Genomic DNA, 57671 nt, shown 5'->3' with positions numbered 1-57671 from the left:
TGCCGTTTAGCTTGCAGGTAAAAGACCAGCCCTGGCACATACAGTATGGCCGAAAGCAGCAGGTAGAACAGGCCTGAGGCATACAGCAACCAAAGGCCATAAAGGCTTGCCCCACACCCAACAAATAATAACATTCCGCGATCACCGCGTGTCAGTGCCAACTTTAACGTGTATGCACCAACTAGCAGGTAGGGCACAAGGATCATTTCTGACGCGATCACCAGCAGCGTATCGTAGGTGCTGCCAGCGATATAGACCCCAATCAATGAAAGCTGGATACACACATTTGTGAGTAACAGTGAGTTTACGGGCGTGCCAGCGGCATTTTGTTTGGTGAAGTAGTGGGGGAACATCTTGTCGTGCGCGCCCATGTACGGCACCTCGGCGGTTAATACCGTCCAGCTTAAGAAAGCACCACACACTGATACCAGTAAGCCCACCCCGATGAGGACGCTTCCCCACGGACCTACCATCGCGGTCATGACCTGTGCCATTGACGGATTAGGGTAAGTGGCCAATTCCGCAGGTTGAATGACCCCCATCGACAGCAGTGTTACGCAGACATAAATGAACAACGCGATCAGTAACCCTAAGATGGTTGCCCGGCCAATATCACGTCGATGCTTGGCGCGTTTAGAGACGATGACTGCGCCTTCCACCCCGATAAATACCCATACAGTAATAAGCATGGTGCTTTTTATTTGAGTAAGCAGATTATTCTGGTTTTTACCCGTCAAGCCAGTTAAATCTAAAGAGAACGTTGACCAGCGAAAAGCGATGAATGCAAAAACGATAAAGAGTAATAATGGGATAAGCTTGGCGCAGGTGGTGACCAAATTGACCGTTGCTGCAGTTTGAATGCCACGTAGCACGAGTGCGTGCACCAGCCATAACAGCACTGAGGAACCAATCAATGACGCCAGCGTATTACCGGAACCAAATATGACGCGATCCGGAGAGTCAAACAACATGCCTAACGTGCCAAATACGATCACTAAATATGAGACGTTCGCCAGCATCGCACTGAACCAATAACCCCAGGCAGAGAAAAAACCGACCATCTGACCAAAACCGGCTTGGGCGTAACCAAATACACCGCTCTCAATCTCGGGTTTAACGTGCGCTAAATGTTGAAAAGACAGTGCCAGCAAGATCATTCCAACGCCAGTGATCGTCCAGCCAATGACCACAGCCAGTGGACTGGCCACTGCCGCCATATTTTGAGGCAGGCTAAATACCCCAGCGCCAATCATTGAACCAATAACCAGTGCAGTTAAGGTGCCTAGCCCGAGCTTTTTCTCCATCGCGTGATCCTATTGATAGGAGGAGGGATCCTATAAAGGTATACCAATTCGGGCAAAGCGGGAGGTTCAAGATGGGACAAGACAACGAGATAACAGGGATAAAAAGTAGAAGGCTATCATTATCGCCATGCTACTCACGAAGAGTGAAATAGCATGACAAAAGGAGGGGGGTGACAGAAGGATAAAGGAGGATCAATCAGCCTTGTATTGTTCAGTGAAAGTTCACTTGGCCTTTGCTGTTTGGGTTAAGTACGAAAGCAAAGCTACCACTGCGTTCTGCGGCATGGCGCAGTGTTTGTGCTGAAAAATCAGCGATATCGCCTAAGGCAACCACGGCACTGCAGTTACCGCAAGCTAAGGCCTTTTCCATTAATGCGGCATCAGTCTGGCCTTTCTTTTGGGTAAGTAGCAGCACTTTATTGATGTCGACGCCGGCATTTTTCAGTAAACGTTTATCGATAAGTGCTTCTTGTCCAATGAACATGATCCAGCGGTTTTGCTGGCTTGCTTGCTTAAGAATACGCAGAAAATAGGCCAGCTGCGTTTGCATTTGAGTGTTAAAGCACACTTCAATCGGACATTTCACAGTATGTGGAGTGATGGCAGCTTCAGCCGGTAAGGAAAAGGTCGCCTTATAAGCTTGTGATACAGAAATTGACTCAATGTTGTCGAAAAAAGCCGTCATAGTCCATCATCCCCAAATGTAGTGTTTATATATACATACTGTATGTGCGTACAGTAGTTATTATTGGGCGCTGATGCAAGCATTTTTAACAATACAATTGATAATAAAGCGGTGGTACTGGCAACTCGAACCTGTGTCGGCTGTTTAAGTTATTGTTATTAATGGTGATTTACCATGTCATCAAAATGATTTAATTATTCTCTTTTTTGATTAGATTGCGAGTCGGTTCAATATTCAGGGGAGATGTACAGGTGTTTCATCCAGTATATACAGTACTGTATACAGTGTTATGTACAGGGGTTTTGCTGGGATAGGGCATGTTGAGTAACAGAGATTGCCATTCAATATGCGCTGATGAACAGATATCAAAATACTGATTAATCTATCAAGGTCTCACGCTAATACGAGATGCGTACATGCGGTTTTGTGAATCAACTTCAAACTCGAGTGTTCAACCTTAGGGATGGGGTAAACAGCTAATACGGGTAAGAACGATAGCGATATACTGCCATTGCTTAAATTATCAGCAATGGATGAGTGACAACCATCCTCTGTCGTGAAGATCGGCAGAAGCAATATAAACGAAAGGAAAAGGTGAAAACGCAGTGAGAGGTTGAGCCAAAAAAAGGAAGCGCGAGGAGATACTACAAAGTGGTGAGGGTAAAATTCGGCGTCTTTTGTTTGGCATAGTGAGCTGATCGCGTTCTTTTGTTATTACCACTTTTCCAGACATGACGTGAATATGATGAGAAAAGATTTTATGAAAACACAACCCACCCTTATTGCCTTAGCGTTATCCTTATGGAGTGCTGGTGCATTGGCTAGCACGGTACCGATCAGTTGGGTTCCGGGTCAAACAAGCGTAGAAAATGGCGATGTTGTCATCTATAAGAATGCTTGCTATACCGCACAAAATAATCCGGGAAAGTGGGAGACGCCTTCAGCGTCATCGACATGGTTTTGGTCTGCGACAACCTGTGATGAGGCCCCTGGCCCAACACCGGATCCTGACCCAGATCCCGACCCGGATCCAGAGGCCGGCGATGTGATCCCATGGGTAGCGGGTAAAACACAGGTGAAAAATGGCGATATTGTTGGCTTAAACAACCAGTGTTTTGTTGCAAAGAATAATCCTGGCCCATGGGAAACACCTAAAGCGCATTCGTGGTTCTGGGCGGAAGTAAGTTGCCCAACTGGTCCTGTTGATCCTGTGATTTGTCCTGATGGTTCAACCGCACCATCGTTGGATGAGTGCCCGAATGAGCCAGTGGTTTGTGAAGACGGTTCTACCGCCCCATCGTTAGAAGAATGTCCGAATGAGCCAGTGATTTGTGAAGATGGTTCTACCGCACCCTCACTGGAAGAATGTCCAGTGCCACCTGTGACGTGCCCTGATGGGTCCACTGCGCCATCATTAGACGCTTGTGCAAGCGAAGTGAGTTATTTTGTCAGCCCAGACGGAAAAGACAGCAACAACGGTACACAAGCAGCGCCCTTTGCGTCATTGAAGAAAGCCTTGAGTCTGGCGAAAGCAGGGGATGTGATTGAACTGGGTGAAGGGCGCTATCGTACTGCACAGGTGATAGACAAGGCCAACGGCAGTGCCGACGCGCCGATTGTTATTCAAGGGAACAACGCGACTTTTGATGGCACCGTTGTCATTGATACGCCATGGACTGTCCATCACGGTAATATCTACAAAACGACAGTACGCAGCCCAGTGTGGCAGTTGTTCATTGACGATGAAATGGTGATGTCTGCACGTTGGCCGAATGCCCAACTGCATGACGGTTCATTATGGAACATGAAAAAGACGTGGCGTCATCAAGCGCCAGAAAGTCGTTTCGGAACCATGGTTGATGAGCGGCCTTATGAAAATATCGTGGTGAGCAACAGCGGTAATCAGTATGAACCGCTGCCCGAAGGGATAAATGTCCAGTCGTTGGCGGATTCAGGCATCGACGCCACAGGAGCCATTGCTATCATGAATATCGGCTCGTGGCTCAACTGGGCACAAGTCGTGGAATCGCACACACCAGGCTCCGATACGTTTACTTATAGTAAAGACTTTTCGGGTTCTGGTACGGCAATGAAAAATGCGGCAGATAACATGCTGGGCAAAGGGAATTTCTGGGAAACCAAGAATACCAAGTATGAAGAAGGCCATTACTACCTTGAAGGTAAATTGGAACTGCTCGACAGTGAAAATGAATGGTTCTTTGATAAGCAAACCCGGACCGTGTATTTGTGGGCACCAGAAGGGAAAGATCCAAATTACCTTACCGTACGAGGTAAAACGCAAACCTATGGCTTAACCGTGCGCAATGCCAGCCATGTATTGATCAAAGATCTCGATTTTTTCGGCACGGCTTTTACTGTCATTAGTTCACAAGGGATCACCTTTGAAGATATTGATGCCCAGTATTATGCCTATTCACAACGTATGCTGGGGGATCTGACTCGTCCGCAAACGATCAAGTTCATTAATAATAGCAAAACACTGAAAACGACTGATAACACAATTAAAGACAGTTATCTGGCGTACACGGATGGCCCTGCCTTTGAAATGATCAAAGAGGTTGGGGATACGGTTGATAACAACCTAATCCATGATATTGATTATTCCAACCTTGGCACGGGGGGTGAAGGTTCATTGAACATGGCCTCACAAAGTCGTGATATCAGTTTCACCAATAATACGTTCCATACCGCGGGTAATTCTGAAGGGGTACGTGTTGGGTCAGCGTCGAAAGTGATTGGTAATCATGTGTTTAACACCAGTTTACTGCAACACGATGGCGCAGCAATTAATGTGGGCGTCGAGCAACAGGCGGGCACTGAAATTGCGTATAACTGGGTACATGATACACCGAAAGCCGGTATCCGATTTGATGGTGTGGAAGGCGCGTCGAAAGTTGGTCGTGAAGGTGTCGTACATCATAACGTCGTATGGAACACCAATTTTTCTATCATTAAAGGTGATCACCAAGCCACGTTTAATAACCTGATGTTTGATAGTGAAGTCACGGATCTGGTTATCTTCAATAAAGAAGATGCGGGTGGCCTGAATGTTAACTCAGAAACCTTGAACAACCTTGTTGGCAGTTTGCAAGGTCGCAAATCGGGCACGCCTGAACAGTTAACTGTCCCTGGTGCGGTGGTCAGTAACATGACCCGCAAAGAAGGGGATATCCTCGGTCAGTTACGTGGGGCACATTGGGGGGATTTCAGACCGAAAGCTGACGCCAGCATTATTGATGCCGGCACGACGGATAGTCGCTTGAGCACGATCACCTATTTAGGCAGTGCGCCGGATATCGGCGCTTACGAAGATAGCGACGTAGCACCTTGGATCCCCGGTCATCATGGTGATAAAGCGATGAATCCCGTTCCGTTTAATGATGCCACAAAGGTGGAATTGACGTTGGATCTGATGTTTAAACAGAGCCCTGAATGGGGATATCGTGTTTACTTTGGATCGTCACCATCCACATTGCAGGCGGTGAACGAGACGAACGGTACTTATACCGTGTCAGAACTGCAGCCGAATACATCCTACTTCTGGCGAGTGGATGGGGTGCGAGACGGCCAAGTCACCACGGGTGATGTCTGGCATTTTGTAACCCGTTAAAAGAGAAAGCAGGCGGTCGCTCTCTATCACAAGAGAGGGTTGCCTGCTTTTCATCATGAGAAAATGAGGGTGTGTCATGAACAAATGGATACTGTTAATCGCGATCTTGAGTATGACGGTGGTAGCGCAAGCGAACACAAAACACTATCCCAGCAAGCCGTATCCATCATCTCAGGGTAAGGTGTATGTGTGCACCTTGCAGCCCTTCCAGGAGGTGTTTGCCGATGTTGGGATCAGTGAAGATATGGCGCGTTATAAAGTGAAGCGTCGATGCGAGCAATCACAGGGTGAAGACAGCATTTTTTGTCGTTCGCGTGAAGCGAAATGCATCACCAGCACCTTGCTGTTCGATGACGAACCCAATGAACCGAATCACGTCGTGATTTATAGCGGCCCTCATCAGCGGGGTAAAGCGGTGGTGATCACCCATGATGAACCCGATTTAGCGGATTTCCATTTTAATGACGCGATGTCGTCGTATTTCATTCCCGCCCATTGGACGGTGCGTTTTTACGAAGGTAAACAGTACACTGGCGCGTTTTATACCCGCAATGGCGGAAAAGGCAATGCGGCAGCGTTTGATAATACCGTCAGCTCTATTCGGGTATTGAGTCGGTAGTTGCTGTCTCTTTGCAATGTATGCAGTGGGCTTTCGAGCAAGCTTACACTTCGACGATCACAGGATTGCGTATAACAACGGCGTTATAGATACTGACACGCTACAGCGACAGTATTGAATCCATAAAACGATCGGGGTCATCCATCATGAAGCGTTCTTTGGCGTTAGCCGTCATTATCTTTTTGTCGGGTTGTTCAAGTACACAAGAACCCGAAAAAAAAGAATACGAGTGGATAGCCCCATCAGGAAACGTCGCCAGTGAGCGATCGCTGAAAATCATTAAAAACACATGTCAGTATGATGCCAAGCGGGCGGAGTCAAAACAACTCGTGACCCGCGCAGTGAAAGCCTACCAAGACGATCCCGATAACAATGCGGCAGCTGTTGCCAAGATGATCGAGCAAGCCAAAGACATCATCAGAGAAAATACCCTCTGCATGCGTAAATACGGACTGATTCAGCGAGAAAAGGCCGCTTGATTATGGGATCTGTTTTGATCACTGATGATCGTGGTGTGAGGTGTTGTTATCTGGCGTCAATAGGGATGATCGTCCATTGAGCGTAAGGTTGTTTGTTTATTTACGTAAATGACATAAACGCCCAAGCTTACAAATGTTAGGGGGCTCAGTTACATGGCTTGCATCAATGTGCGCGACTTGATCGCAGAATGAAGATGGGAAAAAAAGTGCCTATTATTCATCTGATTATTATGTTTTATCATCGAAATATTATTCATTTAGACGATGTTTAGTGGTGTATTTTTGATGCTAAATGTAATTGATATGAAGTGGGGGGTACTGATTGCCGGTGTGTTGGTTTTCTCCGTTATTTCGATTAAGGTTGCCGCGCGTATTCTCGATATTGCCATTCCGAGCGTGATAAAAAGTCTCTTTGCCGTGACAGTGTCACTTGGGGTGTCTGCGGTATCTGCGTATTATATTGGTGATTTTTTCTTAGCCTCTTTTGCCGCGATATTGATCAGCGGTGTGATTTTTACGCTTGTGTTCAGTGTGAACACCATCGTGGGCTTTATGCTTGCGTTTACCAATGTGATTGTGCAGATAGGCTTGATTGTGATTGGCGCAACACTGGGCTTTGCGATTAGCGCCTTGTAAACGCCATCGCTGTATTGTTGCGCACATTTTCTTATAGTGACTGCACGTTTTTCGTGTGAAGCTATACTTATATCTCATTGATTGTAATACGATTCCAAGCACCTTTTGCGTGTGAGATTATTATCAATGAGCCAGCATCTATCTGATTACTCCCTTCATGTTCCTATTACTCCTGCATTGTTTGCTGAACAAGCCGCAGTGAAAGAGATTCTGTACGATTTTAATCAACTTCGCCCGTCGGATTATCCCGGACAAGCCAAATTATTAACCGCATTATTGGGCAGCCACAATGGCGCGCACATTATTCCGCCGTTTTACTGTGATATGGGGAGAAACATCCATTTCAAGTTGGGTGGGTTCTTAAATGCCGGTGTGAAAATTTTAGATCTCGCCCCTGTGACAATCGGCGAACGCGTGCTTATTGGTCCCAATGTGGTGATCAGTACGGCTGGGCATCCTGTGACCTTGGCTGAACGTGTGCTACCGATTGCCGCCGCAAACCCCATTGTGATTGGCGACAATGTCTGGATTGGTGCTGGTGCAGTCATACTTGATGGGGTCACTATTGGTGATCGTGCCATTATTGGGGCGGGCAGTGTCGTCACGAAAGACATTCCGGCCGATACCATTGCGGTGGGGAGTCCTTGTAAAGTGGTACGCACCATTGAACAGTCAGCGTTACCCTCTGACGAAGAATTGGACGAAATGTGGCGGCCAATCATGGAGATGATGCAGCCGGAATAATCCGATATGTGGATGGAAAACGGGCGGCATCTTGCCTGTTAAGAGGGGAATGGCCTGTCTGGCTGACCCTCTTGCCAAACAGGGAAAACCTTCATCGCCTCACCATAAGCTGGATGTTGATACAGGTCGCTGAGCCAGCGTTGCAGGTTTTTCCATGCCATCGCCCGATACCACGGCTTATCAACCCGTGAGAATTGGCGAATAAACGGCAAAAGCGCAAAATCAGTCAACGTGGGATGGTTTCCCATTAAATAGGATGATGCTTGTAAACGTTGTTCAAGTTGCTCAATAAACGGGAGGCATGCTGCACGGTCTGTGTGTTCAGACGCCGTGTGATAGCGAGCGGAATGTTTAAAAGCTTCTAGGCGGGGAATAAACTGGGTATCGAAGTCGTCAATAAGCTGTTGCATGGCGGGTAAGGCGTCTGGATGCTTGTCCTGCAACACATCATGCGGATCGTTCCGGCGTAATGCCCAAAGCATGATATCGAGACTTTCTTCCATTATCTCGCCGGTGGGTAACTGTAAAATCGGTACTGTGCCTAGTGTCGAAATACCCATCATGGCTGCGGGCTTATTTTTTAATTTGACTTCACGTAGTGTGACAGACTGTTGAGCAAGCAATAAACCGATGCGCGCCCTGACACAATAGGGACAACGACGTAAAGAATAGAGTAAAGGGCGTGTAGTTGGCATAACAATCCTTTTATTCGCGCAATAGAGACGATAAAACGAAAGTAAAGCAAATAGCGAGAGATGTAAATTATCTAAAGATAAGAGAGAAAAAAGAGAGCGTTGGAAAAAGAAAAGTAGCGGGGAAATGATTGGAGCGGATAACGGGAATCGAACCCGTGTCATTAGCTTGGGAAGCTAAGGTAATACCATTATACGATATCCGCATTTGTTTTCTTTTTTATTCAGCATGCCTACTGGACGAAATAGATAATAATAGCGATGCTTGTATAACAGCAATCGCAAGACGGCAAAATTGATACATTTGTCACACTTTTACGCGAGATGGTCGACTAAGTGTTGAATAAATAAGCAATTATTTGTTGTTTGCACATGATGATAATGGTGTATCAGAGAGGTAACACATGAAACCAGTAAATAAAAATCACGCAGTACGTTCAGTAATGATGCTGATGGGGGGCATCTTGTTGTTTGGTTGCAGTGAAGCCCCACAAAAGGATGTGAAAGTGGGGGCCGATACGGATGCGCATGGTTGTAAAGGGTCTGCAGGCTATCAATGGTGCGCACAAACTAATCAATGTGAGCGTCCTTGGGAATTGGCAAAGAAAGAAAATTTTGAAAATACTGAGGCCGCTTTCAGTGAGTTTTGCCGCGAGAAGTAGTGCCTGAACAATTATCTTCGTGTACTTTTCCGTGATACGGGAAATAGGTGAGTAAAAGTCCATGACGTAAAGTGATGGGCTTTTTTTGTGCGCGAAACAAAAGAATTGGAAAAGGGTGACGGAGAGTGTTTTATAAAATATTGATTAAATGATAAACATATCATTATCGGTATCGATAATTTTAGCCAGTAAATGAATCTTACCATTTTACATTTAGTTACATTTTGTGTTTTATTGTCGGCCGATATTGGGTGTTTCTCACAATATGAAAAAGAACAAGGAGAGTCATAAATGAGTCATCATGATTCAGAGATTAAAAATGTAAACCGTCGTCGCTTTTTACAAGGTACGGCAAGTGTTGCTGCCGTGGGTATGGGGAGCAGCCTATTTAGCCATACGGCACTAGCTGATGAGAGTGAGAGTTGGCAATCATTACAGCACGATAAGCACAGCAAACGTTTCTGGCGTGATGTGCAACATCAATTCGTGTTGGATAAAAGAACGACCTACATGAATGTGGGTACCACAGGTTCAATGCCTAAGCATGTATTGAAAGCGTACAACAAGAATAACCAACGTATTGCAAAAGATCCGTGGGATCTCGGCGGACGCTTTGGTGAATGGCCTCATATGACGGAGATGATCAATGATATTGCGGCGGGCTTTGGTGCCGAGCCGTATGAATTGACATTAAGCCGCAATACCACCGATGGCTTATGTTCGATTATCAATGGTCTGAACTTCCAGCCAGGGGATGTGATTCTGACTACCCATCACGAACACATTGCCGCCACGTCGCCGTTGCAGGTCGTTAAAGAACGTTTTGGTGTTGAGGTTGTTGAAGTACAACTGCCTGTTTACACCGGTTCCGAGTCAGTGACAGCCGACGATTATGTTGACGCTTTCCGTGATGCCCTGAATGCACACAGCAATGTGCGCCTGCTTACGTTCTCGCATATTACCTATAAAACCGGTACGACCTTGCCTGCAAAACGTCTGTGTGAGTTAGCAAAAGCCTATGCCGTGCCAACGCTGGTGGACGGTGCGCATACTGTTGGCATGCTCGCAGTGGATTTGCATGACATGGATTGCGACTTTTTTGCCGGTTCTGGCCATAAATGGCAGTGTGGGGCAGGGGCGACGGGGATCCTGTATGTTCGTGATAACGCGCAGCGTTTAGCGGACTATTGGAGCGATCGTGACACCCCACTTTGGTTTATTAATTCTTCTTTGGCAACGTCAAGCGATTCCGGCACCCAATTACCGTTGCAATATGTGGGTAATGACAACTATCCAGCGAAGCAAGCATTGGTAGACAGTTGTAAAATGTGGGATGATATTGGTCGGAAACGCATTGAAAATCGCGTGTTAGCGTTAAAACGCTTGTGCCAGTCGCGCTTAAGAAAAGCCATGCCAGATGCCTATTTCTTCTCTCCGGAAGAAGACGAATTGGCCAGTGCGATCACCACGTTTAACCCGTTTGCGTTGGATGATGGTGAGCGATTGACAGAGTATCGGGATCGTCTGCGTGAAGACTACGGCTACATTATTCGTACCACAGACTTCAAATTGTACAAAGACGATACCAACAAAGCGTACGCGCTGAGAATTTCGACGCATCTCTTCCATGATGAAGACGATGTGAAAGGCTTGGTGCGCGCAATGCACGCATTATATAAACAAATGAAGTAAGCGTAAGCGACGCCAGTGGGGCTGGCGTCGCGAAAAAATGGGCAATGGCTGAATAATGAAGATGTTTATAAAAAACGTAAAACACGGCCTGACGTTGTCATTGATCATGCTGGGTGCCCTCAGCAGTGGATTGAGTCATGCTCGTGATTTAGCGCAAATTAAAGAAGAGGGCGTACTGCGTCATATTGGTGTGCCGTACGCGAATTTCATTAACTATATCAACAAAGAAAATTTGCACACCTTGAGTGGTTTAGATGTTGATATTGTCAAAGGGTTTGCCGAGCAAATCGGCGTAGAGTATCAGTACGTGCCCGCAGAGTGGAGCAACGTTATTGGCAAGTTAACCGGCCAAGAGGCGAATTTCTCCGACAATAAAATCGTGCTGGGGCGTGAAGTGGCGCAAGAAGGTGACATTATTGCCAATGGCGTCACTGTGCTGGACTGGCGTAAGGAGATGGTTGCGTTCTCGGATGATTATTTCCCATCTGCCGTCTGGTTGGTTGCGCGCGGTGACTCCGATCTTCAGCCGATCACCCCAAGTGGTTCCCAAGCCTATGATATTGGCATGGTCAAAACGCTCATGAAAGGGCGAGATGTATTGGCGATGGAGCATTCATGTCTGGATCCTAACTTGTATAACCTCTATGCCACGCAGGCGAATATCATTATTCCGGCGCATGCGCGAAAATTAAGTGAGATGGTTCCCGCCATCTTGAACAACGATGCAGAAACGACCTTACTCGATGTCGCTGATACCTTAATTGCCCTTGAGAAGTGGCCGGGCGAAATCAAAGTGATTGGCCCCGTGTCCGACGATCAATACATGGCCGCCGCTTTTCGCAATGATTCCCCTGAATTACGTCATGCCTTTAACGATTACCTTAAAAAAATAAAAAATAACGGCACCTTTAATCGCTTGGTGGAGAAATATTACCCATCAGTATTTTATTTCTATGGCGACTATTTTAATGGAAATAGATAAGTTTTGTTATGAGTAAGAAAAGACAAAAGCTGTCGAGTAGCAGTTTAATTATATTAGCATCCGTATTACTCGCAGCCTATTTAATCCTGATCTTGGCTGTGACTAATCTGGGTCAAACTCGCTTGATGGAATCCCAGCAGCGGGAGCTTAACTTGAAAGTACAAAGTTATGCGACCATGCTCGAATACTTTTTCTATGTCACGGATGATGAAATTGCGAATCTCAGCCGCAATAAGTCCATGCAAACGTATTTCGCCAATTTAGCCTCTGGCATGTCGATGCAATATGGGCTGGGTGCCAGCTTGTTTAAACTCGATAAAGAACTGAGTGATCTCACTGCCGATACGGATGTACACGGTATTCCGGTGTATAAGCGGATTATATTGCTGGGTTTCGATGGCAAAGTGATTGCAGGCAGTGATGATGGGCAGGAGTGGGATGTCGTAAACCATGGCTATACGACAACCACTGACCGAGACTTCATGCTGCGAACGGTGCAGAAAGCCGATGGCATGCACATCGAAATGATCAAGAATGTTTATTACAGCGGTAAGCCGGTTGCGTACCTCATTGTCGATATCAATAAAGATGTCATCATTCGTCAACTTACCACGCAAGAACATGAGGGCAGTCGTAGCCGCATTGAATTAGTGGAAAACAACGAAGGTATTTTTGTTTGGGATTCATTGCAGTCGGAAGAGCAAAATAAACCGGATGCCTTGTTATCCGATAAGATTTATTTTGAAACACCGATTGCAAATACCCCGTTCGCCTTGAAAAGTTGGTTTGATCCGATCAATGAGAAAGACATTTTAACCTCAGCATGGTTTATTGCCGGTATTTCATTTTTAGCGGTGCCCGTATTCTTCGGTTTACTCTATATCTTTAAAATAAACAATTCGAATATTATTCTGCGTACTAAAGTGTATGAGAGTAATCGAAAGAAAAAAACGTTATTTCAACAGAACAAACGATTAGTCAAAGAAATAGAAAAGCGGAAAGAATCGGAACAAAAACTCGCCTATCAAGCGACACATGATGCTTTGACCGGGTTACCCAACCGTAAATACGGCTATGAGCAGTTAGAGGCCTTGCTTGATCGTGCAAAAGTCAAAGGCACGCAGTTTTTGGTGATGTTCATTGATTTGGATAATTTCAAGCAGATCAATGACAGTTTAGGGCATTTAGCCGGCGATTATATCCTTAAACAGAGCAGCCAACGTTTGCAAGCGGCAACCTATGACAAAGATATTTTGGTGCGTTTAGGTGGCGATGAGTTCTTATTGGTCATTGATGATGCTAAGGTCGATAAGGCGAAGGATCTTGCCGCAACCATTTTGGCGCTGTTTGAAAAGCCTTTCATTTGGAATAACCGTGAATTTTTCATGTCGACCAGTATTGGTATCTCGGTGTATCCCGAAGATGGGCAGAATATTCAGCAGTTGTTGGCCACGGCCGATACCGCCATGTATCGTGTGAAGCAAGATGGGCGTAACGCATACCACTTTTATCATGAAGCGATGAATACTGATTTGCAGCGTAAATTGGATCTCGATGGCCGTTTGCGACAGGCCATCGTGAAAGGTGAATTAGCCATTTACTATCAGCCTATCATTGATCTGCAAACCAATAAAATTGTGGCTGCCGAGGCGTTACTGCGCTGGAAGGATAAAAAATACGGCATGATATCACCGGAAGAGTTTATTCCTTTGGCAGAGCAAAACGGCCTGATCCATAAGCTGGGGAATTTTGTGACGCTGCGAGCATGTCAGCAAGCGGCACAGTGGCAATCCATTCAACCCTTGGTCATCGCGGTTAACTTTTCCAGTGTGCAATTTCGCTTCTGTGATCAGATTTTCCAGCAAATTCAACATGCGTTAGCCAAGTCAGGCTTACCGGCCAATATGCTTGAAATCGAAGTGACAGAAAGCCTGTTATTCGACCACAGTAAAGCCGTGATTGCCTTGTTAGAAAAGCTGCAAAGTTTAGGCACTCAGTTAACCATTGATGATTTTGGGACGGGTTACTCGGCCTTAAGCTATTTACAGAAATTCCCGTTTCATCGGTTGAAAATTGACAAATCCTTCTTGCTCGACATTCACAGTAATGCGGCAAATAGAGAACTGGTCACGGCGATCATTGCGATGGCGCAAGCATTGAAACTCACGGTTGTCGCCGAAGGGATAGAAACCCATTGGCAGGGGAATCATTTGCAAAAGATGGGGTGTGATTTTGGTCAGGGTTACTATTACAGCAAGCCTGTACCGGCTGAGGAATTTGAAACCTTGTTACTGACGTTTAATACCGCGTCAGGGGAAAGCCAAGGCACACGCGTAACGTCGTAAACATCGACCACCTGAATCGTGCCTGGCGAATGGTGAATCGGCGGCGGTGAGAGAAAACAAAAAAGCGAACAACCTGCGTTGTTCGCTTTTTTTTACACCGCAGTGTCGTTTGTCATATTAACGCTGGATTGCAGTGTGGAGTGCTTGCCGTGCTGAGAGATTACAGCGCTTGCAGCGTGAACTTTTCTGTTGGTTCAACGATTTCTTGTTGTGCTGCGATGGTTTGTAGCTCCCACTCACCACGATCGCTGGTGGCTTTAAGGATGGCGTAACACGCATCGTTACAGTGTGCGAAAGCGTCCACAGCGTTACCACGTGCCAGGTACTGACCCGTGAATAGCGCAGAAATCAAATCGCCCACACCGACAGGTTGTTTATCAAACGCAAGGTGAGGACGTTGCGCCAACCAGCAGCCTTCTTTTGTTGCCAGCATCATAGAGAACATCTCATCAGAGACACTGTGCAGGTGCTTCACCAATACCATTTGAGGGCCTTTCGCCAGCGCGATTTGACACGCTTTCACCGCATCTTCCAGAGAATGAATTTCCATCTCCGCAAATTGGCTCAGCTCAAACTGGTTAGGAACAATGATGTCAGCCATTGGCATCAGCGTATTGATCAGGTGCTCTGCAATACCCGGTGCCACAATACAGCCTTTGTCGGGTGCGCCCATCACAGGATCACACACATACAATGCGTTCGGGTTCGCCGCTTTCACTTGAATAACGCTGTCTTGAATCGCCAGGCATTGTTCAGCACTGCCTTGGTAACCGCTAAGGATCGCTTCACAGTTTTCCAACTGCCCGATAGCGGCCATACCCGAGACTAAATCAGTAATGTCAGTGGCTTGAAATGCACGGCCCGTCCAGCCTTCTTTGTATTGCGTGTGGTTGGAGAACTGAACGGTATGAATAGGCCACACCTCAAACCCCATACGTTGCAAAGGGAATACGGCTGAACTGTTGCCAGCATGGCCATATACAACATGCGACTGGATAGAGAGAATACCTTTCATTATTTAAAATCCTGTTGGGGTATGTTTAGTTCGAAAGATAATAATGTGACTTGAACTTCATCACAATCAATTCTACATAAAATGTAATATTTCATAATCATAGGTCATTATTTTAGCGGCAAGACGCATAATTTGCTTATGAAGTCAGTTGAAAAAGCATGGCGGCGAGAGAAAGGGGAATGACGGAATACGGTAAGGTGCCGCAAACGAAGGCGGTCGCAGGTGCCTTTCACGCTAAACCGTGATAAAAGCACGTAACGCAGAGGTCACAAAGACAGGGAGAAAAGCATCATGGCATCACCGATTATCGAACTAGAAACCGCGCGCTTACGTTTACGCGGTTGGCAAGCCAGTGACTACCCAGATTTTGCCGCCATGACGGCAGACCCTGACGTGATGCGCTATTTTCCCCATTGCTTGTCGACAGATGAAAGTCATGCGTTGGCCGATCGCATTCAAGGGTTCTTACTTGAATGCGGATGGGGTTTTTGGGCGGTGGAACTGAAGGAGAGTGGGGCATTTATCGGTTTTGTTGGTTTGCACCGGCAAGATGCGACCATCGCCATTCCCCATACGCCGATGGTCGAAATAGGCTGGCGATTGGATAAGGCCTATTGGCATAACGGTTACGCCACCGAAGCGGCACGTGCTGCACTAGAGTTCGCTTTTGAGCACCTTCAGCAGCCTTGTGTGTATGCGTTTACCCTGTTGACGAATGCGCCCTCACGCGACGTCATGACAAGGCTGGGTATGATCAACATCGAGGAGGATTTCGATCACCCCAATCTATTGGCGTATCCTGACGCCGTGAAGCGACATTGTTTGTACCGCATCACGGAAGACGAGTGGCGTGTTAATCAGCAGAAAGGTCATACACGCTAATCGCTACTCATTGGGTTTCATCGTCAGTTGCAGCGAGATCACAGCAGAGTAATATTCTTCTCTTAATGGGCGACTATTATGTGATTAATTGCATCTGATCATGAAATGTTCAATGGCAAAATGCTAGCTTCTTCAGTGCATAATATTGAAGGAGTATAATATGCAAGGTGCAAATTCTAGATTTCCATTTATAGCCAACGTGCTAATTTTTCGTCAGTTCCTCTGGGGGGCTGCGTTTTACGGCACGTATGTGCTGCTAACCAAGTTTTTCTTAGATGAGTTGAACTACAGTGAGGCCGACACCATCATGATGATGGGTGCCTTTGGTGCGGTAGGCCCTGTCTTTTCAGCCGTTGGTGGATTCTTCGCTGACCGGTATTTAGGGTCGTTCCGTGCGGTCTACATTGGTTACACCGTGTATACGTTTGGCTTTTTCTTGTTAGGTTATGGCGCCAGTGATTTGAATGTGCCATTGAGTATTTTTGCCATTGCATTGATCGGTTATGCGCGAGGCCTGTCAGCGACCAGTCCAACAGTATTGTTGGGAAATTCGTATTCAGCCACCAACCGCGAAGCCTTCCAGCAAGGTTTAACCATTAACTACTCATTGAACAACCTTGGTTCGTTTTCATCCAAATACCTTTTCCCCTTCATGGTGGCTTACCTGGCGTATGAAGGGAATTTCTATGTTGCTTCTGGTTTGATGTCGATCACCTTGGTGCTGTTTGTTTTGTTCAGAAAACAGCTGATAGAAGTCGGTAATGATCTCGATAAAAAGCCCGTCAGTATGCCAGTGTGGATTGGCTTTGTACTGGGTTCTGCGGTCATGCTGGGTTTGGTGTACTGGGTGTTCTCTAACTTGGATGCGGGTAAATACTTGTTGTATGCCTTAGGCTTTGCTGCCATTGGTTATTTCATTTATGAAATTACGCAAGCTACACCGGCTTACAAGTACAAAATGTGTGGTGTGTTGATCACCATTTTCATCATGATTGTCTTCTATTTTTACTACGGTCAAATGCTGACATCGATGAACATTTACGCCATTAATTTAATGGGCGATCAACTGTTCGGTTTCATTCCTATCCGTCCTGAATCGAATGCCGCGTTTAACCCGTTATGGTGTTTTGTGTTGGGTGGCCCGGTAATTTATGCGTATGCATGGCTTGAGAAGAAAGGCTTTTCACCGTCTATTCCAACCAAATTCGCGGCAGCTTTTGTCTTTAGTGCCATAGCGTTTTCTCTGCTGGGATTGTCGACCCACTTTGTGGGCGTTGACGGTAAAATCTCAGCCAACTGGATTCTCTGGGTGCATTTCTTCCAGTCATTGGCAGAATTGATTGTGGGCGCGCTGGGGGCGGGATTCATTTTTGAAATGGTACCGCGTTATTTGTCGGCATTCTCTATCGGCTTGCGTTCTGTTGCGCTGTCGTTGAGTGGTATTTTAGCCGCGGTCATCTCAACCCGCATCGCGTTACCGAAAGGCCAAGCGCTGACGCCAGAGATCATCGAAAATGTGTATGCGAGCTATTTCTTTAACCTGGCCATATTGGCGGTTGTGATGGCGTTTGTGACCTTGGCATTGTCAAAAGTGATCACGTCATTGGTGCAAAAAGGGGAAGCGATTGAGAAAGCGGAGCAGGCGGGCACGCCATCACCGCAACACTAAATCGCAGATGCCTTTGTGTTATCTTAAACGCCAGTGTTGACTGGCGTTTTTTGTTTTTGTAGATATGGCATAATAGCGAGAATTATTAAAGTCAGAGGATAAAGGCGTGAAACAGCATGTAAAAGCATTGGCAATCGGGTTGGCTTTATTCACATTGGCTGGCTGTGGTGACAAATTGCAGATCACGGCGACCCCGGTGAAAGGGGTAGAAAGTATTCAGTACCACCAATCTCAACTTGATGTGTATTGCGAAACCGGTATTTGCCAATTTGATTTATCGGCCAATGAAGATATCGATCTGCAAATCAATATGCACTATAGCCAAGTGAAACCGTTTGAAAAAATCGAAGGCGTAAGCGTAACGGGGGAAATGGGATCATCCGTACAGATGTTAAGCGACAATGCATTCCAAGTGTCGTTAGAAGCAGAAGCGCCAGCAGCGACGCTGCAAATTGTCGATTATTACCGCAATTAATCGGGTGTTTTGACCGTGGTAATGCGTGATTGCTGCGGTGCCCTATTTCAAAGAAACGAGAACCAAAGAAGCTCGATCCAAAGAAGCTCGATCTAAACAAACTTAGCCCCAAAAAAACAAGAAAAGGGACGTTGTCTGCTCATCATGAAGCATTGCAGCGTCCTTTTTTATCTTCTTTTTTATGATGCCTATTTTTCTGTGTATTTGCGTTTGTGACGATTGGACGCCCCGGCTGCGGGTTTCACAGGGATGGCTTTCTTTCCGGCCATTACGTGTCGAATAGCAAGCACCGGATGGCGGATCAGCATTTTGGGGCCGGCATAGCGCATGATTGTTTGTGACTTGGCTTTGTAATCCGCTTTGTAACAATGAATGGGGCACTGCTTACAGGTGGGCTTGTTCTCTCCGTACGGACAGCGATCTAATCGCGTGTGGGCATAGTGGAGAAAATCCAGACAATCGTCACACAAGGCCGGTGTGTGGTGATGCTGTTTGCAGTAAATCACCACCATGGCTTTTAGGGTGCGATATTCTACATTCAGTGCGCCAAGCAATGGCGGCCATTGTTTTTCATCTGTCACTGGGTTGCCTCTTGGGCGTGGAAGCCGATTATTCGCTCAATAAGTGGCATATAAAATACACCTACAGTTGCTCAAAAAATATGACCTAAATCGTGATTTTCATGATAATTGCGTACTTACATGTTAAAAGAAGGAAAAAAACGCACCAATCTATTAAGAATCCTTGTGCTATCGCTTGATTTCAGCGGTGTTGAGCAGTAGTATCCGCTCCTCTTTTTTTATGGTGGTGTATATGAGCAGATTTGAGTGCCTAGAAAGAATCGTCGAGGAATATCGTAAGAAAGTCCGCGATGCGGAGTTTAATAAACAGAATGACAGTGAAGTCGCTAAAGTGTTGGTTCTGCTTGTTGGAAACTCTATGTTCAGCTTGGCAGATGAATTTGCAGATTGGGTAAATCGTGGTGGTGATCGTAGCTACGGTGGTAAGTTTTTTGTTTCTAAGCAGTTGATGACATTGCTTGAGCCTGTAACTTTCCGTGGTGTCACTGTTCGTCGTGACTCGATTAAGCTATTCCGAATTTCGTAATTCAATAGCCAATATCGTTTATTCAATGACTCTCATAAAGAAAAATTGAAGAACAGATTTTTAACTGATGTTTGCTGTGCAAGTCTCAGTTAACACTAAAGGATGCTTCGGCATCCTTTTTTGTATCCGCGATTCCTGCTCAATCGTCGGCTCTCTCCGCTGATGCTCGTACTTTTCCTATCTCATTCGCCTGTCTATTTTTCTTGTCATTTGTCCTTTCATTTGTCCTTTTCTATTGTTACCTGTTCCATCGGTTTTTCCCCCTTTTTCTCTTTCCTCTTCTCGTGCGTAATACCGCAAGTTGTTAGCCATTATCGATGGGCAGTTTATATGATTACCGAACTTTGATATAAAGCGTGCAGTCAGTCATAAAAAGAGAAAACAGAAAATGGATGCAGAATTTTGGCATAGCCGTTGGGCACAAAACCGCATTGGCTTTCATTTGGATGAAACCAACCCAATGCTGGTGAAGTATTGGCCGGAACTGAATACAAAACGCGAAGACGTGGTATTGGTGCCGATGTGCGGCAAGTCTGTGGACTTAACATGGTTGGCACAAAAACACGACAATGTAGTCGGTATCGAATTAAGTGATATTGCGGTACGTTCGTTCTTTGCTGAGCATTTTTATACGCCAATGGTGACGGTGTTAGGCAACGGCCAAACCCTGTACAACTTCGATGAGATCGGTATTTACTGCGGTGATTATTTCACAACACAGATTGATCCTGTGGATGTGGTGTACGATCGCGCCGCATTGATTGCAATGCCAGAGGCGTTACGTCGCCAGTATGCCGATAAGCTGCTGTCGATGGTGAAAGCGGGGGGCCGTATTCTTTTGATCACCCTTGATTACCCGCAGCACGAGATGGATGGTCCTCCGTTCAGCGTGGCACAAGCCGAAGTGGAAGCCTTGTTTAGCGATTGCCAGATCCGCCGTTTAGCCCGCGATGAAAAAGATGAAACCCATCCACGTCGTCAGCAAGGTTTGACCCGTTTCGCTGAAGAAGCTTGGTTGATTGAGGTTAACTGATAGCCGTTAGCGAACTGTGGTTAATTGATCGTGTTTAGTACACGGAAACCACATATTTAAAGGCGCCAGTCACTGATGCAGTGATTGGCGCCTTTTTCGTTTGTTTGAAGCTAAAAAAGCTTAGTAAATCACTTTGACGTCGGCAGCGGTTGCCACCGCATCTTTCACCGCATCGTCAATGCTGTCACGGCGGGTCAGTGCCACCCCTAAACGGCGTTCGCCATTGATTTCAGGTTTACCAAACAAACGCACTTGCGTGTTAGGACGCGCCAGCGCAACGCTGAGGTTATCAAAACGGATATCTTGTGATTCACCCTGCCCAAGGATAACCGCGGACGCTGACGGGCCATACTGCGTGATAGCGTGGATAGGCAAACCCAAGAATGCGCGAGTGTGCAGCGCAAACTCGGATAACTCTTGCGAGATCAGTGTCACCATGCCAGTGTCATGCGGGCGAGGGGATACTTCGCTAAACAGCACCTCATCGCCACGAATGAACAACTCAACGCCAAACAAGCCGTAGCCACCCAGTGCGTTCACCACTTTCTCTGCCATGGCTTGTGCGGCTTTCAGCGCGTTGTCTGACATTTGCTGCGGCTGCCATGACTCACGGTAGTCACCGCCTTCCTGACGGTGACCAATTGGCGCACAGAAATGCACACCGTCGATGGCACGTACGGTGAGCAAGGTAATTTCATAGTCGAACTCAACAAAGCCTTCGACAATCACGCGTCCTGCGCCTGCACGACCGCCTTCTTGGGCGTAGTGCCAAGCGCCTTCAATGTCTGCCGGTGTTTTGATCACACTCTGGCCTTTGCCAGAAGAGCTCATAATCGGCTTCACAACGCACGGTGTGCCGATGCGCTCGACAGAGGCAACAAAGTCATCGTATTGGTCTGAGAACGCGTAAGGGGACGTAGGAATGGCTAATGTTTCAGCCGCGAGGCGACGAATGCCTTCACGGTTCATGGTCAATTTCGTCGCATTGGCCGTTGGCACCACGTTCACACCTTGTGCTTCAAGTGCCACCAACGTGTCAGTTGCAATCGCTTCAATTTCAGGGACCACGTAATGCGGTTGCTCTGCGGCAATGATTTGCTTCAATGCGTCACCGTCAAGCATATCAATCACATGGCTACGGTGCGCCACATGCATGGCCGGCGCATCGGCATAGCGGTCAACAGCAATGACTTCAAGTCCTAGACGTTGGCATTCAATGGCGACTTCCTTACCAAGTTCACCAGCGCCAAGAAGTAATACGCGTGTAGCCTGAGGGCGGGTTGCTGATCCTAACATTGACATTCCTTACTGGGTTGAGGCTGACAGTGCAGCAGATCATACAGGATTTTAGTTGCCACGCAATCGTTTGCTATTTCATTGGCGAGGAAAGCAACATGAATGGCGAGAAAATCGACATTTCCCCTTATTCTGTTTATTTACCGTTGGGCTAGGGATGTGAGAGGAAGGCAGGGAAGGATTAGGTACGTAAAGAAAAAGCCGCTCAACAGCGGCTTTCATAATATAACAGGCAGTTTGGACATGACCCGAGGGCTTAGGCCTTTGCTTTGGCGTGCTTTCTGTTTTCCCATTGGGTAATGAAGGCAACAGAACCAATAATGATCGCCGCCCCCAGCCATAAACGCCCAGGTGGCGCCCAGCCAAAGACAACCCAACCCGCCAGTACGTTCAGTGGCAGTTTGGCATGGTCAAATGGCTGCACAAACGACGCATCAGCCACCGCATAGGCTTTGGCAATCGCCCATTGTGCCAACGCGGTCAGCAAGCCCGCCGCGGCTAACAAGCCCCACGTGAACGGGGTCGCCGGCATTGTGAAGTCAGGTAATGCCAAGAAAATATTGAACGGCGTGATTAAAATAAGCAGGTACACCACCATGGTGGTCGGCGAATCATACGCTGACATCTTCTTCACCATCAACGAATAGCCTGCCCAGAAGAATGCCGCCCCTACAGGGAGTAATGTGGCCCAGTTAAAGCCATCTGCCCACGGTTCAAGGATGATCATGGCACCAATGAAACCGGTCAGGGTTGCAATCCAACGTGCGGTGCCGACTTTCTCTTTCAGCAGCAAGCCCGAGCCAATGGTCGCGAACAGCGGTGATGTCATCAGCAGGGCAATGCCTTGCCAAATCGGTACCGGATAAGCGAGCGCCCATAGCCAAAGCTGAATCCCGATCACCGATAAAAAGACGCGGAAACAGTGCATGCCAAAATGGTTAGTTTTCAGGGCAGTACGCAGACCCAGAGATCGCAGCCAAGGAAAAATGGCGATTAACGCAATAAAGTATTGGATCAGGGCAACGGTCGTGGACGGAAGGTGCATATACATGCTGAGGTATTGCGCCAAGCTATTAACTAAGGCAAACGCAAACCCTGCCGTAAGCATCCAGCTCGCCCCTTGTAGCGGGTGATGTTGGTGTGACATGAATGGGTGATTTCGTTAAGTGATAAACGCAAAAATCATACTCCTGCCGCCAATGGGATGGAACATTTTTCTATTCAACGCGGTGGTTTGGCACAAAAAAACCGCCCTAAGGCGGTTTTTTGATGATTACACTGCCAAATAACGAAAAGGAATATCCGCGTTTAAGGCGTGCAATGCGTGTTCGGTATTGGCGCGGTGGCTGATGGTGCTACCGGCTTTTTCGACCAATGCAGCCGCTGCTACTTCAGACAAATCATAACCGGCCATGTTCATGTTGATCAGGGCCACTTGCAACGGTGGCAGGCTTGGGTTGAATGCGGCATTTTCTGCGTACATGCCTACAAACGTCTCACCTGACTGTGTACGCAGTGCGACACCGGCAAAGTTATGGGTGTAAGGCGCATGAGCGTGGTTAGCGGCTTCACACGCGGCCTGTAGCAACGCATCAGCATCATCACACGTCATACCATGATTAACGTGTGTTAACAGCGCATCAGTGATGTTTAAGTCGCCAGGGCCGAATGACTCAGGCAAGTAAGCTTGCAGTGTTTTCGCATCACGTTGTGGCAGTTGTACCACCAAATCATTCGCCGTGGTCAGTTCGTTCATGAACTGGCGGCAATGACCACATGGGCTGTAGTTAATGGTGATGTCCTGAATGCCTGTTTCGCCTTTTAGCCATGCATGGCTAATGGCAGATTGCTCGGCGTGGACACTGTGTGACAAGTCGGTCCCAACGAATTCCATGTTGGCACCAAAGTACAAAGTACCGGATAAGCCACGGGCAATCGCACCAACGTGGAAATGAGAAATAGGAGCAACAGAATAGGCGGCAGCAAGGGGAAGTAATGCAACACGTAACTCACTGTCTGACAATTGCGTCTTCGACATGAGTTCAGCGAACGCTTCAGGGCTAAGTGTGGCATCAAAGTTATCAGCTTCTAACACCGGCTTGATGGCAGCGGCAAGGTCTGCCGGAAGAGCGCCTAAAGCATCCTTTACTTTAGTGTGCATGAGTTATCACTCCGTCTTGTATATGGAGAAATATTGTAGGCGGAGTGATAATAATTGTGTGTGATCCAGATCACACTAAGTGCTTGATACTTTCACTTGTTACATGTTTGGGAGTCGAGTCACACGGTTTGTAAAAAGATTAACGATTTTAATCAATAACTTACCCATGTATTCGATTACTTGCACGTTATCGCAAATTTTTCATGAAAATAGCTTCATTATCAGTGGGAATACGAGCGGTGCCAAAATGGACGTCATTACCCCGCATATCACCAATGCCAGCGAACTGAACGCACCTTCTTGGTGATTCTCTTCGGCCGCTTTTGCGGTGCCCAGTGCGTGCGATACCGTTCCCATGGTCAAGCCTTTTGCAATCGGCGCGTGTACCCCAATCAGCTTAAACAGGGGATAACCAAATACTGCGCCAAACAAGCCCGCCAAAATTACCATGATCGCCGCAACCGATGGCACGCCGCCAATTTGTTCAGACACCGCCATCGCAATCGGTGTTGTCACCGATTTTGGCAGGATAGAGGCGGTTAACTGGGCATCTGCGCCCATCATCAGGGCAATGCCGGCACCGGTAACCATCGATAAAATACTGCCGATAAAGCACGTGGTGAGGATCACTTTCCACTTCTGACGAATTTGCCCCAGCTGTTCATACAAAGGAAAAGCCAGCGCCACAACCGCCGGTTCCAACAGGGCATTGATCCACTTATTTTGCTCAAAATAGGTTTCATACGGCACGTTAAGCCACATGAGCAAAGGGATGAGCACCAACAGGCAAATCAGCAGTGGATTCACAATCGGGTGCTTAATGAACTTGGTGAGATAACGCGCGCCGTAGAAAACAACAAGGGTAGCCAGTAACCAGATCATTGTTGTTCCTTATAATGCGTTGCAATACCGATCACCACAAAGACCACCACGCTGCTGCCGATGGTGCTGAGTAAAATGGTTAAGCTGTTATTCTGAATCAAGTCGAGGTAATTCATTAACCCCACACCGACCGGCACAAACAACAGTGCCATGTGTCTGATCAGAAAGTGGCAACCGGGCATCGCCCAATGCGCAGGCACCAATCCCATCGAGAGGGAAAGGAACAAAAGGAGCATGCCGATAATGCTGCCGGGAATCGCGATGCCGCTGAAGTGCTGTATCCCTTTACCGATCATGAGACACACAAAAATGATTAAAAATGAGCGAAGATATGCCATGAGCCCTTCAGGAACTGTCTGAGGAAGTTTTATTTATCATACAAAATAAACGTGATCTAAGCCACAGAAAATTTATCAGGCTTAGAACGGGATCATAACGTGTTTCACGGGCAAGGGGAGGGCGCAGAGGGCTAATCTGAGGCAAAGATCATAGCAAGACCGGCTAAGGCAAGCAGGGCGACAGACACTTTATGTAAACGGCTGTGTTTTACGATGTGCTCGGTCGATGATAAGGGGTCAGGTTCAGGCGAAGGATCGTCTGGCGGCGTTGTTGGGGGCGTGCTTTCTTCATGGATCCGACGGCAGGCTTTTTCTGGTAACGGCACGCGAAAGCCATAATGGGGTACCGCTTCAATGGGAATACCCATCGCGCCGTGGTATTCCAATTTACGGGTGAGGGATTTGAAGATGGTGTTTAAATCATAGTGATTAGTGTGACCGTCTTCGTAGGGGTCAAGTTGCACGAAGGTTTTGTCGTAGAGTGATTCCGCACTGATCACTTCCCCCGCGCAGTAGCACAGCACTTCTAACAAACGTGATTCATGCACCGTCAGTGCCGTGTCGTCACGATCTTTCCACACCAGTAAGCGGAGATCAGGCTCAAAATCGACCGTCGTGAAACGGTAACAGCGGGTCAGTGTTTGCGTTGTCATAGATACCACTTGAATGACGACTACTTTTTGTTACGACGACTTTCCTTGGACCATTGAATGTCTGTGCTCCGTACAGCGTAAAGTGTGATCGTTCAAACAGGGTTCTGCAATGTCATTGTTAGGATATTGTCTTATAAAAAATCCCCTCAGCATGTAATGCGTGAGGGGATGTATAAATATGCCGAGTTTTCTATTGTTTACCCGCAGTGCGTTGCTCGCAGAGGTAACACGATAAAGCCTAAAATGTTAGACCAGTGACGCTACGTAGTCATACACCGCTTTCAGGATTTTCATGTTCTTCTCGCTGCTTTGGTGCTCATGGCCCAATGCTTCGAGGTTTTGCATGTAGTTCGGCAGGTTCTCTTCAAAGAAATCCTGACAGTAGTGTTTCCACTGTTGCTGCTCTTTGTAATCCAGCGTCATCGGGAAGTTGCGCGCACGGTAGCGGAACAGCAATGGCTTGATACGCGGGTCTGCCACATTCAGCTCAAATTTTGCCAACTCCTCGGGTGAGGTTTGACGAATAATGTCCATCGTTGAGCGATCAGCCGGCGAGAAGAAGCCAGAATACAGCTGCGTGTCCACATTGTTGTTTTCGGCGTACTCGCGTTCTTGGCTGTAAATGGCCAGCAGTTTTTCACGCACTTCAGGGTGCGCTTTCAGTATTTGCAGGTGCTTTAGGCACAGTTCACGGTCAATACCGATACGCGCTGCATCTTCCGCACGCAAAGTTTTCGCCGGTGCCAATACCGGACACTTGTTCAGGTGAACCAGTTTTAGCGGCACAGGCAATTCGTCAGGCGCCAGATCAGCGCGCTTGGTGTACAGACGCTCACGCAGTTCATCGGCACTCAGTTCCAGCAATGGGGTCGGGTCCATCGCCAAGTTCACCGTGATCACCGCGTTCTTATTATCTGGGTGCCAAGCCATCGGCACAATCCAACTGGTGTTGCCGCACTCCACGCCAAACATGCCAGAAACATGCATGAGCGGAGTTAGCTCGACAATATCAATCAGCTCTTGCAGCTTGCGCTTATGGCGTAGCTCAAAGAAATAATTGAACAGTTTCGGTTGATTGTTTTTCACAATCTTCGCCAGCTCTATGGTGGCGTACACATCGGCCATTGCATCGTGCGCATTGGCGTGTTCAATGCCGTTGGCCACAGAAAGCAGTTCTAGCTTGAAGCTTGGCAGGCCATCGTCATTGTTTGGCCAGTTAATGCCTTCCGGACGCAGGGCATAACAGGTACGCATAATGTCCAGTAAATCCCAGCGTGAGTTGTTGTTCTGCCATGCCCACGCATACGGGTCGAAGAAGTTACGGTACAGGGTGTAACGCGTGACTTCATCATCGAAACGTACGTTGTTGTAGCCAATCACACACGTGTTCGGTTTCGACAATTCTTCGTGAATACGGGCAATAAATTCAGGCTCAGACAAGCCTTCCTGATGGGCTTTTTGCGGCGTGATACCTGTGATCAAACACGCTTCAGGCGCAGGGAGGTAATCCATCGGCGGCTTACAGTAAATCACCAGCGGTTCGCCGATGATGTTCATGTCCATATCCGTACGCACCCCCGCGAACTGGCAAGGACGATCAAGAGAAGGCGTAGCACCGAAGGTTTCGTAATCTAGCCAAAACAGCGTTGGTTCATTTGTGTTTTTCATCGTCGTTTCCTGAAGCCACGGAAGCTAAAATAAGTGATTGTTTTATAATTAATTTTGTCATTGTTGCTGTCAATCTAAGCGTAACATCTCAGGACACATACAGTAAGTATCCCGCAACTAGGCGGAAAGAGGCAAGGCAGAAAGGGAAATTCATGGCTAAGGATAAGGATTTTCCGTAAGTGATTGAGGCAACGACAGAGATGCGTTGACAAATTAATTGGCGTTATGGTGTTTGGCAAATACGTTCATTGCCAAGTGACACTGTAACACCTGGCGAATTTTTCCATCCAAAACTAGGCGATTTTTCGCTGAAACATTCACCTTACAGTGCAATAAAATGACCAATTATTCACGACAATTGAATAGGGGGAAGTACGTGCTATAAGCGTCATAAAAGGGAGAAACCGTAGATAATCCATGATCAATCTCACATGCAAATGGGTACACAAGCAATTGGATGTAGTGCGTAGAATGGAGATGCTGTAAGATTATTCCTACACTTGCCGTAAGTGACTGATTTTAAATGCTTACTTTTAGGGTGCAAATGTGTGCATTCTCTTGGAATTTTAGAGTATTAGCTTTACACTACGACCTTGTTTTGCGATCAATGTCACGGTCTATATTATATTGAAACGCGTACTCTCTTTTCTGTTTCTCCTTGTTGCTTTTCCTGCATATTCAGCGGATTACCTGACTGAGGACGAACAAGCATATCTCGACAAAAAATCCCTGTTCAAATTTGGTGTGTTGAAAGAAGCCTGGTTGCCCTATTGGGGGGGCGATGTGCCGCCATTTTCTGGCATCAATCACGATTACGCTGTCGGGATCAGTAATGAACTCGGTTTTAAGTTCACTTATACCTTCTATAACACCTTGAATGATCTTCACAGTGCCATTGCAGAGGGTGAGGTTGATGCGATTGTCGGACTCGGTAAAACCGATCTACGTGAAAAACAATTTCTACTCAGTGATGTGATTTATGAAAGTCAGCGCATCATTTGGCTGCGTGACAAACAGCTGGTGGACAAACCCCGAAACTCGCTGCGTTGGGTCTGTGTAAAAAACTCATCGTATTGTGATGCTATTGCCAGCCGCGGCTATTCGTCGCTGTCGTTGGTGAATACCCCTGAAGCCGCGCAAGAGATGATTCAGCAAGACTTGGCGGATGCCACCATTTTGAATTACACCTCGCTGTTGTCGTCGCTGGGGAAAAATATATCGGCTCCCGGCAAAGTGGTGTTTGACCGCGATATCGGCGCGCAGGACTACCGTATCATCGTGGCGAAGCACAAGCCGATGCTACTGAGTATCTTTAACAAGGTGATTGCGGCGGAAAAAGCGGGAGAAACGAAACTGCCGATTAACTCGCACAATATTTATTCCTTGGCAGAACAGGCGAATTTCAATTTCGTGATGGGCGGGCGAGGTGGCGACAATGTGGTGCGTTATACGGTTGAAGAAGATGTGTTCCCGCTGTCTTATCGCGATGAAGTTGACGGCTCCCTGAAGGGCTACGTGCACGATCTGATGAATATTTTGGATTCTCGCACAATTCTGGAATTGGAATACGTGCCGACGTACGGGCAAGACCCGATGCAGATGCTGCGTGAAGGTAAGGTGGATATTTTGCCTTACCAGCACATGTTGGAAGTGGGTAAGCAAGATTTCTTGATCACGGAAAAATACTCGACGTTAGAATTCTTGCACTTACGCATGAAGAATACGAGTGAAAAGAAACGCTTGGGTATTTTAGACCGTATGGGGGATTTTTATAACTTCGTGCGTACCGATGGCCGATTTGATTCCATTCAGGTGTACACGCGTTTTGATAACTTACTGACGGATCTCAAGCACGGCCAAATTACCGATATGTTGATAAACAAAGATTTGGTTAACCAAACCTTGATGCTGCATTTTGATACCGACTATGAAGTGATTGAGCCGAGCAAAGAGTCTCGCCTGAAGATGGATATCGGCATGGTGATGCGTGAAGAAAACGTCATCATGCATGATCTGATCAACAAAGTGATTTCCACATTAGGGCCGGAGGAGTTAGATCGCATTCGTGCGTTGCACAGCCGTATCACGGTGAACTACGGTTTTGATAAGAACGAAATCATCACCATGAGCAGTATTACGTTCTTGGTGTTTTTATTGATTTTGATGCCGCTGGTGGTGTCTTACCGCAAAGTAAAAAAAGCCAAACGAGAAGCGTTACAAGCTATCGCTTTACGTAATCAGTTCTTGGCGGTGGTGAGCCATGAGTTACGTAACCCGTTGGCGGCAATGCTAGGGTTGATGGAAATTCTGTCGAAGAAAATCACCAACGATGATAGCCAATTATTACTTCAGAATGCGATTAACTCGGCCGATAGCTTAAAGCATCACGTCAACAATATCCTCGATTTTTCCAAAATCGAAGCCAATCAGTTGCGACTCGATGTACGCCGTTGCAGTTTGATTGATGAATTGTCGCCGATGCTGCGCAGCTTTGAGGCGAACACGGAGGTGAAAGCCTTAACGTTTGATGTGAACTGGACGCCCACACCGTATATCTATGCGCAAGTAGATGCCATGCGTTTGAATCAGGTGGTGATGAATTTGTTGTCGAATGCGGTGAAGTTTACCGAGCAAGGCAAAATTAGCGTGAATATCACGACGACGAAAACGGATTTGTCCATCGAGATCAGCGATACCGGTTGCGGGATGACGGAAGCGCAACTGTCGCGTATCTACTCGCCGTTTGTGCAGGCAGATGCCAGTATTGCCCGCCGCTACGGCGGGACCGGTCTGGGTATGTCGATTGTGCAGAGCTTACTTCGCTTAATGAAAGGATGCATTGAGATAAGCAGTGAATTGGGTAAAGGCACCACCGTGAGTGTTTCATTACCCATTAAAGCAGAAGCGGTGGTGACTGATCATGCTGGCACTACGTTTTACACCAACCATGATCAGATTGCCGGATGGTTACTGCGCTGGGGCGTCAAGTTGGCCTCACAGTCAGATGCGGATCATTGGTTAACGCAAGATGAGTATGGCACGAATATCTTCCCTGATTTATTACTCGGTCAGGTGCTGCGTTTGATTGATCATGGCACAGAGCCAGTATCGCCTGTCAATAGCCAGCGGTTAACAGGCCATGTGCTGGTGGCTGACGATGATCCGATTAACCGTTTATTGATTAAACGTCAGCTTACGGAGTTGGGCGTGACGGCTACCTTGGTGGACGATGGTCAGCAAGCCCTTGAGGAATTGGAAGCGCATGGCGATGAATACGCGTTGCTGATTACCGATTGCCACATGCCTAACATGGATGGCTATGAGTTAACGAAACATGCGAAGCGCACCTGTTGGAAAGGCAAGGTGGTGATTGGTTGCACGGCGGAAGATTCGCGTATTGCTGTCACCAAAGCGGAATTGGCGGGCATGGATACGGTGATATTTAAGCCCTATACCTTAATGGCGTTGTATCAAGTGCTCAAACCGCATTTGCAAGCGACAGAGCCTTCGCCGATCACGCAAACCAGTTGGATTGATGATTATCTGGAAAGTGAGCGTGAAGAGGTCGCCACGGTGGTTGTGAGTGCGATGTCTGCGGACATTGCGCAACTGGCTCAGGCACAAGATGAATACAAAGCCATCGCACACCGTATTAAAGGGTCTGCTGGCGTACTGGGATTAAGAGATTTGAGCATGTATGCCAGTCAGTTAGAGCTGTCAGAAAATGACGCTGAGATCGCGCATCACAAGCACAAGTTAGTGAATGAAATGTCAAAAGTGATCGCGCAAGCAGAGCACTGGCTGCAAGTGAATAAACCGGAATAATAATGAAAATTCTCCTTATTGAAGACGATACCATCCAGATGGTGAGCCTGAAGCTAAAGATTAAACGCTTGGGCTTTGACGATATTCTTGTCGCCACGAACGGTATTGAAGCGCTCGACATCATTAAAAACAACACTATCGATTTGGTGTTCTGTGACTTGCGCATGCCTGAAATGGACGGTGTCACCTTCCTTGCCCAGCTGGCTGAATGTAACTGTGCGATGAGCGTGGTGATTTTGAGTGCGGCGGATGAGTCGGTCTTGCAGCTGATTTATAACATGTGCAGCTTGTCTAACTTCAAATTTGTTGAGGTGATTAAAAAGCCGTACAAACAAGACGATCTTGATAACGTCTTTGAAAAGCTGGCATTGGTGGATGAGCACAGTGTTGATCAAAGCCAGCAAGAAGAATTGACGGCAGACGAGCTGGCGGCGGGGTTTGAATACGGTTTATTCACGAACCATTACCAGCCACAGTTCCACTTTCAAACCGGTGAAATGGTCGGGGTGGAAGCCCTTGTGCGCTTTGAGCATCCGTTACATGGCGTGATTGGCCCGCACCGTTTTCTGAACGTGATTGAACGGTTGGGTTACAGCCAGAATTTATTCAATGTGGTGTTGAAAAATGCCGTGGCAGCGATAAGCAGTATGGATACAGAACTGCAACTGTCGGTGAATATTGAAAAAAGCAATTTAGAATCAACAATTTGTGAAGATGTTTTCGCGATTTGTGAGCAGTATGATTTTCCATTGCACAAATTGACGTTAGAGTTAACCGAACACGATGTGTATAACGGCTCTATTACCTCGTTAGCGAATTTGGCACGCTTGCGTATGAATGGTGTTGGGCTGTCGATTGATGACTTTGGCACGGGCTATTCGTCGTTAGAGCAATTGGCGCAATTGCCATACACCGAGCTGAAAATAGATAAATCGTTTATCAACGGATTGTCGACGAACTACAAAAACCAGCAAATCACGCATTCGTGTTTGATCTTGGCGAACTCTCTAGGCTTAACCTGCGTGGTGGAAGGCGTCGAAGATGAAGAAACGTGGGAATACCTGCGTCACCATGGTGGGGATATTTGTCAGGGCTTTTATACCGGCTCGCCCATGACGGCTGATGCGCTGCTGGAGTTGTATTACAAGAATACCAACAAGAAAGTGGAAGCCGCCAATCTGTTTGATGGTTTGCATTGCTTGATCTTGGATAACCAGAATGTCAGCGGTAAAGCGCTGAAAAAACTGTTGCTGAAAAATTACCATGTGTTCAGTGCCAAGTGCGAGATGGTCACACGCAAGAGCATTGAGGTAGTGAACGGCCATTTAATTAACGCCATTATCATCAACCAGCATGATGTGTCCGCAGAAACGGTTGCACTTTGCCTTGAAGCGCGCACTTTAGGCTTTAAGGGCGAGTTCATCTTCCTGGCGGATTATAATGCGCAATGCCCTGAGTTTATTTCTGCGCAATTAACGGAATACCGTTGGCTCGTAAAAGAAAAAACCCTAAACGAAACGGCGAGCAAAATTGTGAATGCGATTTTGCACGGTGAAAATCGTTACGCCATCGACAGTACCGTGCAAGAAAAACTCTCGAAACGTGAACGGTTCGTGGCGGATTGCCTGATCAAAGGGCTGTCTAACAAACAGATCGCCAATGAACTCGATATCAGTCAAAAAACAGTCAGTACGTATAAAACCCGCGTACTGACCAAATGCGGTGTTAAGTCGATCATTGAACTGCTGAAGTTCAATAAGATTGAGTGATAGAACATGAATAAAATGGATCTGAAAGAATTGAAGGTGCTGATAGCCGATGATGCACCGATTGTTTTAGCCAGTTTACGCGGTATGTTGATCAAGCTAGGCTTTTTAGACCACAATATTTTTCATACCAAAACGGCCCGTGCCTGCATCTTTATGGCGTCACGTGATAAGTACGACATTATCATTTGTGATTACAATTTCGGCAGAGGGCTGAACGGTAAACAGGTTTTTGAAGAATTTAAGCATTATAAGCTGATCAATGATGATGCGGTGTTTGTCATGATCACCGCAGAAAGCTCGTCAATCATTGTGCGATCGATTCTTGAGCTAATGCCGGATGAATACATTTTAAAGCCGATCAACATTAATCAGCTCAAGCAGCGCTTGACCTTGTCGTTGCACCGGAAAAAATCGCTGTTGGCGTTGTATTCGGCGGAAACGAACAAGCAGTACCATGATGGCCTGAAAGCGTGTGATGAATTGTCACCGTTTTTCCCTGAGTATTATTTCACGATTCAGAAGTTCAAAGGGACCTTCTTGCGGCGTTTAAAGCTGTATGAAGAAGCCAAAGCGGTGTACGAACAAACGCTGGAAGAAAAGCCGGTTGACTGGGCGAAGATTGGCCTGGCGAACGTGTTTATGCATGAAGGAAAGCGGGTCGAAGCCTCTGAAGTGCTTAATGAACTGCTGGCTACCTCGCCCAATAACATTGGTGCGCGGGTTGAAGCGGCGAATTTGAGCATCATGAACAAGAACATTCCTGAGGCAATCGCGCACCTGAAAGCGGCGAATAAGCTGGTGCCGGAGCATTCTGAGCGTGAGTTGGTTATCTCTAACCTTTGCATCTCAGTGGGGGATTACGCGAGCGCATTAGAGCGTTACCGTGTGTATATGGAGATTAACCGCGAGACATACCGTAATTCTATCTTTGCCCGTTTTAACTTGACGCGTTTAGTTTTGTTCACGGCGCGCAGCAGTGAAGGCGCAGCGCGTGAGAAGCTGTTAGCCGAAGCGCGGATGATGCTTAAAGCGTTGTTTGAGGAAGATAAGAAAGAGCAATACCGCAGTCAGTTGGATCTGCTGGTGGCGCATTTGTCGATGGAAGAGAAGAAGTTCGTTGAAGCCATTGATATCTTAAACCCGCTTTATAAAACGAAGCCGTTTAAGCATTTCTATGACCGTTACCACTTCTGTTGGTTGCTGAACGTGATGTCTTATGACTCGGAGTTCTCAAAAAGTATCCGTTGGTGTAATGAGTCGCTGGTGGCGAATGAAACCGAGATCATCATGTCGAGTAAAATCGAGATGGCGAAAGCCTTGCAGCAGGTCAATACCGACAAGCAGAAGTGGCTGGAAAACATGTATCGGACAATCCACAGCAAGAAAGACAATATTCCGGACATGCTCAATGTTTACATTCTGATCATTCGTCGCTGCCCAACATTGCGTGCTGTGGCATTGAAAATTGTGATGATTATGTCGCGCTGCTTGCCGCGCACGATGAAGATTGAGGATATCGCTAAACTGCTCGAGCATTGCGACAAGATGATCCGTCAGCTGACGACAGAACAAGAGCGGGAAGATATGCGCTATGATCTGTTCTATCAGAAAGCATCAGAGCGGATAGAGGCACGCGAATACGGCGTTGTTTAGCCCGTACTGAGCGCGTCGTTCAGTGCTATGCATTGTCCGCGATTGCTGTTAAGAGCCGTAAGTGGTCACCGCTTGCGGCTTTTTTATGGGTCAAACAGGGGGGGATGATAGGACAAGCAGGGATAGCGACATAGTCCGTTGTGTGTAATGTTTCGTGCTGTACTGTGTGGCTGGTGTAACGATGAGGCGATGCGGGGATAGGAGAGGTCGCAGAGGGTAAATAGCAGGCATAAAAAAGAGCGCTACAAGAGCGCTCTTTTGGAAACTTTACGTAAGGGGCTTAAAATTAAGCGCGCTCAACGTTAGCAGCTTGAGGACCTTTCTGACCTTGTTCGATGTCGAAAGATACTTTTTGGCCTTCAGCTAGAGATTTGAAACCTTCACCAGAGATAGCACGGAAGTGAACGAATACGTCAGCGCCGCCGTTGTCTTGAGTGATGAAGCCGAAGCCTTTCTCGTCGTTGAACCACTTAACGATACCAGTTGCTTTAGACATGTTATGTCTCCTGAATTAAATAAATTGTTTCGCGCTTAGAGAGCGCACTTAAGCCATCATAATGTATTACTTATGGACAAAAGAATGTTGAGATCTTCAGGTCGGTCGCTGGTTGAAGCGGTGGAACGAAGTTTTCTATTTCAATTTGTGGCATAAATAGGTCTGCATTACAGGCCGAGTAGTATTAGGCCACACGAAAAGGGCAGAGGCAAGTAAATACTAGTGAGTTTAAGCGTTTAACTAGCAAAGTGTGACCAAGATAGCAGGCATTTACAGATATATACGTGAATATACAGATTGTTAGCGGTGTGGGAAAAATGCAGGAAAAGAGGTCGGAGCTGGGTGGAGATTGCGAGAAAGTAGCAGAAAGTAAAAAAGGGCTGTAGCAGCCCTTTTTGCTCAACCTAAATGCGTGGATTTAGATTTTTTCTACGTTCGCTGCTTGAAGACCCTTAGGGCCTTGCTCAGTTTCGTAGCTGACTTTTTGGCCTTCAGCCAGTGTTTTGAAGCCGTCACCCGTGATAGCACGGAAATGAACGAATACGTCAGCACCGCCGTTGTCCTGTGTGATAAAACCAAAACCTTTTTCTTCGTTAAACCACTTAACGGTACCTGTTGCTTTAGACATGTTGTCTCCTGAATTACTTACATCTGTACATATGCCAATACTATTTAACAGCATCATTGGTAACAATTGAATCCCTCTAGTTCCAGTGTAACTTGCAAAAAGTATGGCCAGATGAAGCGATTCTTGCTCAGTGTTGCGTATTGCCAAACATTATTGGTCTTCCACAAGATTAGGCAGGATGATGCCATTTGCAAATACTTTTGTTAGAAAAATGTGGAGGCATTCACAGCAAACCGTTCGATAGGTGCACAGCGCGCAGAAAGTTTATTGAGCGAACGCTGTTTATATCCTTGATATCCCATGGAATGCGTATAAATGGCATCATCACGAAGCAAATCGCAGGGGCAGGCTAGAGAGGTATAACGCTGCTTTTTCGCTCACGATTAGTGTGCGGGTTTCTGCACTACATCAAAGTAATGAATGATCTTTTTTGATTGGTTAAAATGTGACTTGAGTAGCAACAAAGGTTTCTGTTATAACGGGATGAGTTAGGTTTTTTAGATTCATAAAAGGAAAAAGAATGAATAATATCCTAGAGCTAGTTCGTCAAACACGTCGTAAGAACAAGCTAAAGCGCGAGATCCTGGATAACGATCGTAAAATTCGCGATAACCGTAAGCGTGTTGAATTGCTTGAAAACCTACTTGATTACATCAAGGCAGACATGACACACGATCAAATTCTTGAAATCGTTGAAAACATGAAAGGCGATTACGAAGATCGTGTTGATGATCACATCATCATCAGTGCTGAGCTATCAAAAGAGCGTCGCGAAGTGAGCAAGAGCGTTAAAGATCTGAAGAAAGCAGAAATCGCTTCTCACCATTAATGTCGCAACTGTTTACAAAAGCCCGATATTTATCGGGCTTTTTTTGTGCGTGTAAAACGTACATACGGCTGTAAATAGATTAAAATAATCAGTAAATATAAAGAGATACGCACGTTTATTGATAGTGTGTCGCCAAGCCGTAGGGAGTAGGTTTGTTTAAGCATCTAGGTTGGTTTGTGGGGTGTGCCCCCTTGTTGGTCAATGCCCCTGTGTGGGCATCAGACGCTGACGAGCGCGCGGTGACGCAGGCGGTATCGCCTTATACATTACGTGCAGAGCGAGACAGTGAAGCGTTATGGGGCATTGCGGGTGTCATTCGGGGGGCAACAATTCCCTATGCGACAAAATCGGTGGTGGAAGACAGCACCGTGTCTACGTTTGTGCCGATGATGTTCTATAGAGGTGACCGTTTCTTTTTGAACGGTACGGAAGGGGGGATGTGTCTTTTTCGCAAAGACAACTGGGAGTTAAATGCGTTATTGCGGATGCATTTCATTGATATTCCCTCTTCGTTTCAAAACCAAATTGGCGGGGATACCGCGGACTTAGGGCTTCAAGTCAAATATTCGTGGGATGATTATTACGCGCAGTTTGACGTACTGAATGACCCCGATGGGCGTTTCAGTGGACAGGCTACGCTCGGCGCGGATTTGATGTTTGATAACTGGCGCTTACTGCCAGAGGTCAGTGCCATAGTAAAAAGCGAACGCTATAACAGCTATTACTACGGGCTTAACCTTGAACCCATTGATGCAGGAATCGACATTAAAGCCGGCATGGGAGCCAGTTATCACGTCACGTCTCAGTTACACGTAGTCGGCGGCGCGTTTGTGCGGCATTTTGGCCAAAGTGTCAGAGATGCACAGATGGTCAGTGAAGACTGGCAAGGCGAGCTCTATCTGGGCGTTGGCTTCTTTAATGATCGCAGTCGGCCAAGAAAACCGGAAATCAGTACGCAACCGTATTTCCGTCTCGCGCATGGTTGGGGAACGCCGTCTAACATCGGTGATATCTTTGCCGGTAACCGAGTCAAAGATCCGTACAATAATCAGCTGACGTCTTTCTTCTATGGCCATCCGTTAACGGACGAATTGTTTGGAGTGCCGTTGGATATTTACCTGACTCCGGGTGTGGTGTGGCATTGGCATTCCGATGTGCAAAGCAGCACGCAAGAGTATGTGGTGGCGATCAAGGCCTATTATACCCTTAACTGGCCGTTTACATGGCGTGTCGGGGTCGCTGAAGGGTTATCCTATAGCAGCGATATTACCTATATCGAACAAACGGAAATGGATGAAAAAGGGTATGAGCCCAGTAAGTTGCTCAACTTCCTCGACATCTCTGTGGATGTGAATGTGGGGGATTTGATCAACGAAAAGTCACTGAATAATGTGTGGGTGGGGTATAGCCTGCATCACCGTTCTGCGATTTTCGAGAGTGCCTCTCAGTTTGGGCGGATCAAAGGCGGCAGTAATTACAACACCGTGTATGTGCAGTTCGATTTTTAATCCTTGTGTGACATAAAAACGACGCATAAAAAATGGTTCATCGCGGCTTTCCGGGGAAAGCCGCTTTGATCTTTAAGAAGAAGTAATCGGTATCTCGGTAACCATAGCCCATCCGTTTTATTAATTTTATCTTGTTATTGATCCCTTCAAGCGTACAGGTGTTCAACGGATAGCGTGCTGAAGCGGTAATCCCATGAAGGTAAGGACTGAGCTTTCGGGCAAACTCTTGTAGGGGTTTAATTCCACTTTCATTGACTTGAGCCCACCACACCTTCCATAAGCTCTTTGCCTGATGCTCTGACTCACAACGCCAGAGTTCCTTCAACTGTGCGCCCAATACATAGGTCGTCATCAAGTCCTTATTTATCTCCAATATTTCATTGAGATAGCTGTTCTGCTGTGTATTTAAATTATCTCTATTTTTCAATAATACCCAGCGTGACCGCTTTACCCATTGCCTCGCTTTCTTATCATGTTTTAGCTTATTGGCTTGGTCGACTCTGACCCTATCCATCACTTCTCGACCGAACTTTGCTACAACGTGGAACAAGTCATAAACAATACGTGCATTTGGGCAATGCGCTTGAACCTCAAGATCAAAAGCCGTATTCATATCCATGGCTACCGCTTCGATATTCTTGCCATGTTCGCCTAACAACTCGAAGAATGGTCGTATATCTTTGCGGCTGCGACCTAGACCAATCCAGATAACCTGATGACTTTTCGCATCTGCAATGACAGTGGCGTAGCGGTGCCCCTTAAAAATGGCGAACTCATCCATGACGAGTTGCCTCAATTCACCCCATTTAACTTGAGGTACCACTTGTTGAAGCCGGCGCTTATCTATCTCTTTGATGGTGTGCCAATGCACTCCTGTCATCTCGGCGATATGCTTGATCGGCAAAAGAGGCAGCAGTTGTTCGATATAACTTCGCATGCGATTGGTGATACGAGCATAAGGCTCCAGCCAAGATAATCGCTCCGTTCTAATACCGCAGTGACTGCATTTAATCCGCCGAGTTTGAACAAAGAGTTCAACTGGCGTTCCAAGCAGCGTTGCTTCCTTCACGTTACGCCATTGGTACTCATGCACGGATTGAGCATTAAGTCCGCAAGGGCACTTTGCGATAGAGTGAGGTTCAAGCGTGAGCGTAATAAGTGATGCAGTCTGATGAGACTTTACTATCTGAAAGCCTTCCCAGAATGAAGATAGGAAAGTATGATTCGGCATGAAAACGGTAGTTTGTGTTGGTTTTGTTTGGCGATAAAACTCTATCACTTACTACCGTTTTTGTTTTGAGTTCCCGCTTATCCGCGATGAACCTAAAAAATCCCTATCGCGAGACAGGGATTTTTTTGTATTCAGTGTAAGCGGGTGTGTTACGCCGCTTGCTTTGCCGAGAAGTCGACTTTACGTTGGTTAAAACGGCTAACCAAATCATCAATGTCATCTTGGCAGTAGGGCTTCAAGCCACTCATCAGCATGCGTTTACGGCCCGTGCCGACCACTTCACCGTCTTCCATAAAGCAGAAATGCAACGTCACACTGCCGCGTTTACCGTCAACATCCATCTCTGATTTGGTCAGTTCTACCGTGGGTGCAGTAAGATCCAAGCGGGTGAAGTCAATTTCCATGCTTTCATAGATCACCAACGGACGTGTTGGGTTGATCATGATGTCTTTTTCTTGCATCAACGGCACCATGATGTGCGGGAAATTCATGCCTGAAAACTGTACGTAACTTTTAGTCACTTGCTCAATCAGGGCGGCATTGGTGTTAATGCTGCCTTCACGCGTCACGTGCAGGTATTCTTTGCCATTGCCGTCGACCACAGCAAAGTCGTTGAAACAGCTGTGTGCCGCTTTCAGTAACATGTTGTCACTGATCATGCCTGCGAATTCAAATCGCATCTTTTCACTGATCCCTGCTTTTGCGAGAACAACAGAGAAGAGCAGATCGCCAGGTACACAGAAGCGCTTGTTGTCTTCGTCATGAATGGGATTGAAATCGCCAGCGATTTTTTTTGCAAAATGACTCGCTTGCTCACGTGTGAAAGAAAATTCACCATTCTGTTCGGCGTAATAAGATTCTAGAAACATGCTTCACTACTGTCAGTGGATTAATCAAACTGTCAGCTATTCTACATGATTCGATCATTGTTAATGGTCTAGCCAGTGGATCGTGCCGACAGGCATGGTAAAAGGAGCATCATAGCGCAAATTGATTAAAAATGGCGCACTAAATCTGCTGGGGCGGGGGATTTGACCAATTTGGTTATGATTTCGGTAGAAAATTGACGTTTTGTGATTTTATTGACGCATAAAATATTGACGAAACACATTGAAGTGAGAGTTATCAATGTAATTGAGATTTTATTTGCTGAAATCGGGTGTAACTTTTTGTATTATGAGTCAAATACGGTAACTAATCATGATTACATTTTAAAAAAACATTTTACATCATGTGCCGTAGATGACAGACAGCCGTTGTTCTTAAGAACAATCAGCTAGCGTTGCTTTATCTGAGTCGAATATTGCAGTTCGGTTTCCATACGGAAAACCGAACCGCACACCCTCTTCTAGACGTGTAGAAGCTCAGGACAAATAAAGCAGCAGGGAAGCTGCGTATAAAAAATAGGCACTCAGTAAGTGGCGCGACGTAAACGGTAGAACGTGAGCGGAGGGTCGCTTGCTGAGTGCTAAATTATACATAGCCTCTGTGGCTTGCTGATAGCATCGATGAAAGCACTTGTTCAGCCTTTCCTCCGGGAAGGCCTGAACAGGTGCTTTTTTTGCATTTTTCCGCAAAAAATTCCGAAAAAAAACGCCGACCATGATGGTCGGCGAATCATAACTGTGGTGTGAAGCTGGGCGGTTACAGGCGATTAACCAGTGGGATCACGCGTACTTTTTCACCCACAGCCACTTCAGACTGCTCAGGCAAAATTTCAATCAAGCAGTTCGCTTCGCTCATTGAACGCAAAATACCGGAACCTTGCTTACCCGTACTGCTGACGGTTAAACGGCCATTGGCATCAATACTGAAATAACCACGGCTGTATTCGGTACGTCCCGGACGCGAGCGCAGTGTCTCGGTGGCGGTGGCCATGAAGTAAGGCGCTTCCCAGTTAACCATGCCTTGCAGCTTACGAATGGCTGGCTCAACAAATTGCAGGAAGGCGACCATCACGGCGACAGGGTTACCCGGTAAACCAAAGAATGGCGTGTCTTGAATTTGACCAAATGCCAGTGGGCGACCCGGACGCATGTTGATTCGCCAGAAGTTGATCTGGCCAAGCTTATCTAAAATGGTTTTGATGTAATCAGCATCACCCACAGATACGCCACCGGATGACAAAATGACATCAGCTTGTTCGCTGGCAGCGGTTAACGTGGCTTCCAGTGCGGCTTCGCTGTCTTCAATGATGCCCAAGTCAACCACGTCGCAGCCGAGCTTCGTCAACATCGCGTGCAGGGTGTAGCGGTTTGCATCATAAATGCAGTTAGGCTTTTGTGCTTCACCCGGGTGTTGGACTTCATCACCGGTTGAAAAAATGGCGACACGCACTTGCGGACGAATCGCAACACGGTGTAAACCGAGTGAGGCGATCATGCCCAGCTCTGGCGCCGTAATTTGTGTGCCTTCAGCAACGGCGGCTTGGCCTAATGCCAAATCCTCACCGGCTTGACGAACGTTCTGACCGCGTTTAATCGCGCCCATTGCGATATTGAACGTGACGCTGTCACCGTCTTGTTGTGCTTGTTCACGCATGATCACGGTATCAGCATGTTGCGGTACGGGCGCACCGGTCATGATGCGAACCGCTTCACCTTCGGCTAATGGGTGATCATAGCTGTGACCCGCCATAACGTGCGCGACAACTTGGTAACTGTCACGACCGATGTCATCGCCACGAATGGCATAGCCGTCCATTGCTGAATTGGTGTGCTGCGGCACGTTCACTGGCGATAGAATGTCTGATGCGACAATTTGTCCCAATGCGTCTTTCAGGTCGACATCAATCTGAGCCGTCGGTGGGACAATCTGGGTCAGTATCTTCGCACGACCTTCAGCCACAGACAGCATGCCGGAAGGATCGGTATCGCTACAGCTTAACGAAGACACTGCCGCTTGCTTAGCAAAGTTCACGACAAAATCGGTCAGCTGATCAAGGTTGTTGATGTCGAGCTGTGGCAGATCCGTCGGAGCCGGAATGTTCGCGGCAACCGCGATGATGTTACTGTCGTCAGGGTGTAGCCAAGGCTTGCCAATTTCTTCACGGTGCAGCTCAATTTTCGGGAAATCGCGTTTTTTAAAGCCTTCGACCAGAATCAGATCCAATGCGGTTTGATCCAGCTTTGCGATCAGTTGGGGCAGGGTGGACTCTTCGTCGGGGGTTTCCGTCACTAAGGCTTGACGGTAACGGGACGAGATCAGCATTTGACCCGCACCGGCTTTACGCAGGCGGTAGCTGTCTTTGCCTTCTTGGTCGATGTCAAAATTGTGGTGAGCGTGTTTGATCACGGCAACACGGATACCTCGCGCCACAAGGTGCGGCAACATGGCTTCTAATAAGGTGGTTTTGCCGGTACCGCTCCATGCAGCAAACCCCAGCAGGGGAAGAGACGCTTTAATCTGGCTCATAAATCTTGTCCGAATTGTTTGAGTTCTTCTGGCGTATTCAGATTGACGAACGCGTTAGGTTGGTCGCTAAAGTCGACGGTGATCATATTACACTGCTTATACAGCAGGATGATTTTACGGTCACCGTTGGCAAGAAACTGTTCTAGCTGGGGTAAAATGCGGCGGTTAACCAAGGTGACGACAGGTTGAATATGCTCGCCATCGTGGGCAACAGCAATGTCAGTGTCGCTATCGCATGCTGCACTCATACGGGCGACAAGATCCACCGGCAGTTGCGGGCAATCACACGGTACAAAGCCGATCCACTCATCCGACAGGTGGTGAAGGGCTGCATGCATACCGCCTAACGGCCCTGGGTAATTTGCAATATGATCGCCAAACACATCGCCATACTGGCGATAGGTGTCTTGATTACGGTTTGCGTTAATCGAAATTGCAGAGGTTTGTGGTTTCAGGGTCGCCATCACATGCTCAATCATGGCACGTCCTGCTAATTCGACTAACCCTTTGTCGTTGCCACCCATACGGCTGGCTTGTCCGCCCGCTAAGATCACCCAGTGTGTATTTTCAGGCATAGGCATAGGTATTTTTGTCCTCATCTACCAATTGCAGTTCAGCGCGTTCAATAAGTTTTGAGTCGGCTATCGTCCATTGACGACGGCAGAGATCGGTCAGGGCATTTTTTTGATGGCTGGTGATCACCAAACTAGTGCCACGCTCAATTAAGTCTTTGCTCAGTACCACTAACCGTTCAATGGATTCCGGATCCAAGCTGGCACTGGATTCATCCATCAAGAGTACGCCGGGTTTTAACACCCAAGCGCGTGCCATCGCCACACGCTGCCGTTCCCCGCCCGACAACACAGAGATGTGTTCATCGGCCAAGGTCTCTAACCCTACCATACGTAAGGCATTAATGGCTTCTGTTCGACGGTGACGGCGGTTCGTTACGCTGAATTTTAAGCCATAACAGACATTATCCAGAATGCTGCCGTCAAACATGTACGGTGTTTGGTGCATATACACCACGCCGCTGTTACTTTGTGCGCAGAACATCCGTCGTAGAAACGAGTGTTGCGCCAAGTTGATCGAGCCGGTCGTGGGTTTTTGTAATCCGCTCAACACTTTTAACAGCGTGGTTTTACCGACGCCGTTATCTCCGGTCAGGTAGACCGCATCCTGTGGTCCAAGAATAAGCTTAGGAACATGAAACAGTAGCCGATCCTTGAATCTTACTGACAGGTCATGCGCCTGAATCGAGAGCTGTGTCATCAATATCTCCGGCTTAGTTTGTTCGCAGGTGGGCTTTGCCACGCGCCACAGATAAGAAAAAGTTTAGTCCTAACGCCAAAATCAGTAACACCATTCCGAGCGCAACACCTTGCGCAAAAGCGCCTTTGGAGCTTTCCAGTGCAATGGCGGTGGGGATATTACGGGTGGAATTCAAAATGTTTCCCCCTACCATCATTGAACAACCCACCTCCGTGATCACGCGGCTAAATGCAGCAATGATCGCAGCCAGTAACGGGAAGCGGCATTCCCACATCAAGCTGATAAAGGCTTGCGGTAAGCTGGCGCCAAGCGTTAGGGCGGTTTCCCATGCACGGCGGTCACTGTTTTGAAATGCCGCATGCATCATGGAAACCAGCAGTGGGAAGCAAATGAGAATTTGCCCTAAAATCATCGCTTGTTGCGTAAACAACATTTTCCAGTCGCCCAAGGGGCCAGCACGCGAGAGTAGCATATACAGCAGTAAGCCAATCACCACGGTCGGAATCGACTGGAAGGTATTCATTAACGACAAGATCAGCCAGCGCCCCGGGAAGGTCCCGTAGGCGAGGGCGAATCCCATCAACATGGCTGGCAATAGCACAATGCCAATTGCCAGCAGTGAGACAGAAAATGAAACACCGACGATCCCCCAAAGGGACGCATCCCCGCTTAACAGCAGTTGGATCGCCTGGTGTGTGGTTTGCCATATATCCATTTATTGAGAAAGTGCATCCGCAACGAATAGCTGTTCGCCATGTCGCTTGTAGTTGTTGATTAGCGTTTGTGCTTTCGTGTTCACCAACCAATCGCTGAATGATTTTGCGCCTTGGTAGTTAATATCCGGGTAACGGCTTGGGTTCACCAAGATCACCTGGTAAGGGTTGAACAGACGAGGATCGCCTTGAAGCACCACTTTAAGGTCAAGTTTGTTCTGGTAAGCCAGCCACGTACCACGGTCAGTGATGGTGTAGCCTTGCAGTTCAGACGCCATGTTCAGTGTTGGACCCATGCCTTGGCCAACGGCTTTGTAACCGCCGAAGTTAGGTTCCATTTTAGATTGTGCCCACAGGTTCAGTTCTTTTTTATGGGTGCCTGAATCATCGCCACGAGAAACAAACGTTTCATTGTCGTTAGCAAGGGTTTTCAGTGCCGCTGCAACGTCGTTCATGCCACTGATGTGCGCAGGATCCGCTTTAGGCCCTACCAACACGAAGTCATTATGCATGAGCTTACGTGGAAGTACACCGTAACCTTCTTCAACGAACGTCGCTTCTGCTTTAGGGGCGTGCGTCATCACCAAATCGACATCGCCGTTTTGACCCATACGCAGTGATTTGCCGGTACCTGCGGCTAACACTTCGACGTCGTAGCCTGTGTCTTTTTTGAATTCAGGCAGCAAGTAATCCAACAGGCCAGAATGGTAGGTACTGGTGGTGGTCGCCAAGCGAATGGTCATGTCTTGCGCGGCTTGAACGGCACTGGTGGACAAAAGCGCGATGATAACGAGTGTTGATTTTAGTAATTTCATAGGTCTTCCTGACATTGAGTCATTTGATTGATACACGAATTTACAGTTAACGCTGTGTTGATAAAGGCAAAACACACAACGTTGAGATACCGTGCCTTAAGCAATTCGGATGCCAATTTGGCATTTTCAATGAAAGGTTGTTTTGTGTGTCTGTAATGTGATGATTTTAAATGTTTTATTGGTCTGTTGCCAAACGGTGTGACGAAACATAAATAAACACCTTTGACATAAGTCATCGCTGTGAGACAAAATGTCCCACACATAACCATAGTTAAAATACATATTTATGTCTGATAATGCGGCAATGACATGGTCTGCGGTCTCGGTACTGGTCGTAGATGACGAGCCAGGGATGCGCGCCATCTTAAAAAAAGCCTTAAGTAAGCAGTTTGCCCAAGTGGATGTGGCAGGCAGTATTGAAGAAGCCGAAGAATTACGTAAGCGTTGCCACTTTGACCTGTTGATTGTGGATATCAACTTGCCGGGACGTTCTGGCATTGAATGGCATGAAGCGTTTGATCCTTCAACGCGTCGCAGCGACGTGATTTTCATGACGGGGTATGCGGATCTCGACACCGCGATTCAAGCGCTACGTGCAGGGGCGTCTGATTTTATCCTCAAACCGTTTAACCTTGAGCAGATGATGCAGTCTGTGCAGCGTTGTATCGAACGCCGTATGGTTGAACGGCAGAATTTTGCACTGCAGCGTGATGTTGAGCGTTCGTATCCGGTCGATATTATTGGTGATGCGCAAAGCACCTTGTCGATGAAAAAGCTGATCAGCCAATTAGCGCCATCCGTCGCTGCTGTCTTAGTCGAAGGCGAGTCAGGCACCGGTAAAGAGTTGGTTGCCCGTGCGCTGCACCAACTGAGTCAACGCAGTGGGCCGTTTGTGCCGCTTAACTGTGGCGCCATTGCGCCTGACTTATTAGAAAGTGAATTGTTTGGTCACGTCTCGGGCGCGTTTACTGGCGCGAAAAAAGGCCGTGAAGGCCTGTTTCGTGTCGCCAATAACGGCACCCTGTTTTTAGATGAAATCGGCGAGATGCCGCTGTCGATGCAATCGTCGTTGTTGCGTGCGCTCGAACAAAAAGCCATTCGTCCGGTCGGCGCTGAGCGCGAAGTGCAGGTGGATGTGCGTATTGTCGCGGCGACGAACCGAAATTTAAAGCAAGAAGTCGAAGAAGGCCGTTTCCGTCGCGATTTGTATTACCGCTTGAACGTGTTGACCATCGAATTACCGTCATTGCGTGAACGTTTAGAAGATATTCCTGCTTTGGCCCACCATTTTACCCAACAATTAGCCAAAGATTTAGGCTCTAAGCCTGTGAGCTGGACCCATGAAGACATTCAGGCCATGCAAGCCTATGACTGGCCGGGTAACATTCGTGAACTGCGTAATATGATGGAACGTTGTTTGCTGTTAGGTAAACCGCCGGCCGAGTATTGGCATGAATTAGCGGGGGATAAAGCGGTATTGCGCCCTGTGACGTCTCCTGAAACCGCCGCGGAGACGGCCAATCGTACTGATTCCGGTGCTCACCTCGACGCTGACGAGCATGACCATGAAGACGTACCACACGGTGAACCCGTGTTGGGGGATGACGGTAAACGCCCTTGTAAGTGTCATGATCAGGATAGCGACGCGGAAACCTATTGTTACCCGAGTGACTGGGCGCTAAAAGACGTGGAAAAAGCCCACATTATGCAAGTGGTCGATTCACATCAAGGCAATAAGTCGGCGGCGGCGCGTCAATTGGGCGTGGCACGCAAAACGCTAGAGCGTAAATACAAAGACTGGGCCGATGAAGCCGTGTTATCCACGGAGCAGGATTAAGCCGTGAAGCCGTTTATTGCAATGTGGATTCGGCGTTTGCGTACCATGGTGCGTTACCGCCTGCTTATCCTGACCTCTACCCCGATCATCATTACCTTGTTGGCGTTGATAGCGCTGACCATGTATTGGACGGTGATGTACACCTGGCAAAGTGCGCTGATGAATGTGCGGGCCGATTTGGCCGTGGCGCATCACAGTATGGAGTTGCTGCAACGCGAACAGCGCATGCGGTTAATGGCGCTGACCGAGTCTTATGACTTTCAGCATACGATGCGCAAGCATGAAGGGGAGCTGATTGATTGGGTGAAACAGCAAACCGGCCATTACGATCTGGATTTTGTTGTTATCCATCCTGCGTCTGAACTGGGTGCGTTCTCGAAAGAAAATCGCCAACTCTTGATGGCGGGCAAAGAGCAGACGTTTTTCCAGACGTTAGAAGCCTATCAGTTGGCGGCCCTGAACCCCGACTTGCCTGCTATGGCGCAGATCCCGTTATTGAATGAAAAGGGGATTGTGTCACAAGGCTTGATCAGTCGTAGCTTGATCCCGATTTTTAACAAAGAAGGGCAATTGCAATGGATTGTTGATGGCGGCATGTTGCTCAATAACAGCACATCGCTGGTAGATAGGATCCGTGACCTTGTTTATGCGTCTGATACCTTGCCTGCGGGCAGTATCGGCACCGTCACCTTGTTCATGAATGACATTCGTGTCAGTACCAATGTCCCGTTAGACAGCAAGCGGTTGAATGGTCGCGCCATTGGTACCCGGGTATCGCAAGATGTGAATGATTCAGTGTTAGTGCGAGGCGAACATTGGGTCGATCGCGCGTTCGTGTATGACGATTGGTATGTGTCGGCGTATGAGCCACTGAAAAACAAAGAAGGCGAGATCATCGGTATGCTCTACACCGGTTATCTGGAATGGCCGATGATTAAAATCTATCTTACCAACATTGTTGAGTTGGGTTTTGGCATTGTGGCGGTGTTACTGCTTTCTGGCGTGATTGTGTATCGCGGGGCGCGTGACTTGTTCCGGCCCATCGAAAAGATGCACCAAGTCGTCTCTGCGGTGCAACTCGGGTTAGATCGCCGTATTGGGTGTATGAATTTAACGGACGGCCATGAGTTACAAATACTCGGCCGACAATTCGATACCATGTTGGATCAGCTGCATCAACGCAATGAAGCGATCAAACTGGCTTCACTGGAACTGGAAGACAAGGTCAGAGATCGCACACTGAGTCTGCATGAGAAAACCCACGAGCTTGAACAGCACATTAAGTTGCTCAATCAGGCACGCACTCGCCTTGTCAGTAGTGAAAAACTGGCTGCATTGGGGGAGTTAACGGCAGGAATTGCCCATGAAATCAACAACCCAACGGCCGTAATTCTTGGCAATGTAGAGCTACTGCAGTTTGAACTTGGCGACGAAACAGAACGCGTACGTGAAGAGCTGGATGCCATTCATGAACAGATCGACCGGATTCGCAATATTACACGCAGCTTGTTGCAATACAGTCGCCAAGGCGGGGTGCAAGATGAAGTCACGTGGCAGCATTTGAATCCGCTGGTGGAAGAAAGCCTGACCTTGGTGCGTACCGGTACCAAGAAAATGGATGTCGAAATTCATGCTGAGCTAAATGCCCGCTGTTGTGTGGAAGTGAATCGCCACCAGCTTCTGCAGGTCTTGGTGAATTTGCAGATGAATGGGGTGCATGCCATGGATGATGCCGGCGTGCTGGAGGTGAAAACTGAAGACTGGCTGGATAATGAGGGGAACGCGATGGGGGCGAAAGTGATTATTGCTGACCATGGTTGTGGGATCCCTGCTGAAAATATGCAGCGTATCTTTGATCCCTTCTTTACCACGCGTCGGAGTGGTACAGGGCTGGGGTTATCGGTGAGTCAGGGGATCATCACGGGCATCGGTGGGGAAATCTCGGTGACTTCGGCACAAGGCGAAGGAGCAACCTTTACAATTTTCCTCCCAGAAAAAGCCTCGTCGGGCAGTAAGTTGACACTAGAGTTAGAAAGTATCTGTTAGTGGAATAACTCAGACAGCCTGCACAGGGACGTGAAAAGCGGGATGTGATAAAAAACGGGGCGAGACAAAAAAGGCATGATTGATTCATGCCTTTTTTACGTTTGAGGTAAGAGGAAACAAGACACAATGAAAGACTCGTTGTTATCTGCTTTCTAGCCAATCAACATGACGTGTTACATGAAGATCATACCAAAGAGCATGAAGACAAAACCGATCAAGGCGGTTCGTGTGATGATGCCAGCGTGAGTAGGGTTGATCATTTCTTGATGCTGCATAGGCGTCCTTTTTATGACAGAGTGATGACGGAATCGTTAAATTTACTTAATAAAGTGTAGTTCAAATTTCTCATATTTTAGATTTCAAAAATGTGATGGCATCCGTTTTTTTTATGTTAGTAGTGAAATATTCATAGGAGATTACCAGCGCACACGGCAGAAAAGAAAGGGATACGTTGAATAGTTACCACCTGAAGGTAGGATTTGCAGGCTAGGGTTAAATCCACGATATATTTAAAAATATTTTTCCTATACTAAAAGAAAATACGTTCAGTGGTGGTGGTGATGAAATTACTTTTATTAATGTTTGGCGTCCTGCTGCAATGCTTGGCGCTGTATGTTGCATTCTATTCTGACATGGATGGCAATATTTATATGGCCACGCTGATTTCTGTTGCAGCAATGTCATGTATTATGGTGATCCGCAGTTTAATCGCACCGGTATGTTTGCTTTCAGGTATCTTACTTGGGTTGTCGTTATCGCATAATGACGCTGATCTTGAAGTGTTAACGTCATTAGAAAAACAAGCGATGAACGCCTTATCGATACAGCAACAACAAGACGCTCAACCTGTTATACAAGAAGCCTTTTTCAATACGACAGCCGAATAATACCTATTCGGGTATCAAGATGGATTGGCCTGCAACAATGAAAGAATGCGACAGGTGGTTCACTTGTTTTATCACATCGACAGAGGTGTTGTTCAGCCTTGCCAGTTGATTAAGTGAGTCGCCTGCTTGTATGTCGTATACCACAAAAGACTGCTTGGTGACTTTTTTCGATTTCTCATTGTCATAAAACGTTGTGCGGTGGGCGACGGGCAGTAAGATTGTATTTTCTTTTTTCTTCATCGTATATCCCCCCGTATATCCTGGGTTGAGCTGATAAAGTGTTTTGCTCGACATTCCTGCATAGCCCGCCAAATGTTTTAATCGAATGCGCTTCTGAATCACCACTTCTTCCACTTGAGGTTCCGCTTTAATGCTGGCAAACGTTAAAGGGTATTGCTGGCGTTGTTTCACGAGTTCCGCCATCGCTAATAATTTCGGGACATAATGGCGGGTTTCTCTTGGCAGTTTTAATGCCCAAAAGTCGGTGGACTTCCCGGCGGCACGGTTCTTCTTGATCGCATTTCTGACTCTTGCCCCGCCGGTATTGTAGGCCGCAATGGCATGAAGCCAATCATGATCAAACCTCTCGTATAAATATTCCAGTAAATCCAGCGCAGCTTGGGTGGATGCCACGATATCGCGGCGGCCATCGTAGCCAGAGGTAATGGTTAAGCCAAATGTACGACCGGTCGGGGCGGTGATTTGCCATAAACCGGCAGCGCCTTTATGGGAATGGGCAAACTGATCAAAACTGCTTTCAATAAACGGCAGTAAGGCCAGTTCGATAGGCAGGTCTCGTGCCTTCACTTGTTGATACAGATAATACAAAAACGGTTCAGCACGGGCTGTCACGGTTTCAATGTGATAGGGGTTGTTGATAAACCACCGTTTATGTTGATTGATGCGGCGATTGTTCGGCACATTCATGCTGAATTGGCGACTTAGTACGTCCCAGATTTCGGGGGCTTCTTGTGGTAACGCTGGGGGGAGCACGTCGTGTGGCCATGTGGCTTGAATCGCCTGAGTCGTTTGGGTCTGTGTTTGCACAGCGTCAGAGACTTCGGCTGACGGTGCGTCTGCGTTTGTTAGGGGGGAGATTGAACGCGATGCGGATTGCGCCCGGGTTTCACTTTCACCCGTGGCGATATAGCTGCCTTCGAACAAATCACTGGATATGGGGCAGCGATGATTCAGTGTGTCTACCGATAAGGTGTGCGCGCTGGCGAGCGCCTGTTCCTCGGTCAGATCAGGCGGATCCGTTGCCTCTGGCTGTTCGATATGAGCAGAAATGTTTTGGCATCCTGCAATTAAGACAACAATACTGGCTAAAAAAAGATAGGGCACAATCATAGATAAATCACAGACGGTCATTAGGTTATTGATAGAGGTGCAATTAATTTGCGCTGTCTTGAAAGATTAGCAGTGATATTAACGATTGATCGAGAAGGGCAATGTTATTGTTCGGGATATCTAAAATGCAAAACATGCCTCTAAACAATGAGATCTTGCTCAGCATCGACACAGGTGTCAGTGAAAATATGTCAGTTTCGTGACGTGTTTCCAGTAAATGATGCAAGTATGGCGTCATTTTTTCCATTCTTTCGTCATACCTCTAAGTGTCTGATAATACGGAATCATTTGCACAATATCTCTGTATTATAATCGTGCCTCTACATCGCTAAAATGGAACGTGAGTGAATGCGAAGACATGTTTGTATCTTGTTTGCCGTGGGCAGTTTGTTCAGTGTGCAAAGTGTTGCCAGTGCACAAGATGCCGGTGTGGATATACCGCCAGAGTCTGCCAATCGCGGTATGACGAAACGCTCACAGTCGATTTTCCATCCTAATAATGTGCTACCGGGTAAGGTGCAAGCGCTCAAGATTACCCATGTCAGTGCGAAAAATTTAACCGTGTCATGGCAAAAACCGAATGCGCAGCATGCCGCAGATTTGGCGGGCTATCATGTCACGATCAACCAGCAAGCACCGATTGCGTTAGCGCGGGATGTGGATACCTTTACGTTCTCTCCCTTGATCCCGGCGGCGCGTTACACCATTACGGTGACCCCTGTGAATCCCGTGGGCAATGAAGGGGAATCGAGTGCGGTATCAACCGTGTCGTTATTGGTAAACCCAAGTGCGGTCAAAGCGATGGCGCTGGATAGCCAAGCCTTGTTGCAATGGCTGCCATCAAGCCCTTATCAATTTGTCTCGGCCTATAAGATCTATGTTTCTGACTCGCCATTTGCATCGGTTGACGATTTAGCGCCGTATTTGACGGTGAATAGCGATGCGCGCCAAGCAGTGCTGGTGGGTTTGACCAATGATCGCACTTACCATGTCGGGGTGGGCGTGGTGAATAGCATGGGACTGGAAAATACGGCCGTGCAGAGTGTGGCTGTGACGCCGAAGGCGGATCTGCAAGGCCCAGATATTACGCAAGTGTTATTGGATGGGATCCCACTGACGGCGTTGGAGAATAACGTGGTAGCCGATGGGCGATTAACCGTGAAGGTGGACGATCCCAGCGGCGTGTCAGTGGTCAATTATCGCTTGAGTAGCCGTCGAAATGCCCAGTTTAGCGATCAATCTTTGGGTCAGGCGTTTCAGCCAGCGTCGGATTTCGAACGGCCATTAACGATAGATAAGCTAGAGGACGGTGAATATACCCTGACTGTGATAGCACAAGACAGTCGAGATAATACAACGACGGTCACGTACCCGTTGCATGTGTTGAAAAGCGTACCGGATGCACCAGCAATCATCAGTCCGCCGCCGAGCGAACATACGCGTCATCCGGTGTCTTCGGTGGTGGTTGCGGCGCACGCTCATCAAGAGGTGCAGTTAGTCGTCAATGGCGAAGCCTTGCCGTGGCAAAAGGCCGATACGCAAGGGCAAGCCAGATTGACCGTTGCGCTGACCAATGGCCTGAACACCGTGGTGGCCTTCGCTAAAAATCGGGCGGGGCAAAGTGAGCCGTCTTCGTCCGTGGGAATTGTGCTTGACCCTAATATTCCGCCACAACCAGTGGGTGTGGTGGCCACGGCGCACACGAAAGGGCGTATTGCGCTGCAATGGCAGCCCTACAGTGGCCGCAAAACAGTAACCTATAACTTGTATCGCAGTGCGCAGCCGTTTACAGATACAGACGCCGCTGAAAAACTGAATACTTACCCCATCACGCAAGCGGCATTTGATGATATGCCTCCGTTGGATGGACATTACTATTACCGCGTGGAACCGGTATCGATGGATGGTCGGCAAGGTGAGCTGTCAGATCACGTTGTCGCGGTATCTGATCGCACATTGCCGATGGCTCAAGCCGTGCTTTTTGAACCTGTTCGCGATTTGCGTGATCAGGATAGCCTGCCTGATAGCTTGTCAACATCTACTCTGACACCGCCGTTACTGGGCCCTGAACGCGTTAAGGTAACGCTGCTATTGAATGAACCGGTTGCGACAGTCCCTTATCTTGCTATTCAGGCGGAAGGCAAAAGTCCACTGGGTGTGGCGTTTTTGTCGGTTGTTGATAAGGCAGGTGTTTATGAGTACGTCGGTGAGTTGTTCATCCCTGCGGGATACCATGCAGGGGAAGATCGCGGTGACTCGCTCGATGAATGGCTCGGTGAACAGCCTGATGAGCAGTCTGGTGAATCAAGCATCGAAGCAAAAGTCCTGTTTTCTGCTCGCGATCAGGTTGGAAACCGAGGCTCGTCTGTTGCCCCTGAATTTGCCCGTGTCCAGATTGATACCGCAGGGCCCGTAGTAAAAGACGTCGAGTTTTATACCACCAGCCCGATCAAGAATGCTCCCGACCAGCCGGCGGTGATCCGTTTTGCTGTTGACATGAATGAACCCTTGGGTGTTCCGCCTGTGTTTACATTGCAGCGTGCAGAGGGGGACGCATTGCCGGTCACTTCATTGGCACAGCAATCGGCCACGCGTTGGCTGGCGTCTTACACGCTGCCATCGTCATTAGGGTATGAAAAAACTGACGTTTTACGTTTGACGTACCAAGCAACGGACACATTGGGGAACACACAATCCGGGTATTTACATCCTGCAGCGATCGAAGTGTACCAAGGCGAATTACCCGCTTTAGCGGTTCCCACTAGCGTGAGTGCAACAGCACAAGCGAAGGGGCAAGTGGCGTTAGGGTGGCAACCGGTTGAACAAGCAGCAGGATACGCGATTTACCGTCGTGGTATTAATGATGAGCAGATGACGCGCATTGCTGAGGTCTCGGCGCCTATTCAAACAGCACAAACCGCAGGCCATGTCGCGTTTATCGATACCGTGCCAGCCGATGGCCGTTATGTGTACGCAGTGGCCAGTGTGCGTCAGCAGAATGCGCTGAATGATGTCGTCAGCGCACACAGTGAAGAAGTGGTCGTCGACAGTGACAGCCAAGCACCAAACGCTCCGCATTCATTGACAGCAACGCTACAGCCGGATGGTGTGCATGTGCAGTGGTTCTCCGATACGGCGGCCAACAACGGTGTCGACATGGACATGCGTTATCGGGTGTACCGTAAGGCGGGTGACACATTTACCACGTTGGCTGACGCCGCTCTCGTTACCGATGTTCCTTATGATGGCATCGTTGACCGCGCACCGCGGGTGGATCAAGTTGTGTATGTGGTGACGGCGTTAGATGCCGCGGGAAATGAATCGGCCCCGTCTGCGCCTGTGTCGTTTTATGCCCCGATATTGCCAGTCAATAACGTGGTGATCACACAACGTGATACGGATGCGCCCGTGATCCATTGGCAGCACCCGAGTGATGCCATTGACGGGTTTGAGGTGCGTTTGGCAACCGAGCATAAATCTACGGCGTTACACGCAAGTACGCTCACACAGAATCAGTATACTGATCAGGGCTTTGAGCGTCAGGCGCGGACGTATCAGGTGGTTGCCCTTGATGAAGGCGGCAAGCAAAGTCTTGCCCGGGATATCACGCTGCCGTATGTGACGATATCTCTCGCCGATACAAAAGGCTCACAGTCAAACAGCTTGCAACGTGGCGTCATGAATCTCTTGTCGTTTGATGTACAGAGTGACGCTGAGATTGAGAACGCGCAACTGCATGTCACGGTGTCAGGAAAAACGTATACCTCCGCGCCTTTTTCGGTGGCTGTACCGAATACGAAAGCATCAACGGTCGCTGCGAATGCACCTGTAACAGTGTCGGTACCTGTGGTTGGGCATGCGGATTGGCAAGCGACAGAAAAGGTGTCGGTCTCGTTAGTGATTCAGCCGTCAGGGGGGGATCGTATCGACATACAGCGCACCTTTACGCAAACCGTCACAGACAACCGTTATGTATTGACTCTCGACAGTAAAAATACGGTGCGCGGTGAAACTGCTCAGGTGCGTTTTAAGTTGGAAAATCATTCCGCGTTACCGATCACCCTCGACACGGCGAGCGCTTCAGAGGCTGTGACATTTAGTCTGTATGATACCGATGGTAACCGACTCACAACGGTTGATTGGCAAGAACATGCCGACCATGCGACCACAGCCATGACCACAGCAATAACGATTGAGGCGAACAGTACCTTCACATCCCCTTGGTTCGCTATGCCGGTACCTCATAACGTGCCGGATAACGCGATATTGGACGTGGCTATTGCGTCGCTTCTCTATCGTCCTTCCGCGAATAGTCCGCAAGAGGAACTGCTGGGGGCTGAATTGGCGGGCATGTCACACCGCCAAGCGGTATCCACCGTGTTGCCTGCGTATTATGCCGAACTGCATACCGTGACCCCGACGATCGCGTATGGCGGTCAGCCCATCACGCTGGAAGGTGAAGTGCGTGATAGCCATACCCATGAACGGGTGCCCAATGCCAGCCTACAAATGGTGTTCGATATTGATGGGTTTGAGAAAACCGTAACATTGGCATCGGATATTAACGGTATGTTCCGTTACCAGTATCAGCCGACGGCGCAAGAAAGCGGGCGATACCGTTTTTCTGTTATTCATCCTGCCAGCACGGATCGGCCTGATCAGGGCGGTTTCCACATTAGCCGTTTGCATCCTAGCGTGACGGCGTATTCGCTGTTGACGCCTCGTAATGAAACTGCTGAGGTGGCTGTGACGCTGCGTAATCCATTGGATGTGGATTACGACGGGGTGTATTGGCATGTCGATGAGGCATTACCCACGGGCATTACCTTGAACGTACCCGCACCGACATACGTTACAGGGCTCAGTGAAATTCCATTGCCCATCCAATTCACCGCGAATGCGCACAGTGCAGAGCGAGGGACGCTGCCTTTACAGCTGAGATCGACCGCGACAGGCAATAAAGCATTGGCGACCGTCATGCTGGATTACACCTTAGGGCAGAAAACGCCGACGCTGTTTTATTCGCCCTCACAAATAGAAACCGGCGTCACCACCTCGGGGAAAGTGAGTGAGACGGTGCAGTTGGAAAATCGCGGTCACGGTGTCATGAAGAATGTGAACGTGCAATTGTTGGCACAGGATAACTCGCCCGCATCCGGTTGGATCACGCTGAATGGCGCCTCAACGCTGGGGGATATCGCCCCTGGGGATCGTGTGGGTGTGAGTGTGACGTTGTCACCACAAAATCAACTGCGTCCACGGGTGTATCACTATAAATTGCGGGTCACCAGTAACAATTATCCGGTCAGAGACATTCCGATCATTGCGCTGGTATCAGCACAACAGACCGGTGGCATGCAGTTTAAGGTTGATAACCTTTACAGCGGGTCGCTAGATGCCAATGGCAACATCATTCGGGGTAAAGCTGATGCGTTGGTACGCTTGCAGCATGTGGATTTACCCTCGGTGCAGTACGATGCGGTGACTGATGACGCCGGTGAGATCTTTTTACCGAAGATGCAGCATGGTCAATATCGCTACGTTATTTCTGCGCCACATCATGATGACAAACCGGGTGAGATCCATATCGCTCCAAGCATTGTCAGAAATTTTGATGCGTTTCTAGATTATCAAACCACATCCATTGATTGGATGGCGAATACGGTACCCTTTATGGGGAACGCTCTGGGTAACAACACGGGAAAAAGCGCATCAAATCCGTCCTCTGTCGCACTGAATGTGGTGTAT

The 57671-nt window shown here is 47.8% G+C and carries 45 protein-coding genes and 1 tRNA gene (2 of these 46 cut by a window edge); 23 read left to right on the top strand and 23 right to left on the bottom strand.

Translation table 11 applies throughout. The features are described from left to right. Both ACSF8W_RS11035 and ACSF8W_RS11030 read right to left on the bottom strand, forming a co-directional pair. Positions 1–1304, bottom strand: the 5' portion of a protein-coding gene (locus ACSF8W_RS11035) for a basic amino acid/polyamine antiporter (RefSeq protein WP_500847386.1). It extends 103 nt beyond the left edge of the window; 1304 of the gene's 1407 nt are visible here — the first part of the coding sequence; it begins with the start codon at positions 1302–1304; the stop codon falls past the left edge of the window. A 211-nt stretch (positions 1305–1515) separates the two neighbouring features. Continuing rightward, entirely contained in the window at positions 1516–1989 is a 474-nt protein-coding gene (locus ACSF8W_RS11030; protein WP_500847385.1) for a cell division inhibitor SulA, read from the bottom strand. A 760-nt stretch (positions 1990–2749) separates the two neighbouring features. On the opposite strand from ACSF8W_RS11030, the gene ACSF8W_RS11025 reads away from it, so the two are divergent. From ACSF8W_RS11025 to ACSF8W_RS11005, 5 genes are all read left to right on the top strand, one after another. After that, on the top strand, positions 2750–5620 hold the full coding sequence (locus tag ACSF8W_RS11025; RefSeq protein ID WP_500847384.1) for a right-handed parallel beta-helix repeat-containing protein: 2871 nt from the start codon (positions 2750–2752) through the stop codon (positions 5618–5620). Positions 5621–5696: 76 nt separating this feature from the next. Beyond that, complete coding sequence (locus ACSF8W_RS11020; protein ID WP_500847383.1) at positions 5697–6239, top strand: beta/gamma crystallin-related protein; 543 nt, start codon at positions 5697–5699, stop codon at positions 6237–6239. Positions 6240–6385: 146 nt separating this feature from the next. Beyond that, positions 6386–6718 (top strand): hypothetical protein, encoded by a 333-nt coding sequence (locus ACSF8W_RS11015; RefSeq protein WP_500847382.1) that lies wholly within the window; start codon positions 6386–6388, stop codon positions 6716–6718. Positions 6719–7003: 285 nt separating this feature from the next. Then, positions 7004–7354: a hypothetical protein gene (locus ACSF8W_RS11010; RefSeq protein WP_500847381.1), complete on the top strand. Its 351-nt coding sequence runs from the start codon at positions 7004–7006 to the stop codon at positions 7352–7354. A 126-nt stretch (positions 7355–7480) separates the two neighbouring features. Continuing rightward, the gene (locus ACSF8W_RS11005) at positions 7481–8098 is read left to right on the top strand and encodes a sugar O-acetyltransferase (protein ID WP_500847380.1); all 618 of its coding nucleotides are present in this window, start codon (positions 7481–7483) and stop codon (positions 8096–8098) included. A 38-nt stretch (positions 8099–8136) separates the two neighbouring features. Here the strand turns inward: ACSF8W_RS11005 and ACSF8W_RS11000 are convergent, their stop codons facing one another. Together ACSF8W_RS11000 and ACSF8W_RS10995 are read right to left on the bottom strand one after the other, a co-directional pair. Then, the gene (locus ACSF8W_RS11000) at positions 8137–8793 is read right to left on the bottom strand and encodes a glutathione S-transferase (RefSeq protein ID WP_500847379.1); all 657 of its coding nucleotides are present in this window, start codon (positions 8791–8793) and stop codon (positions 8137–8139) included. 129 nt (positions 8794–8922) lie between these two features. After that, a tRNA-Gly gene (locus ACSF8W_RS10995) sits at positions 8923–8996 on the bottom strand. Between the two features lie 198 nt (positions 8997–9194). On the opposite strand from ACSF8W_RS10995, the gene ACSF8W_RS10990 reads away from it, so the two are divergent. From ACSF8W_RS10990 to ACSF8W_RS10975, 4 genes are all read left to right on the top strand, one after another. After that, positions 9195–9452, top strand: a complete 258-nt coding sequence (locus tag ACSF8W_RS10990) for a serine protease (protein WP_500847378.1) — start codon at positions 9195–9197, stop codon at positions 9450–9452. A gap of 291 nt (positions 9453–9743) precedes the next feature. Next, positions 9744–11144 carry an aminotransferase class V-fold PLP-dependent enzyme gene (locus tag ACSF8W_RS10985; RefSeq protein ID WP_500847377.1) on the top strand — a complete coding sequence of 467 codons (1401 nt, stop codon included), beginning with the start codon at positions 9744–9746 and terminating at the stop codon, positions 11142–11144. 61 nt (positions 11145–11205) lie between these two features. Further along, the gene (locus tag ACSF8W_RS10980; protein ID WP_500847552.1) at positions 11206–12126 is read left to right on the top strand and encodes a transporter substrate-binding domain-containing protein; all 921 of its coding nucleotides are present in this window, start codon (positions 11206–11208) and stop codon (positions 12124–12126) included. Between the two features lie 8 nt (positions 12127–12134). Continuing rightward, positions 12135–14471: a putative bifunctional diguanylate cyclase/phosphodiesterase gene (locus tag ACSF8W_RS10975; protein ID WP_500847376.1), complete on the top strand. Its 2337-nt coding sequence runs from the start codon at positions 12135–12137 to the stop codon at positions 14469–14471. A gap of 160 nt (positions 14472–14631) precedes the next feature. Here the strand turns inward: ACSF8W_RS10975 and pdxY are convergent, their stop codons facing one another. Beyond that, a complete protein-coding gene (gene pdxY / locus ACSF8W_RS10970; RefSeq protein ID WP_500847375.1) occupies positions 14632–15486 on the bottom strand; it encodes a pyridoxal kinase PdxY in 855 nt (284 codons plus the stop codon). A 291-nt stretch (positions 15487–15777) separates the two neighbouring features. Here pdxY and ACSF8W_RS10965 point away from each other — a divergent pair, with 291 nt between their 5' ends. The 3 genes from ACSF8W_RS10965 to ACSF8W_RS10955 all read left to right on the top strand — a co-directional run bounded on the left by ACSF8W_RS10965 (position 15778) and on the right by ACSF8W_RS10955 (position 18512). Beyond that, complete coding sequence (locus ACSF8W_RS10965; protein ID WP_500847374.1) at positions 15778–16368, top strand: GNAT family N-acetyltransferase; 591 nt, start codon at positions 15778–15780, stop codon at positions 16366–16368. Positions 16369–16528: 160 nt separating this feature from the next. After that, the gene (locus tag ACSF8W_RS10960; protein ID WP_500847373.1) at positions 16529–18037 is read left to right on the top strand and encodes a peptide MFS transporter; all 1509 of its coding nucleotides are present in this window, start codon (positions 16529–16531) and stop codon (positions 18035–18037) included. A 106-nt stretch (positions 18038–18143) separates the two neighbouring features. After that, positions 18144–18512 carry a spore gernimation protein gene (locus ACSF8W_RS10955; RefSeq protein WP_500847372.1) on the top strand — a complete coding sequence of 123 codons (369 nt, stop codon included), beginning with the start codon at positions 18144–18146 and terminating at the stop codon, positions 18510–18512. Between the two features lie 188 nt (positions 18513–18700). Here ACSF8W_RS10955 and ACSF8W_RS10950 read toward each other — a convergent pair whose 3' ends face one another. Further along, entirely contained in the window at positions 18701–19093 is a 393-nt protein-coding gene (locus ACSF8W_RS10950) for a nitrous oxide-stimulated promoter family protein (protein WP_500847371.1), read from the bottom strand. Between the two features lie 232 nt (positions 19094–19325). On the opposite strand from ACSF8W_RS10950, the gene ACSF8W_RS10945 reads away from it, so the two are divergent. Together ACSF8W_RS10945 and ACSF8W_RS10940 are read left to right on the top strand one after the other, a co-directional pair. Beyond that, the gene (locus ACSF8W_RS10945) at positions 19326–19619 is read left to right on the top strand and encodes a hypothetical protein (RefSeq protein ID WP_039461086.1); all 294 of its coding nucleotides are present in this window, start codon (positions 19326–19328) and stop codon (positions 19617–19619) included. 388 nt (positions 19620–20007) lie between these two features. Then, a complete protein-coding gene (locus ACSF8W_RS10940) occupies positions 20008–20652 on the top strand; it encodes a thiopurine S-methyltransferase (protein ID WP_500847370.1) in 645 nt (214 codons plus the stop codon). A gap of 120 nt (positions 20653–20772) precedes the next feature. Here ACSF8W_RS10940 and purT read toward each other — a convergent pair whose 3' ends face one another. The 7 genes from purT to sbcB form a co-directional block, all read right to left on the bottom strand. Next, the gene (gene purT / locus ACSF8W_RS10935; RefSeq protein ID WP_500847369.1) at positions 20773–21948 is read right to left on the bottom strand and encodes a formate-dependent phosphoribosylglycinamide formyltransferase; all 1176 of its coding nucleotides are present in this window, start codon (positions 21946–21948) and stop codon (positions 20773–20775) included. Positions 21949–22204: 256 nt separating this feature from the next. Beyond that, entirely contained in the window at positions 22205–23095 is an 891-nt protein-coding gene (locus tag ACSF8W_RS10930) for a DMT family transporter (protein ID WP_500847368.1), read from the bottom strand. A gap of 126 nt (positions 23096–23221) precedes the next feature. Next, positions 23222–24109: a cytidine deaminase gene (gene cdd / locus ACSF8W_RS10925; protein WP_500847367.1), complete on the bottom strand. Its 888-nt coding sequence runs from the start codon at positions 24107–24109 to the stop codon at positions 23222–23224. Positions 24110–24310: 201 nt separating this feature from the next. Further along, complete coding sequence (locus tag ACSF8W_RS10920; RefSeq protein WP_428477521.1) at positions 24311–24991, bottom strand: CidB/LrgB family autolysis modulator; 681 nt, start codon at positions 24989–24991, stop codon at positions 24311–24313. Continuing rightward, positions 24988–25329: a CidA/LrgA family protein gene (locus ACSF8W_RS10915; RefSeq protein WP_500847366.1), complete on the bottom strand. Its 342-nt coding sequence runs from the start codon at positions 25327–25329 to the stop codon at positions 24988–24990. The genes ACSF8W_RS10920 and ACSF8W_RS10915 overlap by 4 nt, the downstream gene beginning before the upstream one ends. A gap of 131 nt (positions 25330–25460) precedes the next feature. After that, the gene (locus tag ACSF8W_RS10910) at positions 25461–25982 is read right to left on the bottom strand and encodes a winged helix-turn-helix domain-containing protein (protein WP_500847365.1); all 522 of its coding nucleotides are present in this window, start codon (positions 25980–25982) and stop codon (positions 25461–25463) included. 246 nt (positions 25983–26228) lie between these two features. Further along, positions 26229–27650 carry an exodeoxyribonuclease I gene (gene sbcB, locus ACSF8W_RS10905; protein ID WP_500847364.1) on the bottom strand — a complete coding sequence of 474 codons (1422 nt, stop codon included), beginning with the start codon at positions 27648–27650 and terminating at the stop codon, positions 26229–26231. A 627-nt stretch (positions 27651–28277) separates the two neighbouring features. On the opposite strand from sbcB, the gene ACSF8W_RS10900 reads away from it, so the two are divergent. From ACSF8W_RS10900 to ACSF8W_RS10890, 3 genes are read left to right on the top strand one after another with little or no spacing between them, the layout of a single operon-like run. Beyond that, positions 28278–31475 (top strand): ATP-binding protein, encoded by a 3198-nt coding sequence (locus tag ACSF8W_RS10900; RefSeq protein WP_500847363.1) that lies wholly within the window; start codon positions 28278–28280, stop codon positions 31473–31475. A 2-nt stretch (positions 31476–31477) separates the two neighbouring features. Further along, a complete protein-coding gene (locus tag ACSF8W_RS10895; RefSeq protein WP_500847362.1) occupies positions 31478–33244 on the top strand; it encodes an EAL domain-containing protein in 1767 nt (588 codons plus the stop codon). Between the two features lie 6 nt (positions 33245–33250). Further along, complete coding sequence (locus tag ACSF8W_RS10890; protein ID WP_500847361.1) at positions 33251–34897, top strand: tetratricopeptide repeat protein; 1647 nt, start codon at positions 33251–33253, stop codon at positions 34895–34897. Positions 34898–35183: 286 nt separating this feature from the next. On the opposite strand, the gene cspE (ACSF8W_RS10885) is transcribed toward ACSF8W_RS10890, so the two are convergent. Beyond that, positions 35184–35393, bottom strand: coding sequence for a transcription antiterminator/RNA stability regulator CspE (gene cspE, locus ACSF8W_RS10885; RefSeq protein WP_428477514.1), 210 nt, complete (start codon positions 35391–35393; stop codon positions 35184–35186). Between the two features lie 418 nt (positions 35394–35811). Then, the gene (gene cspE / locus ACSF8W_RS10880; protein WP_047874816.1) at positions 35812–36021 is read right to left on the bottom strand and encodes a transcription antiterminator/RNA stability regulator CspE; all 210 of its coding nucleotides are present in this window, start codon (positions 36019–36021) and stop codon (positions 35812–35814) included. A 520-nt stretch (positions 36022–36541) separates the two neighbouring features. On the opposite strand from cspE (ACSF8W_RS10880), the gene ACSF8W_RS10875 reads away from it, so the two are divergent. Continuing rightward, entirely contained in the window at positions 36542–36850 is a 309-nt protein-coding gene (locus ACSF8W_RS10875; protein WP_428477513.1) for a DUF496 family protein, read from the top strand. 152 nt (positions 36851–37002) lie between these two features. After that, complete coding sequence (locus ACSF8W_RS10870) at positions 37003–38358, top strand: MipA/OmpV family protein (RefSeq protein WP_500847360.1); 1356 nt, start codon at positions 37003–37005, stop codon at positions 38356–38358. Positions 38359–38395: 37 nt separating this feature from the next. Here ACSF8W_RS10870 and ACSF8W_RS10865 read toward each other — a convergent pair whose 3' ends face one another. The 7 genes from ACSF8W_RS10865 to ACSF8W_RS10835 form a co-directional block, all read right to left on the bottom strand. Beyond that, a complete protein-coding gene (locus tag ACSF8W_RS10865; RefSeq protein WP_500847551.1) occupies positions 38396–39589 on the bottom strand; it encodes an ISL3 family transposase in 1194 nt (397 codons plus the stop codon). Between the two features lie 149 nt (positions 39590–39738). Beyond that, on the bottom strand, positions 39739–40458 hold the full coding sequence (locus tag ACSF8W_RS10860; protein ID WP_500847359.1) for a DUF3581 domain-containing protein: 720 nt from the start codon (positions 40456–40458) through the stop codon (positions 39739–39741). 775 nt (positions 40459–41233) lie between these two features. Further along, positions 41234–43003 (bottom strand): bifunctional molybdopterin-guanine dinucleotide biosynthesis adaptor protein MobB/molybdopterin molybdotransferase MoeA, encoded by a 1770-nt coding sequence (locus ACSF8W_RS10855; RefSeq protein ID WP_500847358.1) that lies wholly within the window; start codon positions 43001–43003, stop codon positions 41234–41236. Beyond that, entirely contained in the window at positions 43000–43584 is a 585-nt protein-coding gene (mobA, locus tag ACSF8W_RS10850; RefSeq protein WP_500847357.1) for a molybdenum cofactor guanylyltransferase MobA, read from the bottom strand. The genes ACSF8W_RS10855 and mobA overlap by 4 nt, the downstream gene beginning before the upstream one ends. Continuing rightward, positions 43571–44275 carry an ATP-binding cassette domain-containing protein gene (locus tag ACSF8W_RS10845; RefSeq protein ID WP_500847356.1) on the bottom strand — a complete coding sequence of 235 codons (705 nt, stop codon included), beginning with the start codon at positions 44273–44275 and terminating at the stop codon, positions 43571–43573. The genes mobA and ACSF8W_RS10845 overlap by 14 nt, the downstream gene beginning before the upstream one ends. Positions 44276–44288: 13 nt before the next feature. Beyond that, on the bottom strand, positions 44289–44990 hold the full coding sequence (locus ACSF8W_RS10840) for an ABC transporter permease (protein ID WP_428477507.1): 702 nt from the start codon (positions 44988–44990) through the stop codon (positions 44289–44291). After that, positions 44991–45803, bottom strand: a complete 813-nt coding sequence (locus tag ACSF8W_RS10835) for an ABC transporter substrate-binding protein (RefSeq protein ID WP_500847355.1) — start codon at positions 45801–45803, stop codon at positions 44991–44993. A 286-nt stretch (positions 45804–46089) separates the two neighbouring features. Between ACSF8W_RS10835 and ACSF8W_RS10830 the strand changes: the two genes are divergently transcribed. The 3 genes from ACSF8W_RS10830 (at position 46090) to ACSF8W_RS10820 (ending at position 50573) form a co-directional block, all read left to right on the top strand. Beyond that, on the top strand, positions 46090–47640 hold the full coding sequence (locus tag ACSF8W_RS10830; protein ID WP_500847354.1) for a sigma-54-dependent transcriptional regulator: 1551 nt from the start codon (positions 46090–46092) through the stop codon (positions 47638–47640). Positions 47641–47685: 45 nt separating this feature from the next. Continuing rightward, entirely contained in the window at positions 47686–49686 is a 2001-nt protein-coding gene (locus ACSF8W_RS10825) for a sensor histidine kinase (RefSeq protein ID WP_500847550.1), read from the top strand. A 560-nt stretch (positions 49687–50246) separates the two neighbouring features. Next, entirely contained in the window at positions 50247–50573 is a 327-nt protein-coding gene (locus ACSF8W_RS10820; RefSeq protein WP_500847353.1) for a hypothetical protein, read from the top strand. Positions 50574–50576: 3 nt separating this feature from the next. Here the strand turns inward: ACSF8W_RS10820 and ACSF8W_RS10815 are convergent, their stop codons facing one another. Further along, entirely contained in the window at positions 50577–51923 is a 1347-nt protein-coding gene (locus ACSF8W_RS10815; RefSeq protein ID WP_500847352.1) for a transglycosylase SLT domain-containing protein, read from the bottom strand. A gap of 348 nt (positions 51924–52271) precedes the next feature. Between ACSF8W_RS10815 and ACSF8W_RS10810 the strand changes: the two genes are divergently transcribed. Continuing rightward, positions 52272–57671: the 5' portion of a fibronectin type III domain-containing protein gene (locus ACSF8W_RS10810; protein WP_500847351.1), read on the top strand. It continues 681 nt past the right edge of the window; 5400 of the gene's 6081 nt are visible here — the first part of the coding sequence; the start codon lies at positions 52272–52274; the stop codon falls past the right edge of the window.

The organism is Photobacterium sp. 270122K, assembly GCF_059941365.1.
Note: the sequence above shows the minus strand (reverse complement) of the source record. Positions and strands in the feature narration are given on the sequence as shown.

Bases quoted from the DNA above. Each gene is read 5' to 3' on its own strand.
- sbcB (WP_500847364.1), bottom strand. From the start codon at position 27,650: ATGAAAAACACAAATGAACCAACGCTGTTTTGGCTAGATTACGAAACC.
- cspE (WP_047874816.1), bottom strand. From the start codon at position 36,021: ATGTCTAAAGCAACAGGTACCGTTAAGTGGTTTAACGAAGAAAAAGGT.
- ACSF8W_RS10815 (WP_500847352.1), bottom strand. From the start codon at position 51,923: ATGATTGTGCCCTATCTTTTTTTAGCCAGTATTGTTGTCTTAATTGCA.
- ACSF8W_RS10865 (WP_500847551.1), bottom strand. From the start codon at position 39,589: ATGCCGAATCATACTTTCCTATCTTCATTCTGGGAAGGCTTTCAGATA.
- ACSF8W_RS10975 (WP_500847376.1), top strand. From the start codon at position 12,135: ATGAGTAAGAAAAGACAAAAGCTGTCGAGTAGCAGTTTAATTATATTA.
- ACSF8W_RS10875 (WP_428477513.1), top strand. From the start codon at position 36,542: ATGAATAATATCCTAGAGCTAGTTCGTCAAACACGTCGTAAGAACAAG.
- cspE (WP_428477514.1), bottom strand. From the start codon at position 35,393: ATGTCTAAAGCAACTGGTATCGTTAAGTGGTTCAACGACGAGAAAGGC.
- ACSF8W_RS10860 (WP_500847359.1), bottom strand. From the start codon at position 40,458: ATGTTTCTAGAATCTTATTACGCCGAACAGAATGGTGAATTTTCTTTC.
- ACSF8W_RS10920 (WP_428477521.1), bottom strand. From the start codon at position 24,991: ATGATCTGGTTACTGGCTACCCTTGTTGTTTTCTACGGCGCGCGTTAT.
- pdxY (WP_500847375.1), bottom strand. From the start codon at position 15,486: ATGAAAGGTATTCTCTCTATCCAGTCGCATGTTGTATATGGCCATGCT.
- ACSF8W_RS10910 (WP_500847365.1), bottom strand. From the start codon at position 25,982: ATGACAACGCAAACACTGACCCGCTGTTACCGTTTCACGACGGTCGAT.
- cdd (WP_500847367.1), bottom strand. From the start codon at position 24,109: ATGCACACTAAAGTAAAGGATGCTTTAGGCGCTCTTCCGGCAGACCTT.
- ACSF8W_RS11030 (WP_500847385.1), bottom strand. From the start codon at position 1,989: ATGACGGCTTTTTTCGACAACATTGAGTCAATTTCTGTATCACAAGCT.
- ACSF8W_RS10930 (WP_500847368.1), bottom strand. From the start codon at position 23,095: ATGTCACACCAACATCACCCGCTACAAGGGGCGAGCTGGATGCTTACG.
- mobA (WP_500847357.1), bottom strand. From the start codon at position 43,584: ATGCCTATGCCTGAAAATACACACTGGGTGATCTTAGCGGGCGGACAA.
- ACSF8W_RS10980 (WP_500847552.1), top strand. From the start codon at position 11,206: ATGTTTATAAAAAACGTAAAACACGGCCTGACGTTGTCATTGATCATG.
- ACSF8W_RS10960 (WP_500847373.1), top strand. From the start codon at position 16,529: ATGCAAGGTGCAAATTCTAGATTTCCATTTATAGCCAACGTGCTAATT.
- ACSF8W_RS11000 (WP_500847379.1), bottom strand. From the start codon at position 8,793: ATGCCAACTACACGCCCTTTACTCTATTCTTTACGTCGTTGTCCCTAT.
- ACSF8W_RS10985 (WP_500847377.1), top strand. From the start codon at position 9,744: ATGAGTCATCATGATTCAGAGATTAAAAATGTAAACCGTCGTCGCTTT.
- ACSF8W_RS11025 (WP_500847384.1), top strand. From the start codon at position 2,750: ATGAAAACACAACCCACCCTTATTGCCTTAGCGTTATCCTTATGGAGT.
- purT (WP_500847369.1), bottom strand. From the start codon at position 21,948: ATGTTAGGATCAGCAACCCGCCCTCAGGCTACACGCGTATTACTTCTT.
- ACSF8W_RS10915 (WP_500847366.1), bottom strand. From the start codon at position 25,329: ATGGCATATCTTCGCTCATTTTTAATCATTTTTGTGTGTCTCATGATC.
- ACSF8W_RS11020 (WP_500847383.1), top strand. From the start codon at position 5,697: ATGAACAAATGGATACTGTTAATCGCGATCTTGAGTATGACGGTGGTA.
- ACSF8W_RS11015 (WP_500847382.1), top strand. From the start codon at position 6,386: ATGAAGCGTTCTTTGGCGTTAGCCGTCATTATCTTTTTGTCGGGTTGT.
- ACSF8W_RS11005 (WP_500847380.1), top strand. From the start codon at position 7,481: ATGAGCCAGCATCTATCTGATTACTCCCTTCATGTTCCTATTACTCCT.
- ACSF8W_RS10945 (WP_039461086.1), top strand. From the start codon at position 19,326: ATGAGCAGATTTGAGTGCCTAGAAAGAATCGTCGAGGAATATCGTAAG.
- ACSF8W_RS10845 (WP_500847356.1), bottom strand. From the start codon at position 44,275: ATGACACAGCTCTCGATTCAGGCGCATGACCTGTCAGTAAGATTCAAG.
- ACSF8W_RS10830 (WP_500847354.1), top strand. From the start codon at position 46,090: ATGTCTGATAATGCGGCAATGACATGGTCTGCGGTCTCGGTACTGGTC.
- ACSF8W_RS11010 (WP_500847381.1), top strand. From the start codon at position 7,004: ATGCTAAATGTAATTGATATGAAGTGGGGGGTACTGATTGCCGGTGTG.
- ACSF8W_RS10940 (WP_500847370.1), top strand. From the start codon at position 20,008: ATGGATGCAGAATTTTGGCATAGCCGTTGGGCACAAAACCGCATTGGC.
- ACSF8W_RS10835 (WP_500847355.1), bottom strand. From the start codon at position 45,803: ATGAAATTACTAAAATCAACACTCGTTATCATCGCGCTTTTGTCCACC.
- ACSF8W_RS10990 (WP_500847378.1), top strand. From the start codon at position 9,195: ATGAAACCAGTAAATAAAAATCACGCAGTACGTTCAGTAATGATGCTG.
- ACSF8W_RS10820 (WP_500847353.1), top strand. From the start codon at position 50,247: ATGAAATTACTTTTATTAATGTTTGGCGTCCTGCTGCAATGCTTGGCG.
- ACSF8W_RS10825 (WP_500847550.1), top strand. From the start codon at position 47,686: ATGGTGCGTTACCGCCTGCTTATCCTGACCTCTACCCCGATCATCATT.
- ACSF8W_RS10890 (WP_500847361.1), top strand. From the start codon at position 33,251: ATGAATAAAATGGATCTGAAAGAATTGAAGGTGCTGATAGCCGATGAT.
- ACSF8W_RS10965 (WP_500847374.1), top strand. From the start codon at position 15,778: ATGGCATCACCGATTATCGAACTAGAAACCGCGCGCTTACGTTTACGC.
- ACSF8W_RS10855 (WP_500847358.1), bottom strand. From the start codon at position 43,003: ATGAGCCAGATTAAAGCGTCTCTTCCCCTGCTGGGGTTTGCTGCATGG.
- ACSF8W_RS10895 (WP_500847362.1), top strand. From the start codon at position 31,478: ATGAAAATTCTCCTTATTGAAGACGATACCATCCAGATGGTGAGCCTG.
- ACSF8W_RS10840 (WP_428477507.1), bottom strand. From the start codon at position 44,990: ATGGATATATGGCAAACCACACACCAGGCGATCCAACTGCTGTTAAGC.